The organism is Caballeronia terrestris (genome assembly GCF_001544515.1).
Taxonomy (GTDB): Bacteria; Pseudomonadota; Gammaproteobacteria; order Burkholderiales; family Burkholderiaceae; genus Caballeronia; species Caballeronia terrestris.
Genome location: NZ_FCOL02000030.1, coordinates 1 through 57,671, shown reverse-complemented (window position 1 = coordinate 57,671; position 57,671 = coordinate 1). Strand labels below are relative to the sequence as shown.

49 protein-coding genes and 1 pseudogene (1 of these 50 running past the window's edge) are annotated in these 57,671 nt (G+C 63.9%); 35 read left to right on the top strand and 15 right to left on the bottom strand.

The features are described 5' to 3' along the window. Positions 1-1,236, top strand: partial view of a GNAT family N-acetyltransferase gene (locus AWB67_RS22365; RefSeq protein WP_087658415.1) — the 3' portion only. The gene continues 1,200 nt to the left of window position 1, outside the view; 1,236 of the gene's 2,436 nt are visible here — the last part of the coding sequence; its start codon lies beyond the left edge, outside the window; it ends in the stop codon at positions 1,234-1,236. A gap of 395 nt (positions 1,237-1,631) precedes the next feature. Here AWB67_RS22365 and AWB67_RS22360 read toward each other — a convergent pair whose 3' ends face one another. Continuing rightward, positions 1,632-2,177: a hypothetical protein gene (locus AWB67_RS22360; RefSeq protein WP_087658414.1), complete on the bottom strand. Its 546-nt coding sequence runs from the start codon at positions 2,175-2,177 to the stop codon at positions 1,632-1,634. Between the two features lie 101 nt (positions 2,178-2,278). Next, the gene (locus AWB67_RS22355) at positions 2,279-3,079 is read right to left on the bottom strand and encodes an IclR family transcriptional regulator (RefSeq protein WP_087658413.1); all 801 of its coding nucleotides are present in this window, start codon (positions 3,077-3,079) and stop codon (positions 2,279-2,281) included. A gap of 221 nt (positions 3,080-3,300) precedes the next feature. On the opposite strand from AWB67_RS22355, the gene AWB67_RS22350 reads away from it, so the two are divergent. The 9 genes from AWB67_RS22350 to AWB67_RS22310 are packed head-to-tail and all read left to right on the top strand — an operon-like array spanning position 3,301 to position 12,106. Further along, complete coding sequence (locus AWB67_RS22350; protein WP_235025258.1) at positions 3,301-4,308, top strand: sugar ABC transporter substrate-binding protein; 1,008 nt, start codon at positions 3,301-3,303, stop codon at positions 4,306-4,308. After that, on the top strand, positions 4,305-5,810 hold the full coding sequence (locus tag AWB67_RS22345) for a sugar ABC transporter ATP-binding protein (RefSeq protein WP_087658412.1): 1,506 nt from the start codon (positions 4,305-4,307) through the stop codon (positions 5,808-5,810). The genes AWB67_RS22350 and AWB67_RS22345 overlap by 4 nt, the downstream gene beginning before the upstream one ends. Beyond that, positions 5,800-6,840: an ABC transporter permease gene (locus tag AWB67_RS22340; RefSeq protein WP_087658411.1), complete on the top strand. Its 1,041-nt coding sequence runs from the start codon at positions 5,800-5,802 to the stop codon at positions 6,838-6,840. Before AWB67_RS22345 ends, AWB67_RS22340 begins: the two co-directional genes overlap by 11 nt. Before the next feature lies 1 nt (position 6,841). Then, complete coding sequence (locus tag AWB67_RS22335) at positions 6,842-7,165, top strand: UxaA family hydrolase (protein ID WP_087658410.1); 324 nt, start codon at positions 6,842-6,844, stop codon at positions 7,163-7,165. Between the two features lie 54 nt (positions 7,166-7,219). After that, positions 7,220-8,512: a UxaA family hydrolase gene (locus tag AWB67_RS22330; protein WP_087658409.1), complete on the top strand. Its 1,293-nt coding sequence runs from the start codon at positions 7,220-7,222 to the stop codon at positions 8,510-8,512. A gap of 10 nt (positions 8,513-8,522) precedes the next feature. Then, complete coding sequence (locus AWB67_RS22325) at positions 8,523-9,572, top strand: aldo/keto reductase (protein WP_087658408.1); 1,050 nt, start codon at positions 8,523-8,525, stop codon at positions 9,570-9,572. Next, a complete protein-coding gene (locus tag AWB67_RS22320) occupies positions 9,569-10,411 on the top strand; it encodes an amidohydrolase family protein (protein ID WP_087658407.1) in 843 nt (280 codons plus the stop codon). Before AWB67_RS22325 ends, AWB67_RS22320 begins: the two co-directional genes overlap by 4 nt. Positions 10,412-10,462: 51 nt before the next feature. Continuing rightward, positions 10,463-11,206, top strand: a complete 744-nt coding sequence (locus tag AWB67_RS22315) for an SDR family oxidoreductase (RefSeq protein ID WP_087658406.1) — start codon at positions 10,463-10,465, stop codon at positions 11,204-11,206. Positions 11,207-11,257: 51 nt separating this feature from the next. Then, positions 11,258-12,106 carry an ureidoglycolate lyase gene (locus tag AWB67_RS22310; RefSeq protein ID WP_087658405.1) on the top strand — a complete coding sequence of 283 codons (849 nt, stop codon included), beginning with the start codon at positions 11,258-11,260 and terminating at the stop codon, positions 12,104-12,106. A 33-nt stretch (positions 12,107-12,139) separates the two neighbouring features. On the opposite strand, the gene AWB67_RS22305 is transcribed toward AWB67_RS22310, so the two are convergent. Further along, positions 12,140-13,033 carry a LysR family transcriptional regulator gene (locus tag AWB67_RS22305; RefSeq protein WP_159964899.1) on the bottom strand — a complete coding sequence of 298 codons (894 nt, stop codon included), beginning with the start codon at positions 13,031-13,033 and terminating at the stop codon, positions 12,140-12,142. 100 nt (positions 13,034-13,133) lie between these two features. On the opposite strand from AWB67_RS22305, the gene AWB67_RS22300 reads away from it, so the two are divergent. Beyond that, positions 13,134-14,312 (top strand): M20 aminoacylase family protein, encoded by a 1,179-nt coding sequence (locus AWB67_RS22300; protein WP_087658403.1) that lies wholly within the window; start codon positions 13,134-13,136, stop codon positions 14,310-14,312. After that, positions 14,312-15,070, top strand: a complete 759-nt coding sequence (locus AWB67_RS22295; protein WP_087658402.1) for a transporter substrate-binding domain-containing protein — start codon at positions 14,312-14,314, stop codon at positions 15,068-15,070. The genes AWB67_RS22300 and AWB67_RS22295 overlap by 1 nt, the downstream gene beginning before the upstream one ends. 97 nt (positions 15,071-15,167) lie before the next feature. On the opposite strand, the gene AWB67_RS22290 is transcribed toward AWB67_RS22295, so the two are convergent. Then, positions 15,168-15,605, bottom strand: coding sequence for a PaaI family thioesterase (locus tag AWB67_RS22290; RefSeq protein WP_087658401.1), 438 nt, complete (start codon positions 15,603-15,605; stop codon positions 15,168-15,170). Between the two features lie 243 nt (positions 15,606-15,848). On the opposite strand from AWB67_RS22290, the gene AWB67_RS22285 reads away from it, so the two are divergent. Beyond that, on the top strand, positions 15,849-17,462 hold the full coding sequence (locus AWB67_RS22285) for a methyl-accepting chemotaxis protein (RefSeq protein WP_087658400.1): 1,614 nt from the start codon (positions 15,849-15,851) through the stop codon (positions 17,460-17,462). Between the two features lie 69 nt (positions 17,463-17,531). Here the strand turns inward: AWB67_RS22285 and AWB67_RS22280 are convergent, their stop codons facing one another. Next, the gene (locus AWB67_RS22280; RefSeq protein WP_087658399.1) at positions 17,532-18,278 is read right to left on the bottom strand and encodes a fimbria/pilus periplasmic chaperone; all 747 of its coding nucleotides are present in this window, start codon (positions 18,276-18,278) and stop codon (positions 17,532-17,534) included. Positions 18,279-18,461: 183 nt separating this feature from the next. Between AWB67_RS22280 and AWB67_RS22275 the strand changes: the two are divergent. Next, a pseudogene (locus AWB67_RS22275) lies at positions 18,462-18,879 on the top strand (IS110 family transposase); the annotation flags it as partial. Positions 18,880-19,090: 211 nt separating this feature from the next. Here AWB67_RS22275 and AWB67_RS39630 read toward each other — a convergent pair. Then, complete coding sequence (locus tag AWB67_RS39630) at positions 19,091-20,116, bottom strand: fimbrial protein (RefSeq protein ID WP_125477641.1); 1,026 nt, start codon at positions 20,114-20,116, stop codon at positions 19,091-19,093. A 538-nt stretch (positions 20,117-20,654) separates the two neighbouring features. Further along, complete coding sequence (locus tag AWB67_RS22270; RefSeq protein WP_087658398.1) at positions 20,655-21,752, bottom strand: AGE family epimerase/isomerase; 1,098 nt, start codon at positions 21,750-21,752, stop codon at positions 20,655-20,657. 261 nt (positions 21,753-22,013) lie between these two features. Here AWB67_RS22270 and AWB67_RS22265 point away from each other — a divergent pair, with 261 nt between their 5' ends. From AWB67_RS22265 to AWB67_RS22255, 4 genes are all read left to right on the top strand, one after another. Further along, complete coding sequence (locus AWB67_RS22265) at positions 22,014-22,697, top strand: MgtC/SapB family protein (RefSeq protein ID WP_087658397.1); 684 nt, start codon at positions 22,014-22,016, stop codon at positions 22,695-22,697. A 382-nt stretch (positions 22,698-23,079) separates the two neighbouring features. Then, positions 23,080-24,513, top strand: coding sequence for a hypothetical protein (locus tag AWB67_RS22260; RefSeq protein WP_087658396.1), 1,434 nt, complete (start codon positions 23,080-23,082; stop codon positions 24,511-24,513). A gap of 237 nt (positions 24,514-24,750) precedes the next feature. Beyond that, on the top strand, positions 24,751-24,903 hold the full coding sequence (locus AWB67_RS41465; protein WP_181505659.1) for a hypothetical protein: 153 nt from the start codon (positions 24,751-24,753) through the stop codon (positions 24,901-24,903). Positions 24,904-25,161: 258 nt separating this feature from the next. Further along, positions 25,162-25,779: a flavin reductase family protein gene (locus AWB67_RS22255; RefSeq protein ID WP_087658395.1), complete on the top strand. Its 618-nt coding sequence runs from the start codon at positions 25,162-25,164 to the stop codon at positions 25,777-25,779. A 21-nt stretch (positions 25,780-25,800) separates the two neighbouring features. Here the strand turns inward: AWB67_RS22255 and AWB67_RS22250 are convergent, their stop codons facing one another. After that, positions 25,801-27,756 (bottom strand): methyl-accepting chemotaxis protein, encoded by a 1,956-nt coding sequence (locus tag AWB67_RS22250; RefSeq protein WP_087658394.1) that lies wholly within the window; start codon positions 27,754-27,756, stop codon positions 25,801-25,803. 329 nt (positions 27,757-28,085) lie between these two features. On the opposite strand from AWB67_RS22250, the gene AWB67_RS22245 reads away from it, so the two are divergent. The 4 genes from AWB67_RS22245 (at position 28,086) to AWB67_RS22230 (ending at position 32,165) form a co-directional block, all read left to right on the top strand. Next, the gene (locus tag AWB67_RS22245) at positions 28,086-29,264 is read left to right on the top strand and encodes a quaternary amine ABC transporter ATP-binding protein (protein WP_087658393.1); all 1,179 of its coding nucleotides are present in this window, start codon (positions 28,086-28,088) and stop codon (positions 29,262-29,264) included. Beyond that, complete coding sequence (gene choW, locus AWB67_RS22240) at positions 29,257-30,159, top strand: choline ABC transporter permease subunit (RefSeq protein WP_087658392.1); 903 nt, start codon at positions 29,257-29,259, stop codon at positions 30,157-30,159. Before AWB67_RS22245 ends, choW begins: the two co-directional genes overlap by 8 nt. A 6-nt stretch (positions 30,160-30,165) precedes the next feature. After that, entirely contained in the window at positions 30,166-31,161 is a 996-nt protein-coding gene (locus AWB67_RS22235; RefSeq protein WP_087658391.1) for a GlxA family transcriptional regulator, read from the top strand. 62 nt (positions 31,162-31,223) lie between these two features. Further along, the gene (locus AWB67_RS22230; protein WP_087658390.1) at positions 31,224-32,165 is read left to right on the top strand and encodes a choline ABC transporter substrate-binding protein; all 942 of its coding nucleotides are present in this window, start codon (positions 31,224-31,226) and stop codon (positions 32,163-32,165) included. A gap of 3 nt (positions 32,166-32,168) precedes the next feature. Here AWB67_RS22230 and AWB67_RS22225 read toward each other — a convergent pair whose 3' ends face one another. Both AWB67_RS22225 and AWB67_RS22220 read right to left on the bottom strand, forming a co-directional pair. Further along, positions 32,169-32,918: a class II aldolase/adducin family protein gene (locus AWB67_RS22225; protein ID WP_087658389.1), complete on the bottom strand. Its 750-nt coding sequence runs from the start codon at positions 32,916-32,918 to the stop codon at positions 32,169-32,171. Between the two features lie 11 nt (positions 32,919-32,929). Next, positions 32,930-34,009 carry a GlxA family transcriptional regulator gene (locus AWB67_RS22220; RefSeq protein ID WP_087658388.1) on the bottom strand — a complete coding sequence of 360 codons (1,080 nt, stop codon included), beginning with the start codon at positions 34,007-34,009 and terminating at the stop codon, positions 32,930-32,932. A 423-nt stretch (positions 34,010-34,432) separates the two neighbouring features. Here AWB67_RS22220 and AWB67_RS22215 point away from each other — a divergent pair, with 423 nt between their 5' ends. The 10 genes from AWB67_RS22215 (at position 34,433) to AWB67_RS22170 (ending at position 45,353) form a co-directional block, all read left to right on the top strand. Then, positions 34,433-34,843, top strand: coding sequence for a hypothetical protein (locus AWB67_RS22215; RefSeq protein WP_087658387.1), 411 nt, complete (start codon positions 34,433-34,435; stop codon positions 34,841-34,843). A 223-nt stretch (positions 34,844-35,066) separates the two neighbouring features. Then, positions 35,067-36,461 carry an L-serine ammonia-lyase gene (locus AWB67_RS22210; RefSeq protein WP_087658386.1) on the top strand — a complete coding sequence of 465 codons (1,395 nt, stop codon included), beginning with the start codon at positions 35,067-35,069 and terminating at the stop codon, positions 36,459-36,461. A 38-nt stretch (positions 36,462-36,499) separates the two neighbouring features. Beyond that, positions 36,500-37,744: a sarcosine oxidase subunit beta family protein gene (locus AWB67_RS22205; protein ID WP_087658385.1), complete on the top strand. Its 1,245-nt coding sequence runs from the start codon at positions 36,500-36,502 to the stop codon at positions 37,742-37,744. Positions 37,745-37,767: 23 nt separating this feature from the next. After that, positions 37,768-38,067: a sarcosine oxidase subunit delta gene (locus AWB67_RS22200; RefSeq protein WP_087658384.1), complete on the top strand. Its 300-nt coding sequence runs from the start codon at positions 37,768-37,770 to the stop codon at positions 38,065-38,067. Beyond that, entirely contained in the window at positions 38,064-41,066 is a 3,003-nt protein-coding gene (locus tag AWB67_RS22195) for a sarcosine oxidase subunit alpha family protein (RefSeq protein WP_087658383.1), read from the top strand. The genes AWB67_RS22200 and AWB67_RS22195 overlap by 4 nt, the downstream gene beginning before the upstream one ends. Further along, complete coding sequence (locus AWB67_RS41915; protein ID WP_087658382.1) at positions 41,056-41,709, top strand: sarcosine oxidase subunit gamma; 654 nt, start codon at positions 41,056-41,058, stop codon at positions 41,707-41,709. The genes AWB67_RS22195 and AWB67_RS41915 overlap by 11 nt, the downstream gene beginning before the upstream one ends. After that, on the top strand, positions 41,706-42,149 hold the full coding sequence (locus AWB67_RS22185; protein WP_087658381.1) for a dihydroneopterin aldolase: 444 nt from the start codon (positions 41,706-41,708) through the stop codon (positions 42,147-42,149). The genes AWB67_RS41915 and AWB67_RS22185 overlap by 4 nt, the downstream gene beginning before the upstream one ends. Next, on the top strand, positions 42,130-42,393 hold the full coding sequence (locus tag AWB67_RS22180) for a hypothetical protein (RefSeq protein ID WP_087658380.1): 264 nt from the start codon (positions 42,130-42,132) through the stop codon (positions 42,391-42,393). The genes AWB67_RS22185 and AWB67_RS22180 overlap by 20 nt, the downstream gene beginning before the upstream one ends. A gap of 396 nt (positions 42,394-42,789) precedes the next feature. Continuing rightward, on the top strand, positions 42,790-43,779 hold the full coding sequence (locus AWB67_RS22175; protein ID WP_235025257.1) for a glycosyl hydrolase: 990 nt from the start codon (positions 42,790-42,792) through the stop codon (positions 43,777-43,779). A 143-nt stretch (positions 43,780-43,922) separates the two neighbouring features. Further along, positions 43,923-45,353, top strand: a complete 1,431-nt coding sequence (locus AWB67_RS22170; protein WP_087658378.1) for an MFS transporter — start codon at positions 43,923-43,925, stop codon at positions 45,351-45,353. A gap of 47 nt (positions 45,354-45,400) precedes the next feature. On the opposite strand, the gene betA is transcribed toward AWB67_RS22170, so the two are convergent. From betA to betI, 3 genes are read right to left on the bottom strand one after another with little or no spacing between them, the layout of a single operon-like run. Further along, entirely contained in the window at positions 45,401-47,086 is a 1,686-nt protein-coding gene (betA, locus tag AWB67_RS22165; protein WP_087658377.1) for a choline dehydrogenase, read from the bottom strand. A 13-nt stretch (positions 47,087-47,099) separates the two neighbouring features. Beyond that, positions 47,100-48,569, bottom strand: a complete 1,470-nt coding sequence (betB, locus tag AWB67_RS22160) for a betaine-aldehyde dehydrogenase (RefSeq protein WP_087658376.1) — start codon at positions 48,567-48,569, stop codon at positions 47,100-47,102. Between the two features lie 22 nt (positions 48,570-48,591). Continuing rightward, on the bottom strand, positions 48,592-49,179 hold the full coding sequence (gene betI / locus AWB67_RS22155) for a transcriptional regulator BetI (RefSeq protein WP_087658375.1): 588 nt from the start codon (positions 49,177-49,179) through the stop codon (positions 48,592-48,594). A 389-nt stretch (positions 49,180-49,568) separates the two neighbouring features. Here betI and AWB67_RS22145 point away from each other — a divergent pair, with 389 nt between their 5' ends. Both AWB67_RS22145 and fdhA read left to right on the top strand, forming a co-directional pair. Next, positions 49,569-51,221, top strand: a complete 1,653-nt coding sequence (locus AWB67_RS22145; protein WP_087658373.1) for a trimethylamine N-oxide permease — start codon at positions 49,569-49,571, stop codon at positions 51,219-51,221. 129 nt (positions 51,222-51,350) lie between these two features. Beyond that, a complete protein-coding gene (gene fdhA, locus AWB67_RS22140; RefSeq protein WP_087658372.1) occupies positions 51,351-52,550 on the top strand; it encodes a formaldehyde dehydrogenase, glutathione-independent in 1,200 nt (399 codons plus the stop codon). 36 nt (positions 52,551-52,586) lie between these two features. Here fdhA and AWB67_RS22135 read toward each other — a convergent pair whose 3' ends face one another. Continuing rightward, positions 52,587-53,042: a hypothetical protein gene (locus AWB67_RS22135; RefSeq protein WP_087658371.1), complete on the bottom strand. Its 456-nt coding sequence runs from the start codon at positions 53,040-53,042 to the stop codon at positions 52,587-52,589. 134 nt (positions 53,043-53,176) lie between these two features. Further along, on the bottom strand, positions 53,177-54,187 hold the full coding sequence (hpnA, locus tag AWB67_RS22130; RefSeq protein ID WP_087658370.1) for a hopanoid-associated sugar epimerase: 1,011 nt from the start codon (positions 54,185-54,187) through the stop codon (positions 53,177-53,179). Between the two features lie 170 nt (positions 54,188-54,357). Here hpnA and AWB67_RS22125 point away from each other — a divergent pair, with 170 nt between their 5' ends. Next, positions 54,358-57,504 (top strand): response regulator, encoded by a 3,147-nt coding sequence (locus AWB67_RS22125; RefSeq protein WP_087658369.1) that lies wholly within the window; start codon positions 54,358-54,360, stop codon positions 57,502-57,504. Positions 57,505-57,671 lie beyond the last annotated feature (167 nt).

Below are 57,671 nucleotides of genomic sequence, written 5' to 3'. Positions count from 1 at the left end.
CACGCGTATCGCGGGCTCCTGGCGTGCTTTTTCGGCTGCGTCGATCTCGCGACGCGCGACGAATTGCATGCGAACGGCATCCCGGTGCACTCGACGCCGCATCGGCTGGCACGCGGCTTCGCGCGTCTCGTCGACTATCGGCTCGGCCGCGAATTGCTGATGCAGACGCCGGACGGTCTGCCGGCCGTCGTTCCCGAGGACATCGAGGCGGCTCAGAGCGATGCGCGCGCCGCGCTGCAGAGTGGTAACGCGGAGCTGGACGGCGAGCGCGCGGCGCGTTTGCTCGCGCGCTACAGCATCGTCGTGAAGCCGGGGCCGGCGGGGCCGCGGAGTCCTGAAGCGGTCGAGGTCGAAGTGCGGCTGCTCAACCATCGCGTGTTCGGGCCGGCGTTCGAATTTCGCGCAGAGGGCGCGCTCGGCCTGCCCGACGCGCTGCATGAGTTCGCATTGCCGCCGCTCAATTCCGTGCTCGCGCGCGATATCGTCCTGCGCTCGCCGCGAGCGCGTGAGCTTCCCGCTGAGACTTTGCTGGCCGCGCTGACTTCGTTGTCGCAACTGGTCTGCGACGTTGAGCAAATCGTCGCGTTGCGTCTCACGATGCGCGTGACGCGCGATGCGGTCGCCGTGCACGAGCCGCACCTGACCCTCGGCGCGCATCGCAAGCCGCTCGCGATCGTGCCGTATCCGCGCTGCCTCGAAGAGTCGCTCGACTGGCGCGGCATGCACGTCACCGTCCGGCCGATTCGTCCTGAAGACGAGGCCGCGCACAAGGCGTTCGTCGCGGCGAACACGGCGGAGGACTTGCGGCTGCGCTTCTTCGGCGCCGTGCGCAGCTTCGATCACACGCAGCTCGCGCGCATGACGCAAATCGACTACGACCGCGAGATGGCGCTGATCGCGTGCCGGCCCGGTCCGGACGGCGCGACGGAGACGCTCGGCGTCGTCCGCGCGATCGCCGATCCCGATAACGAGACGGCCGAATTCGCGGTCGCGGCGCGTTCGGACATGAAGGGGAAGGGGCTCGGATCGCTGCTGCTTGGGCGAATCATCGAATATTCGCGAAATCGCGGCACGCGCTGGCTGGTCGGTGAGGCGCTGCGGGAGAACACGCCGATGATCGAGTTGGCGCGGCGTGCCGGGTTTCAGGTGACGACGACGGAGGATCCGGGCGTCGTCGGGTTCCGGATGCGGCTGTGTGAAGCGAAGCCGGATGTGGCGCGCGATGCGGCTCCATAAAAAATCGCTGCGCGGAGGCAGCGATTTGGGCGTATGCGGAGTTTGTGCCCGTGAAGCCGCGAGGGCAAAAATCGAAGCGCCGAAGCCAACGCGCCGAAGCCAACGCGCCGAAGCCAACGCGCCGAAGCCAACGCGCCGAAGCCAACGCGCCGAAGCCAACGCGCCGAAGCCAACGCGCCGAAGCCAACGCGCCGAAGCCAACGCGCCGAAGCCCGGCGCAGAACGTCGAGCGCCGAACGCTGAAGTGCCAAAGTGCCGCAGTGGCGCGATACGGAACCGAGTGAAGGCGCCAGTGCAGAATCGTCGATCCGGCAAGCGCCGAAAAAGCCAAGAGGCAGATTTCCGCCCGAACCCGCCAGTCGAAGAAATCTGCCAAAAAACCAGCACTTAAGAAATCACGCTGCCAGCTTCGCCAGCGCCTCATCCACCTGCCCACGCGACACCGCCAGTTCCTCCAGCCACGCATCCGCATAAGCCTGCCCCGTCTCCCGCTCAAGCCGCGCGATGGTCGCTGCACAGCGCGTCGCGTCCTTCGGCGTCGCGATGAAGCCCTTCACCGATGCCCCCGACGTGAACGCCTCGAACAGCGGCACGCGAATATCATCCGGCAGCGCCCGCGACGTCCACTGATAAGGCTTGCCGTTATGCGTCAGTTGCGGCGGCAGCGAGCGCTCCTTCTTCGCGGCCGGAATCAGCCCATACGTGCGCGCAGCATCACCAATCTGTTCGGGCGAAAAAAGCTCGTCCGGACTGATGTCGAATTGCTGGATGAAGGTTTCGATCGATTTCATCGCGGCGGCACGATCGTCGCGTTTTTTCTGCGCGCGGGCCACGATGTCGCGCAGTTCGTCGGCTTCTTCCGGGGTGATCGTGAAGCTCGACTGCTTCTGCTGGAGTTCGGAAAAACGCTGGAATTCGGGATCGGACAGGAGTTTCGCCATTGAGATTGCTTTGCGTCAGAGAGCACGGGCGGCCGCGCAAACGGCTGCCCGCTTTTTGAGAGGGCCGCCATTCTAACGCGTATCGCTGGATGGCCGTGGCGTCAGTCCGAATCCTGTCCCGGCGCATCACGCGACATCGACAATCCCGCCGCCGCGTCCTTCAGGAGCGCGGTCGCGTCGTCGAGCGAGGGCGCCACGTATTCGTCGATGCGTCGCAGATACGGACACGTGAGCGCCGCGATCGCCTGACCGGACGGCCCGAGCAGCGGAAACGTGACGTCGGTCACGCCGACCGTCTGCTGACTGTCCTTGCGCGAAAAGCCATCGCCACAAATCTCCTGATACGCCGCCTCCAGCACGGCAGGATCGAGCGTGATCTCGCCCTTCACCTTGGTGTGCTCGGCAAGCATGTGCTCGCGCTGCTCGGCGCTCTGGAACGCAAGCATCACGCGCCCGGAACCCGTATCGATCAAGCCGACGCGCGAGCCGAGCCGCACCGAAATCCCCCACGTCCCCGGCCCGTCGACCTGCGCGATCACGAGCAGGTTGCCGCGGTCGTACACCGCGAGATGCACGGATTGCTCGGCGGTATCGGCGAAACGTTGCATCACTGGGAGCGCCTCCGAGATCAGCCGGTTCATCGGCGGATGGCGATGTCCGAGCGCATAGAGCTTGAGGCTCAGCGAATAGCGGTCGCCGCCGGGCGAGCGCACGACGTACTGCCGCGCGACGAGCCGCTCCAGCATCCGGTACATCTCACTCGCGTTACGCCCGAGCAGCTTCGTGATCTCGGCGCGCGTCAGGCCATCCTTCTGTTCGGCGAGCAGTTCGAGGATGTCGAGCCCCTTGTCCAGCGCGGGCGCGCGGTAGCGGTCGGCATCGCTGTTGTCTTCCACGTCCATTCGGGTCGATTCCTGTTTAGGCCGCGCCGAGTGTAAGCCGTCCATCGCAAAAGCGGCGCCCGCCGCGCGCTAGGGAAACTACCGACCGATGCTGCAGCGCACTTTCCTTGACTTCGGTTTATCCGTATATGAATAATACGTTCACTGGTGAATGAATGCAGCAAGGCAAAACCCGAAGCGCCGATCAGAAGCACTTAACAATGCACATCAGGAGACAACGCATGACCCACATCAAAGGCTTGATCGCGGCCGTCGTCACGGCTGGTATCGGATTGACGGGCTCAGCCCACGCCGCCGACGCAGGCAAGGTCGGCCTAGGCCTGCCGTTGCTGACCTCGCCGTTCTGGCAGTCGTACAACAACTACCTGCCGGTCTATGCGAAGCAGATGGGCCTCGACATCCTCGCGCCCGTCAATTCGAACGGCGACCCCGTGCAGCAGATCACCGACATGAACAACCTGCTGAACCTCGGCGCAAAGGGGATCGTCGTCGGGCCGCTGGATTCGGCGGCGATCAGCCGCGCGCTGGATGCGTCGACGGCGCGGGACGTGCCGGTGGTCGCCGTGGATGTCGCGCCGACGCAGGGCAAGGTCGCGATGGTCGTGCGCGCCGACAACCGCGCGTACGGCTCGAAGGCGTGCGACTACATCGGCGAGAACGTGAAGTCTGGCAAGGTCGTGCAGATCATGGGCGACCTGGCGTCGGTGAACGGGCGCGACCGCTCGGAGGCGTTCCGCGCCTGTCTTAAAAAATATCCCGGCCTGAGCCTGCTCGAAATTCCGGCGGCGTGGAAAGGCGATGTCGCGGCGACCGCGCTCGACAGCTTGCTGACCGCGAACCCCGACGTGAAGGCGATCTACATGCAGGCGGGCGGCGTGTATCTCTCGCCGACGCTGCAAACCCTGCGCCGCAAGCAGTTGCTCTTCAAGGCGGGCGATCCGAAGCACGTCGTGATCGTGAGCAATGACGGCATCCCGCAGGAATATGACGCGATCCGCCGCGGCGATATCGACGCGACGATTTCGCAGCCCGCCGACCTGTACGCGAAGTACGGCCTGTTCTACATCAAGGCGGCGCTCGCCGGACAGACCTTCAAGCCCGGCCCGACCGATCACGGCAGCAACATCGTGCAGCGCGCGCCCGGCATCCTCGAAGACCAGTTGCCCGCGCCGCTCGTGACGAAGGCGAACGTCGACGACAAAACGCTCTGGGGCAATACCGTCAAATGAACCCTCCCGTGGTGGAAGCGCGCAACCTGACGAAGCGCTTCGGTTCGACGGCGGCGCTGAACGACGTCAGCCTGCGCGTGCTGCCCGGCGAGTCGCACGCGCTCGTCGGGCGCAATGGCGCGGGGAAGTCGACGCTGGTATCCATGCTGACCGGCCTGCGCCGCCCCGACACCGGCGAAGTGCGCTTCAACGACGAACCCGCGCCGCCGATCGCCGATCGCGACGCGTGGCGCGAACGCGTCGCGTGCGTGTATCAGCACTCGACGATCATCCGCGAGCTGTCGGTCGCGGAGAACCTGTTCATCAACCGGCAGCCGGCGAAGGGCGGCGTGATCGACTGGCGGACGATGCGCCGCGACGCCCGCGCGCTGCTCGACCACTGGAAGATCGACGTGCGCGAGGACGCGCGCGCCGGCGACCTGACCGTGGAAGCGCGCCAGCTCGTGGAAATCGCGCGGGCGCTGTCGTACGGGGCGCGCTTCATCATCCTCGACGAACCGACCGCCCAGCTCGACGGCGACGAAATCAAGCGGCTCTTCCGGCGCATTGAGGAATTGCAGCGCGAAGGCGTGACGTTTCTTTTCATCTCGCACCATTTGCAGGAGGTGTACGAGATTTGCCAGGCGGTGACGGTGCTGCGCGACGCGCGGCATATCGTCAGCGCGCCGGTCGAGGCGTTGCCGCGCGAGAAGTTGATCGAGGCGATGACGGGCGAGCAGGGCGGCCTCGCCGTCGCCGATGCCGCCGCGCGTCCGGCGCTCGCCGTCGACACGCCGGTCGCGCTGCAAGTCGAAGCGCTGGCGGGCGAGGACTACGAAGGCGTGTCGTTCGCGGTGCGGCGCGGCGAAGTCGTCGGGCTGACGGGAGCGACGTCGAGCGGGCGCACGAGCGTCGCGGAGGCGATTGCCGGGTTGAACTCGCAACGCACCGGAGCGATCCGCGTCGATGGCCGCGCGCTGCCGGCCGGCGACGTGCCCGCCGCGCTGCGTGCGGGTGTCGGCTGTGTGCCGAAGGACCGGCATCGCGAGGGGCTGGTGCTGTCGCAGTCGGTGGCGGAGAACGCGTCGATGACGATCGCGCGCACGCTCGGGCGCTTCGGTATCGCGTCGCCGGCGAAGAAAAACGCATTCGGACGCAGCATGATCGACGCGCTCGGCATCAAGACGCAGGGGCCGGAGCACGCGGTGTCGGGCTTGTCGGGCGGCAATCAGCAGAAAGTCGTGATGGCGCGCGCGTTGGCGACCGATCCGGACGTGCTCGTGCTGATCGACCCGACGGCCGGCGTCGACGTGAAATCGAAGGAAGCGCTGCTCGCGGTCGTCGATCGCGTGCGGGACGAGGGCAAGGCAGTGCTCGTCGTATCGGGCGAACTCGACGATCTGCGTACCTGCGATCGCGTCCTCGTGATGTTTCGTGGCGCGGTCGTCGCCGAATTTCCTGCCGGCTGGCAGGACCATGAACTGATTGCATCGGTCGAAGGGGTGAGTCTCCATGAAGAATAACGTTCCGAGTCCCGCGATGGCCGGCAGCGCGCCCGCGGCGGGCGCCGGCGTGCGCGAACGCCGCGCGCGCTTCGAGTTCGCGCGATTTCGCGACCTCGCGCTTTTGCCCGCGCTCGCGTTGCTGCTCGCGATCGGCGCCTTCGTCAGCCCGAGTTTCCTGACGAAGGCGAATTTGATCAGCATTCTCGGCGCATCGGCGGCGCTCGCGCTCGTCGTGCTGGCTGAGTCGCTGATCGTGCTGACGGGCAAGTTCGATTTGTCGCTGGAATCGACGGTCGGGATTGCGCCTGCCGTCGGCGCGATGCTGGTGATGCCGGCGGCATCGGCGGGATTCGGCTTCGAATGGCCGGCGGCGGCAGGGTTGTTCGCGATTCTCGTCGTGGGCGCTGCGGTCGGCTTCGTCAACGGGTTTCTGGTCGTGCGGCTGCGGCTCAACGCGTTCATCGTGACGCTCGCGATGCTGATCGTGCTGCGCGGGATGCTCGTCGGCGCGACGAAGGGCGGCACGCTTTTCGATATGCCGCCGTCGTTCTTCACGCTCGCCACGACGCTTTTTCTCGGCCTGCCGATCTCGGTGTGGCTCGCGGCGGTCGCGTTCGGGGTCGCTGCGTTCATGCTGCGTTATCACAGGCTTGGGCGGGCGCTGTACGCGATCGGCGGCAATCCGGAGGCGGCGCGCGCGGCGGGGATTCGCGTCGAGCGCATCACGTGGGGCGTGTTCGTGCTCGGCAGCGTGCTGGCTTCGCTCGGCGGGTTGATCGTGACGGGCTATGTCGGCGCGATCAACGCGAATCAGGGCAACGGGATGATCTTCACCGTTTTCGCGGCGGCAGTGATCGGCGGCATTTCGCTCGATGGCGGGAAGGGGACGATGCTTGGGGCGCTTTCAGGCGTGCTGCTGCTGGGCGTCGTGCAGAACCTGCTGACGCTCGCGCAAGTGCCGTCGTTCTGGATTCAGGCGATTTACGGCGCGATCATTCTCGGGTCGTTGATGGTGGCACGGCTCGCTGGTGGTGAGGGGCAGGACTGATATGGACGCTTTTCAAGATACCGATGCCCGGTTGATCCTGCTGAGCCCCGAAGACAATTGTTTGATCGCCGGGGCGCAACTTGGGGCGGCGGAAAGCGTGATGATCGAAGGCGAACTGGTCACGCTTTTAAAATCGATCGATCTGGCACATAAGGTCGCTCGGATTGCGCTTAAGGCCGACGACAAGGTTTTGCGCTACGGCGCGGTTATCGGGCACGTCACCGTCGATGTGGCCAAAGGGGAGCATTTGCATACGCATAACCTCGCCAGCGATTATTTGCCGACTTATACGCACGATGATGGGCATGAATTCGTACATCGGTAGGCTGCTGGCGCGGTGCAAACGAACCCGTCCAACTCAAGCGCAAGCGGATAACACGTGAAAACAAACCCCCCCCACCTGGAAGGCTACCTTCGCGCCGACGGCCGCAAGGGCATCCGCAATATCGTCGCGGTGGCGTATCTCGTCGAGTGCGCGCATCACGTCGCCCGCGAGATCGTCGCGCAATTTCGCCCGGCCTTTGACGGGCTTTCACAAGAAAGCGAACCCGAACCTCCCGTCCACCTCATCGGCTTCCCCGGCTGTTACCCCAATGCCTACGCCGAAAAGATGATGGAACGCCTGACCACGCATCCCAACGTCGGCGCGGTGCTCTTTGTCTCGCTGGGCTGCGAAAGCATGAACAAGCACCACCTGGTCGAAGCCGTACGCGCCAGCGGCCGCCCGGCCCACGTCCTGACGATCCAGGAAAAGGGCGGCACGCGCAGCACGATCCAGAACGGTCTCGACTGGGTTCGCGACGCGCGCGCGCAACTCGCGACGCAAGAAAAAGTGCCGATGTCACTCGACGAACTCGTCGTCGGCACGATCTGCGGCGGTTCGGACGGCACGAGCGGCATCACCGCGAATCCGGCCGTCGGCCGCGCGTTCGACGCGCTCATCGACTCCGGCGCCACTTGCATCTTCGAGGAAACAGGCGAACTAGTCGGCTGCGAATACCACATGGAAAAACGCGCGGCCCGGCCGGAACTCGGCGCGGAAATCGTCGCCTGCGTGGCGAAAGCGGCGCGCTACTACTCGATCCTCGGCCACGGCTCGTTCGCCGTCGGCAACGCGGACGGCGGCCTCACGACACAGGAAGAAAAATCGCTCGGCGCCTATGCCAAAAGCGGCGCCTCGCCAATCGCCGGCATCGTCAAGCCGGGCGACATTCCGCCGACCGGCGGCCTCTACCTGCTCGACGTCGTCCCCGACGGCGAACCGCGCTTCGGCTTCCCCAACATCAGTGACAACGCGGAAATCGTCGAACTGATCGCGTGCGGCGCGCACGTCGTGCTGTTCACGACCGGACGCGGATCGGTGGTCGGCTCGGCGATCTCGCCCGTCATCAAGGTCTGCGCGAATCCGGCGACCTACCGCAACCTCGCCGGCGACATGGACGTCGACGCCGGCCGCATCCTCGAAGGCCGCGCGACGCTCGACGAAGTCGGCCGCGAAGTCTTCGACGTGACGGTCGCGGTGGCGGCGGGCGCGGCGTCGAAGTCGGAATCGCTCGGGCATCAGGAATTCATCCTGACTTACAAGACTTTCGAGCCCGTCGGGCCGGCGTGTTTGCCGCGCGGCGCCGCGGCGCGTAATGTCGTGGAAATCGTCGAAATTGCATCGGAATGAGGCCACGCAGATGAACCCCGAAACAATCGATGCCGTGACGCGCCTCCGCAAAATCGGCCGCACATCGCTGGAAGTGACGGCACTGTCGCTCGGCAGCGCGCCGCTGGGCGGGCTTTATCACGAACTGTCGGAAGAGGCGGCGCTCGCGACCGTCGATGCCGCCTGGCAAAGCGGCATTCGCTTCTTCGATACCGCGCCGCACTACGGCCACACGAAGGCGGAACACCGTCTCGGTGACGCGCTGCGTCGCTATCCGCGCGCCGATTACGTGCTGTCGACGAAAGTTGGCCGCCGCTTCGTGCCGCGCACGACGCCCTACGACGGCAGCGAAGGCTGGGCGAATCCGCTGCCGTTCGAGGCGATCTACGACTACACCTACGACGGCATCCTGCGCTCGTTCGAGGACAGCCAGCAGCGGCTCGGCATCGTCGATATCGATATCGTGTTGATCCACGACATCGGCCGCTATACGCACGGCGAGAAAAATGCGCATTACTGGCGGCAACTGACCGACGAAGGCGGTTTCCGCGCGCTCGACGAATTGCGCAAGACGCGCGGGGTAAAAGCGGTCGGACTCGGCGTGAACGAAGGCGCGGCGATCCTCGAAGCGATGGCCGAATTCGACATCGACTGCGCGCTTTTGGCCGGACGATATACGCTGCTTGAACAAGCCGTGCTCGATGACTTGCTGCCCGCGTGCGAACAACGCGGCGTCAGCATCCTGCTCGGCGGCGCGTTCAACTCGGGCATCCTCGCGCGCGGTCTCGAAGCGAAAGCCGAAGGCGACCTCAAATTCAATTACGGCGATGCGCCGAAAGAAATCGTCGAGCGGGTTGCGAAGCTCGAGCGCGTGTGCCGCGAGCATGGCGTTGCGTTGTCGAGCGCAGCCCTGCAATTTCCTTATGCGCATAAAGTTATCGCCACCGTGCTGATGGGCGCGCGCAGTGCGCATGAAGTGCAGGAAAACGCGGCGTCGTTCGCTGAGCCGCTGCCCGCCGCGCTGTGGGACGCGCTGCGTGCGAACAGCTTGCTGCACGAAGCCGCACCGGTGCCGCGATGAAAATCGACGCGCATCAGCATTACTGGGACCCCGCGCGCGGCGACTACGGCTGGTTGACGCCGGAGTTGAGCGCGCTATATCGCGTGTTCGGGCCGGACGACCTCAAGCCTCTGCGCGAAACGGTGAACGTCGAATGCACGGTGGCCGTCCAGGCAGCGCCGACCGTCGATGAAACGCGATACCTGCTGAAACTCGCGCGGTCGGAGGAATCGATTGCGGGCGTTGTCGGCTGGGTGCCGCTCGACGCGCCGGACGCGCCCGCGCTCATCGAAAAACTCGCGCGCGACCCGAAGTTCAAGGGCGTGCGCCCGATGCTGCAAGACCTGCCCGACGACCGCTGGATCGAAACCGCACCGATCGAACCAGCGATCCAGAAGCTGATCGAACTCGACCTCGCGTTCGACGCGCTCGTCTTCGCCCGCCACGTTCCTTCGCTGCTCGCCTTTGCGAAGCGGTATCCTGAATTGCGGATCGTCGTCGATCACGGTGCGAAGCCGCCGATCCGCGACGGCGCCGCGGGCTGGCAGCCGTGGGCCGACGCGATCGAACAACTGGCCGCGCTGCCGCAAAAACCGTATTGCAAGCTGTCGGGCCTCGTCACCGAAGCCGCGCCGAATTGCGACGAAAAGATATTGGAACCTTACGTCGAACATCTTTTGGAAAACTTCGGCGCGCAACGCCTGATGTGGGGCAGCGACTGGCCGGTGCTGAACCTGAATGGCGACTATGCCGGCTGGCATGATGCCGCACGCGCACTTTGCGCCCGCGACCCGGATCTCAAAAATACGGATGAAGAAGCCATTTTCGGCGCAAACGCCCGTGCGTTCTACCGCCTCTGAACGCACGACGAACCCGACATGTCTTAAAAACACTTTCCACCGGAGCTGTAGATGACACAAAGACTGGCAGGCAAAACCGTGCTGATCACCGCGGCGGGGCAGGGCATCGGCTTGGCGACCGCCGAGTTGTTCGCGGCCGAAGGCGCGCGCGTGATCGCGACCGACATCCGCACCGAGTCGCTGGAAGGCAAGCCGTTCGAAGTCCACAAGCTAGACGTGCTCGATGCAGAAGCGGTCAACGATCTCGCGAAGGAAACCGGCGCGCTCGATGCGCTCTTCAATTGCGCGGGCTTCGTCCACGCCGGCTCTATCCTGGAAGCAACCGAGGAAGACTGGGACCTCGCCTTCAACCTCAACGCGAAGGCAATGTACCGGACGATCAAGGCATTTCTCCCGGCGATGCTCGACAACGGCGGCGGCTCGATCATCAACATGTCGTCGGCGGCGTCGAGCGTGAAGGGCGTGGCCAACCGTTTCGTGTATGGTGCGTCGAAGGCGGCCGTGATCGGGCTGACCAAGGCGATCGCGGCCGATTTCGTCACGCGCGGCATCCGCTGCAACGCGATTTGCCCGGGCACCGTCGATTCGCCGTCGCTGCAGCAGCGCATCGCGGAGCAGGCGGCGGCGCAGGGCGCGACCGTCGAGCAGATCCACGCGGCGTTCGTCGCGCGTCAGCCGATGGGGCGCGTCGGCAAGCCCGAGGAGATCGCGGCGCTGGCGCTCTATCTGGCGTCGGACGAATCGTCGTTCACGACCGGCCAGATCCATCTGATCGATGGCGGCTGGTCGAACTGAAGCGGCCGCCGGACAACTGAAACATCTTTTGAAATACGAGGATCAAACCAGATGAAACTGCTTCGTTTTGGGCCGAAGGGTCAGGAAAAGCCGGGTCTTCTCGACGCCGAAGGCAAGATTCGCGATCTGTCGGGCGTCGTCGACGACATCGCCGGCGCCACGCTCAGCGACGCCGGCCTCGCGAAACTGCGCGCCGTCGATGCATCGACGCTGCCGGTAGTCGACGGCACGCCGCGTATCGGTCCGTGCGTCGGGCGCGTGGGCAAGTTCGTGTGCATCGGGCTGAACTACGCCGATCACGCCGCCGAATCGAACCTGCCGGTCCCGACCGAGCCGGTGATCTTCGGCAAATGGACGAGCGCGATCTGCGGCCCGAACGACGACGTCGAAATCCCGCGCGATTCGAAGAAGACCGACTGGGAAGTCGAACTCGGTGTGGTGATCGGCAAGGAAGCCAAGTACGTCGACGAAGCGAGCGCGCTCGACTACGTCGCGGGCTATTGCGTGATCAACGATGTCTCGGAGCGCGAGTGGCAGCTCGAGCACGGCACGCAGTGGGACAAGGGCAAGGGCTTCGACACGTTCGGACCGCTCGGGCCGTGGCTCGTCACGAAGGACGAAGTCGCCGATCCGCAGAAACTCGACCTGTGGCTCGAAGTCGACGGCCATCGCTACCAGAACGGCAACACGCGCACGATGGTGTTCAACGTCGCGCAACTGGTGTCGTATCTGTCGAAGACGATGAGCCTGCAACCCGGCGACGTGATCTCGACCGGTACGCCGCCCGGCGTCGGCATGGGCGTGAAGCCGAATCCGGTGTTCCTGAAGGCCGGGCAGACGATTCGTCTCGGCATTCAGGGTCTCGGAGAGCAGCAGCAGAAGACGGTCGCGGCGAAGTAAGCGATCTGTGAAAGAGAGCCGGCGACGGCTCTTTCACCCCGTGAGCCTTGCCTCTTCGACACATTCGACGAAGTACTGCGCCGCCGCGCTGAAAACCTGATCCTTGCGGTGCATCAGGCCGAGCGTCAAGCGCGGCAGCGAAGCGTCGACGTCGAGCCGTGCCAACGCACCGCGCTCCAGGTAGTCATTCAGCAGCAAATCCATCCACACGCTGACAACTCCGCGCTCGCACGCCAGTTCCGCGTAGAGCCGCTGCGACGTGCACACGGTGATGCGCTGCGGCCGAGCCAGTTCGCGCGCCCCGCACAGCGCCGCCCAGAAAGCCGGCACGCTTTCGCGCGTGTGGTTGTAGAGCCAATGCGCGTCGCGCAATGCGGCGAGGCGCGTTTCCTTCTGCAACGCATCGCCGGTCGGAACCGCGAGCGACTGCGTGACGCTGCCGAGCGGCGTCACGCGTAGCTCGGCCGTCACGTCGGTATCGGCGACGAAGGCCACGCATAGATCGAACGAGCCGTCGCGCAAGCCGTCGACGATCTGCGCGGGCTGGCATTCATACACGTTCAGTTGCGCATCGGGAAAGCGCTGCCGGAAAACGCGAAGCGCCCGTGGCACGACCGCCGACGCCGCCAGCAACGACACCCCGACCGACAGCGCCGGGTCCGCCGACGTCCTCATCTCCTCCAGTTCCTGCTCCGCGCGCGCAATCTCCGCGATCACGGTGCGCGCCCGCCGCACGAGCGCTTCGCCGAACGGCGTAAGCCGCACGCCCGCGCCGCTGCGCACGAGCAATTGCACGCCGAGCCGCGTTTCGAGCTCCTTGATGCTTTTCGTCACGGCGGGCTGCGAGAGATTGAGCGCATCGGCGGCGGCCATCAGCGTGCCGCGCTCGGCGATCGCGACGAGCGTCTGCAATTGTCGGGTCTTCATCGGGTCGGCATAAGCGTTAGCTATGGTCATGAGGAATTGGAAATTGACGCGCCTCCCGCGCCGCTAGCATGTGAGCGGCGTAAAGCATACAGGGAGGCCCATGCGCACCGAAACACTCGACACACTCGATATCGACATCGATGAACTCGTCGCCTTGCGGCGCGACATCCACGCGAACCCCGAAATCGCGTTCGACGAAGCCCGCACGAGCGAACTCGTCGCGGCGAAACTGCGCGGCTGGGGCATCGAAACGCATACCGGCATTGGCAAGACGGGCGTCGTCGGCTTGCTGCGCGGCGCGCGCGGCCCCGGACGCACGATCGCGCTGCGTGCCGACATGGACGCGCTGCCGATGGAAGAAGAGGGCCGGCCGCTGCACCGGTCGATGAGACAAGGCGTGTTCCACGGCTGCGGCCACGACGGCCACACGGCCGTGCTGCTCGGCGTCGCGCGGCATTTCAGCGGCCGGCGCGATTTCACCGGCACGATTCTCTTGATCTTCCAGCCCGCCGAGGAAACCGGCGGCGGCGCGCTCGCGATGCTCGCAGACGGCCTGTTGTCGCGTTTTCCCTTCGACGAAATCTACGCGCTGCACAACGCGCCGCACTTCGCGCCGGGCACGTTCGGCGTGCGCGACGGCGCGATGCTCGCCTCGTGCGACGAGCTGAAGATCAGGATCGTCGGCGTGGGCGGCCATGGATCGTCGCCGGAGAAGACGAAGGACCCGGTCATCGCCGCCGCGCAGCTGATCTGCGCGCTGCAGACGGTGGTCAGCCGTTCGACTGACCCGAGCGCGATGGCCGTGCTGAGCATCGGCAGCATTCACGCTGGCACGACGTCGAACGTGATTCCGTCGCATGCCGAGCTGCTCGGCACGTTGCGGACCTTCGACGAAACGATCCGCGCGCAGGCGAAGCAACGCATCGAAACGATCTGCGCGGGTATGGCGCTCACGACCGAATGCGCCATTGACGTGAGCTTTTACGGGAGCTCTCCGGCGACGGTCAATCATCGCGAACAGGCTCAGGCGGCGGCGCGGGCTGCCGTCGGAGTCTTCGGCCCTGAAAACGTGCTGCGCGATTTCGCGCCGCTCAACGGGTCGGAGGATTTCTCCGAATTCCTGCTGCACAAGCCGGGCGCGTACGTCCTGCTCGGACAGGGCGGCGTGTATTGCCACCATCCCGAATTCGATTTCAACGACGACGTATTGCCGCTCGGCGTGCGTTTTTTCGTCGGGCTGGCGCTTGCGCGGCTCGCTCATCAAGGAGACACAGCGTGATGCTGAAAATTAACGGGACGCTGGCAGCACTCGCAGCCTTCGCCATCGCCACGACCGCCCACGCCGCCGATCTGCGCTTCGGCACCGACGCGGCCTACCCGCCCTACGAATACAAACTGCCCGACGGCCGCCTCGCGGGCCTCGACATCGACATCGGCAACGCGCTCTGCGCCGCCGCGAAGGTGAAGTGCGTGTGGGTCGAGAACAGCTTCGACGGCATGGTCGCGGGCCTCCAGTCGCGCAAGTTCGACGCGATCAACTCCGCGCTCGCCGCCACCGACGCGCGCCGCGCCGTGATGGACTTCACGGCGCCGCTCTATCCCGCCGACATCCGGCTCGTCGCGAAGAAGGGCAGCGGCTTGCGGCCCGATGCGAAATCGCTTTCGGGCAGGCACGTGGGCGTGTTGCAGGGCTCGGTGCAGGCGGCTTTCGCGAAGGCCAACTGGGCAAAAAACGGCGTTTCAGTCGATGAATACGCGGATCAGAACGCCGTGTACGCCGATCTCGCAAACGGCCGTCTCGACGCGACGCTCGTGCTCGGTGCTGCCGCGAAGAGCGGCTTTCTCGACAAGCCGCAGGGCGCGAATTTCGAACTGGCGGGCCCGCGCATCGACGATCCGGCGATCCGGGCGGCCGGGGCTGTCATCGGCGTGAGAAAGAACGATGCGAAAACGCGCGACATGCTCGACGCCGCGCTAAAACAGCTTCGCGACGACGGCACGATCGACAGGCTCATGCGCAAGCATCTGGTGAATTGACCCGCTCGAAACGACAAACCTCGCCGCAGCGAGGTTTGTCTATGAACTGGTCAAGCGCCGGGACGGACGGGAAGGCGCTTCGCATCAAGAAAACGCGTTACGCATTGAACATCGGTTCCGGGGCGCTTTCGACGATGCGGTTGATCGTGCCCTGCGCGACCGCGACGAGCCGTTCGGCGTTGCCGTCGGTCACGTAGACGTCGCACTGGCAGGTCGCCTGCGTCATGCCCGCGTGGATCACGCGCGCCCGCGCCATCAGCGTGCCCGATACCGCCGGGCGCAGATAGTTGATCTTGTATTCGCCGGTCACCACCTTCGGACCGAGCCTCAACGCTCCCGCGAAGGTCAGCGCGTTGTCGACGAGATAACTCACCACGCCGCCGTGCACGAAACCGTGTTGCTGCCTCAGATCGTCGCGAATGGTGAGACAGAGCGTCAGACTCGCTGAATCGACCTGCATCAGTTTCGTTCCAAGCAATGCGCTGAACGGTTGCGCGTTCAGCGCACCGCGGGCTATATCGACGATCTCGGCCATTCGGACACTCCTTTGGGTGGGTTCGCTGCCGTCCTGCAAAGACTGTAGGTAGCGTTTGTCCACACTGCAAGGAAGTTCGCCAAAAGCCGCTGAAATTCTTGCAACTTCGTTTCACGTTTTCCGTTCGCCGCGCGCCAGCATCGGAAAAAATGCGTAAATCACGTTCAAGCGCCGCCGATCCATTGCCGTTAACCCGCGTGTCGCCGCTCGCACAGGGCTAATTCATGGATTCGGGTGTCAGGGATGTTCAGAAATATCAAGGTTGCATCGGGCTTGCTCGCGGTACTGGTGGTGTTTTGCCTGTTTCAGGTCGTCACCGAAGGGTTGGGGTTCTGGTCGCTGTCGCGCACGCATGACGACGTCGGGAATCTGTCGAATATCGCGCTCAGGCAGGTGAACGCGGTCAACGAGACCACGCAGCATCTGATGGACGCGCGCATCAACCTCTCGCGCGCAGGCACGCGCATGGTGCGCGGTGGCGAGGAGCCGGTCGAAATCGTCCAGCATGCGCGCGACCAGCTCGCGGCCGCCGACAAGTCGTTCAGCGCGTTCGTCAACGCGCCGCGCACCGGCGACGAAAACCAGGCGCGCACGGCCGCGCTTCAGGAAAAATACGCGGCGTATTCGAAGGCGCTCGGCGAACTCGTCCAGTACCTCGACGGCAACAACATTCAGGCGTTCCTCGACCAGCCGACGCAAGGCTTCCAGGACCGATATCTCGCCGAACAGCAGAACTTCATGAAGTTCGGCGATGCCGAAAGCCGCGCCTATATCGAATCGATCGATCAGCGCTTCGTCCTGTTCCGCACCGTCGGCGCGGGTATCTTCGTGGCGCTCGTCGCGGGTATCGTGCTCGTGCATCTCGCGCTGCGCCGTGGTCTCGTCGCGCCGCTCGAGGAAGCGGGACGCCATTTCGAACGCATCGCGCGCGGCAAGCTCGACGAGCGCATCGCCGATCGCGGCAGCAACGAGATCGGACGCCTCTACGCCGGCCTCGCCGCGATGCAGGCGAGCGTCGCGCGCACGGTCGCGACGGTGCGCGAAACCTCGGACTCGATCAATCTCGGCGCCGATGAAATCGCCACCGGCAACGCCGATTTGTCGGCACGCACGGAGAACCAGGCGGCATCGCTCGAAGAAACCGCGTCGAGCATGGAAGAGCTGACCGCGACGGTGCGCCAGAACGCCGAGCACGCGCGCGAAGCGAACGCGCTCGCGGGGGACGCGCTCGCGGCGACCTCGCGCGGCACGGGTGTGGTGGACGACGTCGTCGAGAAGATGCGCAGCATCGCGCAGAGTTCCGACAAGATCGCCGAGATCATTTCGGTGATCGACGGCATTGCGTTCCAGACCAACATCCTCGCGCTAAACGCGGCCGTCGAGGCGGCGCGCGCGGGCGCGCAGGGACGCGGCTTCGCGGTCGTCGCGGGCGAAGTGCGCGGTCTCGCGCAACGCAGTGCGCAGTCGGCGAAGGAAATCAAGGAACTGATCAGCGAATCGGTGTCGCAGGTCAGCGACGGCTCCGCGCTCGTCGAGCGCGCCGGGCAGACGATGCGCGAGGTGTCGTCGTCGATTTCGCGCGTCACGCAGATGATGGCGGAGATCAGCGCGTCGTCGGCCGAGCAGAGCACGGGCATCGAGCAGGTGAACCAGGCCGTGACGCAGATGGACGAGATGACGCAGCAGAACGCGGCGCTCGTCGAGGAAGCAGCGGCAGCGGCGCAGTCGCTGCACGAGCAGACGCGGCAGTTGAAGGCGGCGGTGTCGGTGTTTCAGATTTCCGACGTGGTGTTTCAGGATGAGGCGCGGGAGCCTCGCGGCGGGGCGTTTCGCGTGGGGGAACTGGCGGCGGGGTGAGCGGTTCGCTTGCCAGACTAATGTCCTTGCACTCGTTCCCAGGCAAGCAGCGCACGACAGACACCGGACTCAGGGAGCCAGGCTGACTTCCCCTTCGATGGAACCGCCATAGTCATTGATGGCCTGGTAGCGCACCTTGAGATCTGCGCCCGAACTGAGTTCGCCTTTGAGTGCGAACTGCTTGGTTTCGCCAGGTCCAACCATGCCGCCGTCGTCAAACGTCGCGGATTTGCCACCATCCGCGACGGAAAATTGCGCAAACGACACGTGATAGGCGGTCGGATTGATTGCTTCCACTTTGGGTTGCGTGCCGCTCTGCACCAGGCGCCACTTGACCTGCGCCGGCGATTCCTCTGCAGTGCCCTTTAGATCAGCGGGGCGAAAGAATAATTTGATGCGTGAGCGAAACGCCAGTTGCAGCTTGCTCGTGTCGCCATGTTCGGCCCGAGGCTTGGGCGGAATTTCGAGAACATTCAGCCAGAAGACCGACTCTTTGTCCTTCGGTAACGCCTCGCCGGTATAGAGAATGCGCAATGTCTGGCCTTTGCCTGCATCAATTCGGGTGACCGGTGGCGTCACGGTGAACGGCACTTTGATTGAAGCGGGTGCCGCCGCGGGATCTCCCGTGTCCAGCCATACCTGCGTCAGCGCAGGCGCTTTGCCTTCGTTGGTCAGCTTAACCGTCGTTTCCCGCTCCTGTGCGTGATAGATGACACGCGTCGTGGCAATTACCACCGACGCGTGCGCTGGCAGGATGCTGCACAAGCCCAGCAGCCCAGCGAGCATCGAAGCCCAAATAGCTCGTCCGGCATACATGATCCGTTCTCCACGGCCCCCGGAATAGGCAAGAGCAGTGACACCGGGGCGGCCCATGTCACTGTGACTTCGCGCAAGGCGGGGGCTGGCCTGCCGTGAGGAATCAAACGCGGGTCGGCATCGCTGCCAGGACCGCACGGTGTGGGCAGAGCCACACCGGTAATTTCCTACGCGGAAGCCAGCATCAAACACGATAGCACGCTGTATGTAGGTCTGGACGTTCACAAGGACTCGATCACGGTCGCCTATGCGATCGGCACTAGCGAAGTGGAGTTGCTCGGCAAGATCGGCACGACCGATGCGGATCCTGATCGCCTGTGCAAGCGCCTGCAGTCTAAAGCACGATGCGTGTGCGTCGTCGACGAAGCGGGGCCGTGTGAATATGGGCTTTACCCGGCAACTTAGCATGGTGTGCGCACCGTCGTTGATTCCCCGAAAGCCCGGCGAGCGCGTCAAGAACGACCGACGCGACGCCATGAAGCTCGTGCGGTTGCTACGCGACGGCGACCTGTCGGCGGTGTACGTGCCCAGCGTAGAGGACGAGGAATTTAGGGAGTTGGTTCGTGCGTGCGTCAGTGCCAAAGACGATCTGAACGACGCCTGAAATCAGCGTGCTGAGGATGCTCACAGGAGAACATCACGCGTACCGATCAGGCATACGCGGGCAGTGGTGAAGTACCGGTGCTGGCAGTGTCGCTGGAACTGGCGGCGGGCAAATGGAAGTCGCGCTTCACGGCGGCCGGCACGAAAAGGGGGCCATGCAAACGTGACCCGGCGGTACAAGCGGCCACTCTACAGTGACAACGCTATCGCTACTGGTATGAGAATGTGATGGTCGCGAGAGATCCTACGCTTCCTGGGACGATTGATAAACCTGTCTGCACATATTTTGCTTCGAACGGAAGCGTGAAGTTGGTCGCAGGTGCGCTCGAACCGCCACCTACGAGAAACTGGTTCCGATTTCCTGCGGCCGCCGAATCCGGGCCAAGTGACAGCGGTGTATCTGATCCGTTGTAATAAATCTGAATGCCTACACCGGATGCGCTTGACCCGGGGGTAAGCGTCAAAGTGCTACCGGTGTTGCCCGGATTATTTGCATCTGTCATGGTGGCCTTCAGCGTAATCTTCGCCGGACAGTTGATTGCGATGTGAAATGCCGCACTCGTCGAGGGCCTCGATCCAACACCGGAAAAATTCGACACCAAAACCCGGGGCAATGCGACCGTCTGGTTTACGCTTGCGGGCTGGATTGTGCAAGACGCATAGGTGCTGGTGACTGTGACGGCTCCTATGCTCAGGTAGGCGCAGTTATCCTTTGTGTTCGTTGTGCCGCTTGTTGACGCGCATATCTGTGCAACGTTTTGAGCCGGTATGGTATAGCTGCCGGCGTTTAGCGGCGCCGTCAAGACCACGTAAACTATGGTTTTCACGCCGATAAAATAAGTGCCGGGGCCGACCGAATAGGTTACGCGGGGAATTGAGCCGAAACTTTGATTGTTATCCGCGGCGACCATCGCGATTCCGATGCCGGGCACGCCGGTAGAATAGACGGGTAGTGCGCCATAGGGTGAACTGAACGTCACACCGCTAACTAAAGTCCCCACAGGTACAACCCATTCATGCATGTTCACGGCGCAACTAATTCCCCTTATGCTGCCGATAGTTAGCGGCGAGTTGTACGGACTTCCCAATTGCGTGCCCGGGTTGGCATTGGCTGACGGCCCGCTGCCGCCAGTAATGGCATTAATGACCATTGGCGTGCTCGCCGGCTCAGTACAAGCCGTAAGCGCCCCCGCATGCGAAGAAGTTGACAGCCAGGCCAGAGTGGAAAATGCCACGACAAATCTCAGTGTTCTCATGAAGTCACCCACTGTAGTGTCGTCCGTTTGGCTGTGTCGCAGTGAGAAGAATCAGTCGACAAGGAGCCGGCGACGATGGCTGGCTCATGCAGTCAGGAATAGAACTGCTGCGCCGCGAACCGATTGCTCCTATTGAAAGAATAGTACCGTAAGCGCAGCAGTACGCTTCGTTAGTGATGCTGGTCGATGCCAGCAAATACTCGATCGCCGAAGGTATTCGAACATGGGCTCGCGCTCGCGTTGACGAAGCATAACGAGCGTTTTGTCATCCGCGCGTGCGACGCAGACGATGCCATACGATGGTATGTCCCGAACCAGAAATGATCCGCTCTCGATCACCAGCGCATCGAGCCCTGACAATGGTGCTTTCGAGCTGGAATTCGCAAAAAAAGAGCTGTTCCACTTCGGCGAAACGGCTTCACTACGGCAGGAGGCCAGCAAGTTGACTCAGTTGCTTGCGAGCGGCGATCCGCGCAAAAAAAGCCGTTCCACCAAGGTGGAACGGCTTTTTTTTTGGTCAGGCCGGCAGCGCGGCATAAGCCGTCGCGAGGTGATAAGGCGTGGTCGACGGCATGTCGGCGCGCGTCACGACGCCTTCCGCCGATTGGCACTCGATCCACCCGCGCGCATGCAGGAAACGCTTGCTGAAGCGCTCGATCTGCGACGGCAACGCGTCGCTGCCACGCGTCGCGAGCGCGCGCAGGTATTCGGTCTGCGCCCAGATGCGCTGCGCCCGATCGATCACGCGGCCAGTTTCGTCGAGTGCGGCGAAGACGCCGCCCGTCGATGCATCCACGCCGTGCCGCTCAGCGAAATCGAATGCGCGCGCGAGCGGCTCGCGCAGGCCGGCGGCATCGAAAGCCGGGTGGCGGCTGCCTTCCACGAGAAAATACCATTCGAACTGATGGCCCGGCTCCAGCCGGTTGCCCGGTGCGCCGACCGGCAATTCGGCGATGCAACCGCTCGCCCGATGCACGAACGTCCGCGCTACGTAGCGGGCAAGCGCCTCCAGCCGCCGGTCGTAGATGGCATCGCCGGTCGCTTCGCGGGCGGCGAGCCACGCTTCGGTCAGATGCATCAGCGGGTTCTGCAGCGGCGTTTCCAGCACACCGCGGAAGTCCTCCGGCAACACCGCGTTCAGCCCGCCGTCCTCGGCTGCGAAACGTGCCTCGACGAGCGCCGATGTCTCGTTCACGATGTCGATGGCATCGGCGGAAGCGCTTTTGCTTGCGTATTCCGCGCAGGCGAAGATGACGAAGGCATGCGTGTAGAGGTCCTTCTGACGCTCGAACGGTGCGCCGCTCGCATCGACGCTGTAGAACCAACCGCCGTTTTGCTTGTCCTGAAAATAGTGCCGCAATGATGCGAACAGCGTTTGTGCGTGGGCCAGGTCGCCCGCGTGGGCGAACACGAACAACTGGCGCGCGCAGGCCATCGCCCGGTAGCGCGCGGGCGGGAGCGGCGCGTGATCGTCCGGCGATACCGCTTCGCACGTGAGCCCGAGCGACGCGTTGAAGCCCGGGCCGCGCCAGATCGGCAGGACGACGCTCGCATAGTGATCGCGCAGCGCGGCGCTGGCTGTGGCCGACGAAGCATCCGGTTTGTGGTCGTGCATACGGCGAATTCTTTGGTGGTGTGGACGTTTGGGTGGGCGGCGCGGGTTACGCGTCCGGCGGGCGGCCCGCATCGCCGGGGCCAAGCATAGCAAACCCTGGGCGGCGTCTGCGGCGTGTCGTCGAACCAGGGCAGAAGCAGATAGGCAGAAGCAGATATCTTGCATGGGACCAGAGCAAGACGCATAGGACCAGAGTAAGCGCTAAAGCGCCAACTCTGGTCCTATGCGCCAACTCTGGCCGACAAAGGAGAGCAAACATCCATGTTAGGCAACCTGGAACTCATCTCGCGTCTCGTGATGGCCGCGGCGCTCGGCAGTCTGATCGGATTCGAGCGCGAGCGGCTTTCGTGGGCGGCGGGGCTGCGCACGCACATGCTGGTGTGCGTCGGCTCGGCGCTGATCATGATCGTGTCCGCGTTCGGTTTCGCCGACGCACTGCACGGCGATCACGTCTCCCTCGATCCCTCGCGGATGGCGGCCCAGGTCGTCTCCGGTATCGGCTTTCTGGGCGCCGGGTCGATCCTGCTGCGCAACGAGATCGTGCGCGGGCTGACGACGGCCGCGAGCCTCTGGTCGGTCGCCGCGATCGGGCTGGCGGTGGGCGGCGGGCTGTACACGGCATCGATCGCGGCGACGATCATCATTCTGATCATCCTCGCGGGCATCAAACCGCTGGAGCGGCGCTTCATTTCGGTGAAGCAGCGGCGACAGATCACGATGCTCGTCGAGCGCGGCTCGCTCAGCTTTCACGCGCTGCACGAGGCGCTCGGACCCGGCAGCGTGCGCGTGAAGCAGTTCGTCGTGCAGCAGAGCGAGGACACGCCGGAACTGGATGAGGTGCAGATCGTCTTGTCGCGGGTATCGGCGCTGGAGTACAAGGCGATTTGCGACAGGCTTCGGCTGATGCAGACGGTGCGGGAATTCAGGGAGGAGGATGTGACTTGAGGAGCGTCGCCCGCGCGCCGCTGCTCGCTGCAATCGTCGTCGATCCGCAAGCGGCGGCCTTCGTGCTCAAGGCGCCGCAATTGACGGTTTAGTTGAAGTGAATCTGCGGGCTTACGCAACTCTTCGCGAATTCAGACAAAGGTGCGTGGCGGCACCGCGGCGGCGGTTACGACAGTGCCCTACATCGGAGACCAAGTCGGGCGTTATTTGACGTTCGCCACGCCCCAGACCACCTCCAAACGACAGTCGTCGAAACATCTGCCGAATCGCGCAGATTCCCGCCAGTCAAGGCGTTGAGCCGTGCGACAATGCCGTCTCAAAAAATACCGGTCCGCATTTTCTTTCCGCTCGCCGACTTTTCCGGCCGCCGCTCGACGAACTCATGCCAGATTCCGCTGTAAAAAACGTTCCGTCAGTCAAATCCGCGAGGCAGTCGCGTCGCACTGGCGATGCGTCTGCAATCTCCAGCACCGATACCGACAAGAAACTCGCCCGCGCCGCGCGCTCGGCGCAACGGCTCGCGCAACTGTCGAGCGCGCCAGCCGGCGACACCACGCTCGATCTCTTCGCCGAGGACACCGAGCGCGCGACCTTCCAGGCAATGAACACCGACATCCGGCAGGGCACGCTCGCTGGGTTCGAACTGCCGGAGGTGTTCATGGCAGCGGTGCAATCGACGGCGATCAACGGCGAGGCGGGATCGGGGAAGCGAGCGGGGCGGGCGGTGGCGGGTGCTGTCGTCCAAGCGGCCGATGCCACGGCCTCACTAATCGATGACGACACGAACGATGCTGCCGAATCAAAACGCGGGAAAGCGGTATTGGCGGCACGGGTGGTCAGCGCGACGACTGCGGCAGCGGCCAAGCGTGGCGAGGGCGTGGCGTCGGACGCAGCATCGGGCCCGCGCGACGCGACGCAATTTCGTGACGGAGCGGAATCGACTGCGCCACCGGGGCTAAACGCTGCCACGGCGGCGGATGCAGTTACAGATTCGAATCCCAGCGAAGCCGCGCCAATCGATGCCGCCGCGGAGTCGAGCGCGTCGCGGGGGCTGGACGTGCCTTCGGGATCGAACGCGGGAGCGCACCCTGTTGCACCGAGCGCGTTACCGGGACAACGAGTAACGTCGGCGGCGAATCCCACATTGGGGAACGGTGCGGAAGCCGTGCCGTTCGCCCCGATGCACGCTTCGGCCGCAGTAACCGCGCGATCAACCTTGGGCGCCGCTTCGTCCACAGAATCCGCGCCGTCAGCATCGAGCGCCGCTTCGGCCACAAATCCGGGTGCCAGCGCTCCCGCGCAAGCTGGAAAAGACGCGGCCGCAGCATCCCCCGCGGCCGCCTCACCGCACGCCAGCCCCGCATCGCTAGCGGCCGCATTGATCGAAGACGATCGCCGCCGCACCGCCTCGGACGCCGCACCCAATCTCGACCGCGCTCGCGCTACGGCCTTCGCGGACACCGTCGACGCGCTCTACGCCGTGATCGCCGACCAGCGCGCGGCCTCGCGCACCCACTCGCGCCGCATGAAAACGATGTTGACGATCATCGTCTGCGCGATGCTCGTCACGGTCGTGACCGGGATCGCGCAGACGCTCTTGCTCCAGCGCATGACCCGCGAGAGCGCGCAGCAACAGGAGCGCATCGAGCAACTGATGCTGGACCAGCAGGCGACGCTCGCCTCGATCTTCGACACCGATTCGGCCAACATCGCCACCTCGATCGCGCTGACGACGCCCAAGGAATCCGCCGATCCATCGCCGATTCGACCCGTCAACGCGCATCCGCGGCGTCACAAATCCTCAAAGACGCATTAACACGTCCGCAAAAGCGCTGCGACGGCGCAGCGTGACGCGAACGCGACACCCGTCGCCGAACCCAGCATTTCCCCGCCAGAAGCCGCTCTCCGACCCGCCCCCAAATCCCCGACCACCGCTGAAACACAATATTGTAGAAAAACTACCTAAAAATGCTGCGTTGCACTAGAAATATGTAGGTAAAAACCCTATAATTCTTCCTAAGGGAAAACCCTGCACAACCAACCGGAGTCTGACATGAGCTATCTGTTCGCCCTGCTGCAAAAATTCGCATCGCTGTTCGAATCGCCGCACCTGCCGATGGACTCGGACTACTCGTATCAAGCCCGATATCGTGAAGCAGAGCGCGCTCGCAAGGCACGCGGCACCGCTTTCGGAATTCGTCTGTGAGCTTGAAGGGAAGCGGCGCGGGACAGTAACAAAGCATCAAAAAAGGTCACTCGACCCGTTTTGCCCGCCCGCTTTCATGTGGTCCAAGATGTAGTTTTTCTAGCTTTATCTTCTTTACTCGACGGCAATCCGTCGACGTCCGCTGCAAGCGCCATTCGGCGCTATTTTTTTGTCCGCTTTTCGCGAACGAGCCGCCACAGGCGTGTGGCGCCGCCCTGCGCTATTCTTGGTCTCCCCGAAGAATCCAAAGCGCAGACCATGACCGACGACGTCCATTTCTACGACCCGCAAGAAGGCCACGGCCTGCGCCATGATCCGTTCAAGGCGATCGTCGCCCCGCGCCTGATCGGCTGGATCTCGAGCCGCGACGCTCACGGCCGCGTCAATCTCGCGCCCTACAGCTTTTTCGGCGCATTCGCGAGCCTTCCGTCGATCATCGGATTCTCGAGCGAGGGTTATAAGGACAGCATCCGCAACATCGAGGCGACGGGCGAATTCGTCTGGAACCTGTCGACGCGCGAACTCGGCGAGCGCATGAACCGCACGTCGGCGCCGGTTGCGCATGATGTCGATGAATTCGAGCTTGCCGGTCTCACGAAAGCGCCCGGACGCAATGTGAGCGTGCCGCACGTGGGCGAATCGCCGGCGGCGCTCGAATGCAAGCTGCTGCAGATCGTGCGGCTGAAGAACCTCGCCGGCGAGCCGATGGACAACTGGCTCGCGCTCGGGCAAGTGGTCGGCGTGCATATCCGCAAGGAATTCCTGAAGGACGGTCTCTTCGATACCGCCGCCGCCCGCCCGATCATGCGCGCCGGTTATCGCGGCGACTACGCGCAAATCGGCGAAATGTTCGAAATGATCCGGCCGACGTCTTAAAAACGCGGCGCTTCGACACCCTCAAACCCGAAACACGCTCACCGCCTGCGCGAGTCGCTCCGCCTGATCGCGCAAACCGGCGGTCGAGTGCTCCGCCTCGCCGACGAGCGCCGCATTCTGCTGCGTCGCCTCGCCGATCTGCATCACGGCGATGTTGACCTGCTCGATCCCGCTCGACTGCTCGCGCGACGCCGCGCTGATCTCGCCGATGATCGCGTTCACGTGCGCCACGCGCTCGACGATGCCGTTCATCGTGCCGCTCGCTTCCTCCGCGATGCGGTAGCCGTCCGACACCTTGCCGACCGAGTCGGCGATCAGCCCCTCGATCTCCTTCACGGCCGCCGCACTGCGCGCCGCGAGGCCGCGCACTTCGGAGGCCACCACCGCAAACCCCTTGCCGTGCTCGCCCGCGCGCGCCGCTTCGACGGCGGCGTTCAGCGCAAGAATGTTCGTCTGGAACGCGATGCCCTGGATCACCGACGTGATATCGGCGATCTTGCGCGCCGAAGCATCGATTTCGCCCATCGTCGCGACCACGCGCCCGACCGCCTCGCCGCCCTGGCGCGCCGCATCCGACGCGGACGCGACCAGCTTGTCCGCCTGCAACGTGTTCGCCGCGTTCTGCTGCACGGTGGACGTGATTTCCTCCATGCTCGCCGCGGTTTCCTCAAGGCTGCTCGCCTGCGTGGCGATGCGCATCGAGATGTCGCTGCTGCCGGACGCGATGCGCCCGGTCGCGTCCGACATGTCCGCCGACGCGTGGCGCACCTGCGAGACGATGCGCGCGAGGCCGCTCGCGATGCCGTCGATCGCGTGCATCAGGCGGCCGATATCGTCCTCGCGCGTCGAGTCGATGCGCACGGTCAAATCGCCGGCGGCGATGCGCTCGGACGCCTTCGTGACGTCGTCGAGCGGCTGGCCGATCAGCTTCTTCACCGCGTAGAGGAGCGCCGCGACGAGCGCGCCCACAACGAGAAGGCCGAGCAGCAGGAAGCGATTGCGGCTCGCGTTGACGCCTGCCAGCAGCTCGTCGCGATATGCAACGCCGCCGATCAGCCATTGCCATTCCGGCACCGTCGCGAAGGCGATTTCTTTAGCGCCGCCGTGAACCTTCGGATCGGCGCCCGCGACGCCGCGGCCGTCGAACACGATGTGCCCGCTGCCCGCGTCGAGCATCTGCCTGAACGGCGCAACACCTTCGTCGGCGGGCTGTCCTTCGCTGCCCGGATGCACGATCAGCTTGCCGCGATTCGCGCCGTTCGACGCATCGACGACGAAGTAATAGCCGCTTTCGCCGATCGTCAGGTCGCGGATGTTTTGCTGGAGCGTCGCGAAGGTGGCGCTCACATCGACACCGACGAAGAGCGCGCCGATCACGCGTCCGGACGCATCGGTGACGGGCTTGTACTCGGTGATGTACTGCTTGCCGAACAGCGCCGCGATGCCGATGTACGGCTTGCCCGCCAGCACGGGCGTGTAAGCCGGGCCCTTGCGGTCGAGCAGCGTGCCGACGGCGCGCGCGCCGTCCTGCTTTTTTAGCGACGTGGTGACGCGCACGAAGTCGTCACCGGTGCGCGCGAAGACGGTTGCGATCGCGCCGCTCTTGGCGAGAAACGCGTCGGGGATCGAAAAATCGAGGTTGAGCGGCGTACCGCCGGCGGTGAGCGTTGGCGTCGCGACCCCGCCGATATCGACGCTGCGCGTTTCGTCGAGGGCGAAATCCTGCGGCACGAAACTCGTGAAGAGCGACATGAAGCGCGCGGCTTCGGCGCTCACGGCCTTGTTGTACAGGCCGATCATCGTGGCGATCGAGCGCTCCTGGCTTTCGACGCGCGCCATCGCGTGCTCTCTGACCTGCTCGCCCGCCGAACGGGTCACGGCGATCGTGAAACTGGCGATGATGACTGCGGCGAGCGCGCACGCGAGGATGGCGAACTTCGCGCCGACGTTCGCGCGGCGTATCTTGTGAAATGGCATTGACTTGCGAATTCTGATGGGGAAGGGGACTTTCAGCCGTGTTAACGGCACAGCGCCCCGCATCTTTACGTCCGCACGTTCGTTTCATTGTCGAAATATTTTGTCCAGACTTGCTTCAGCGCGACACGCCAAAAACCTCTTCTTTTTGTCGGCGACCGCGCGCAAACCCTTGTCGCACAAGGATTCCTCCACTGGGACGCCTTTTGCGCCATATTCCGTTGTCGTATTTCCTCATGTGGTTGTCGCAAATAGTCGGCTAGGCGCACTTTTTTCTAGCAACTATGTATGCACAGCGCGGACGCACGTCCGCGACGCTAGGAGAGCATTCAATGAATTCCCCCAAGGTCGTGGTAGAAGGGCTGTGCAAGGTGTTCGGCAGCAGCCCGAAACAAGCGATCGACATGCTGGCAGGCGGCGCGACGAAGGAAGAAGTCTTCGCGCGCACCGGCCAGATCGTCGGCGTCCATAACGTGTCGTTCGAAGTGAAGGAAGGCGAAATCTTCGTGCTGATGGGCCTCTCCGGCTCCGGCAAGTCGACGCTCATTCGCCTGATCAATCGTCTCGTCGAGCCGACGGCCGGCAAGGTGCTGATCGACGGGCGCGACGTCGCCTCGGTGCCGCGCTCGGAACTCACCGCGCTGCGCCGCAAGGACATGAGCATGGTGTTCCAGTCGTTCGCGCTGATGCCGCAGCGCACGGTGCTCTCGAACGCGGCGTTCGGGCTCGAAGTGGCGGGCATCGGGCGCAAGGAACGCGAGAAGCGCGCGATGACCGTGCTCGAGCAGGTCGGTCTCGCGCCCTTCGCGCAGAAGCTGCCCGCGCAGCTCTCGGGCGGGATGCAGCAGCGTGTGGGGCTGGCTCGGGCGCTGGCGGTCAACCCGTCGCTGATGATCATGGACGAGGCCTTTTCCGCGCTCGATCCGTTGAAGCGCAAGGAAATGCAGAACGTGCTGCTCGATTTGCAGCGCGAGCAGCAGCGCACGATTCTCTTCGTGTCGCACGATCTCGAAGAAGCGATGCGCATCGGCACGCGCATCGCGATCATGGAAGGCGGGCGCGTCGTGCAGATCGGCACGCCGCAGGAAATCATCACGAATCCCGCCGACGACTACGTGCAGGCGTTCTTCGACGGCATCGACACGAGCCGCTATCTCACCGCAGGCGACCTGATGCAGACCGACGCCGTGCCGCTGATGAAGCACTCGCCGCAGATCGATGCGTCGTCGGTGGCCGCGACGCTCAACGGCAGCGCCGACTACGCGTTCGTGCTCGACAGCGAGCGCAAGATCCGCGGCTTCGTGTGCCGCGATGCGATGGGCAGTGCGTCGCCGCAGGTCAACCATATCGAATGCATTCACCGCACGACACCGCTCGACGACGTCGTCTCGCGCGTCGTCGCGAGCCGCGCCCCGCTGCCGGTCGTCGAGGCGGACGGATCCTATTGTGGTTCGGTCAACAAGACGAACGTATTGCAGGTCTTAACGCGCCATCGAGGTTCCCATGTCTGAAATGATTCCACTGGGTAGTTGGGTCGATCACGGCGTCCACTATCTCCTCGATCACGACGCCAAGACGTTCGATTCCATCGGCCAGGTCATCGAGAGTTTTGCCGCCCTGGTCGAGCACGGCCTGCAAGCCATTCCGATGTGGGCGCTGATGGCGCTCTTCGTCGGCGTCGGCTTGTGGCGCGTCGGCTGGCGCTTCGCGTTTTTCACGCTGCTTTCGATGCTGCTCATCTACGGCACCGGCTTCTGGGACCAGATGGTGATCACGCTCGGCCTCACGCTGTCGTCGACGCTGATCAGCTTGCTGCTCGGCGTCCCTCTCGGCATCTGGACGGCGAAGAGCAAGTACGTCGAGATGGCGGTGCGCCCCGTGCTCGACCTGATGCAGACGATGCCCGCCTTCGTCTACCTGATTCCGGCCGCGATGCTGTTCGGGCTCGGCCGCGTGCCCGGCATCCTGTCGACCGTCATCTTCGCGATGCCGCCGGCGGTGCGTCTCACGTCGCTCGGCATCAAGCATGTGAATCGCGAGATCGTGGAAGCGGGGCAGGCGTTCGGGTGCACGCCGTGGCAATTGCTCTACAAGGTGCAGTTTCCGAACGCGCTGCCGTCGATCATGACGGGCGTCAACCAGACGATCATGATGGCGCTCTCGATGGTGATCATCGCGTCGATGGTGGGCGCGGGCGGTCTCGGCAACGACGTGCTCGCCAGCATTCAGCGGCTCGATATCGGGCTGGGTTTTGAAAGCGGCTTGTCGGTGGTGTTGCTCGCGATCATTCTCGACCGCATCACGGAAAGCTTCGGCCGTTCGCCGGGCATGGCACGCGCACCGCTTCTTTCGGGGCTGCGCAGCGTGATGCGGGTACGCCGGACGCCGGCTGCGCAACAGGGCTGAGCGCCGATGAAACGCGACGCGATCACACCTTTGCAGCCGAGCGATTCGCCGTTATCGAAGCTGGCGCATTTCGGCTTCCTCACGCTGCCGAATTTCTCGATGATCGCGTTCACGAGCGCGGTCGAGGTGTTGCGCATGGCGAACTACGTCGGGCGGGCGGAGCATTACCGATGGTCGGTGATCACGCCCGACGGCGAGCCGGCGCGCGCGAGCAACGGCATCACCGTCAAGCCGACGACGACGCTCGCCGAAGCCGGCATGCCGGATGTGCTGATCGTCTGCGCGGGCTGGCATGTGCGCGATTACGTCGATCAGAAAGTGATCGCGATGCTGCAGGAAGTCGCGGCGCAAGGCGTGCCGCTTGGCGGGATTTGCACGGGACCGTATGCGTTGCTTGCGGCGAATCTGCTCGATGGGTATCGGTGCACGGTGCATTGGGAGGATATGTCGCCGCTGCACAAGAGCTATCCGCATGTGCGGTTCGCGGACGAGCTGTTCGTGATCGATCGTGATCGGATGACGTGTACGGGCGGGACTGCGCCGCTCGATCTGATGCTCAATCTCGTCGGAATGCGGCTGGGGCAGGCGCATGCGGCGCAGGTGTCGGAGCAGTTCATCGTCGAGCGGATTCGCGGATCGACGGATCATCAGCATATTCCCGTCGATGCGCGCGTTGGCTTCTCGCGTGCCGAACTGATCGAAGTCGTGCGGCTGATGGAGGCGAATATCGAAGAGCCGCTATCGCTCGAAGAACTCGCGCGGCTCGTGCATTTGTCGCAAAGGCATTTGCAGCGGATGTTCAAGATGTTCCTTAGCGTTTCGCCTACGCACTACTACCTGACCTTGCGGTTGCGGCGTGCGCGGGAGTTATTGCGCAATACGGATGCTTCTATCGCACGGGTTACCGCGGTTTGTGGCTTTCATTCGCCGTGTCATTTCAGTAAGGCTTATCGTGCGCAGTTTGGACATGCGCCGAGTGTCGAGAGGCGGCTTTCGGCCTAAGTCCGTTCAGCACTACACAGCCAAGTCAATTCAAGCGCCACGCGCTCCCGGAGAATCCCTACATGAACCGTCTGTGGACCGCGACCCTGTGCGCGCTCACCTTCACCGTCACGTCCGTGCAAGCCGCCGAACCGGCGACCTGCCGCAATGTCCGCTTCGCCGACGTCGGCTGGACCGACATCGCTGCCACGACCGGCCTTGCATCAACCGTGCTCGAAGGCCTCGGCTACAAGCCGACCAAGACGATCGCTTCCGTGCCGATCACCTTCGCTGGCGTGAAGAGCAAGCAGATCGACGTGTTCCTCGGCTACTGGTCGCCCACGATGGACCCGATGATCGATCCGTTCAAGAAGGCCGGCCAGGTTAAAGTACTCGCGACGCCGAATCTCACTGGCGCGAAGTACACGCTGGCCGTTCCCGAGTACGCGTACAACGCCGGCATCAAGACATTCAGCGACATCGCAAAGAACTACGACAAGCTCGACGGCAAGATCTACGGCATTGAACCCGGCAACGACGGCAACGCGCTCATCAAGAAGATGATCGATTCGAACCAGTACGGCCTCGGAAAATTCAAGCTCGTGGAATCGAGCGAGGCCGGCATGCTGATCGAAGTGAACCGCGCGATCCGCGACAAGAAGCCCATCGTCTTTTTGGGCTGGGAACCGCATCCGATGAACGTGCAGATGAAGATCGACTATCTGTCTGGCGGCGACGATGTCTTCGGCCCGAACTACGGCGAAGCCAGAGTGCTCACCGTCACGCCGACCGACTACGAGACGCGCTGTCCGAACGTCGCGAAGCTCGTGTCGAACCTTCAGTTCACGACCGACATCGAGAACCACGTCATGCTGCCGATCATGAACAAGACCGATGCGAACAAAGCCGCGCGCGAGTGGCTGAAGGCGAACCCGGCCGTGCTCGACAAATGGCTCGCGGGCGTGAAGACCTTCGATGGCGGCGACGGCCTGCCCGCCGTGAAGGCATACATCGCGGGCAAGTAAGGCTTAGCTCCGATAATCGGTGCCTTCGATCAGACGCAGCGCCGCTTCCCATTGCAACCCGGTGATGTTGTCCGACTCATCGCGCGCGAATTGCTCGGCGGTCAGGCGGCGCACCGCTTCCGGCGGGAACGTGAGTTCCGCGTTGCCCGCGAGAGCGCGCACCTGAATCTCGCACGCGCGCTCCAGAAAATAGATGTCCTGGAACGCCGCCGGAATCGACGTGCTGCCGACGAGCAAGCCGTGATTGCGCAGGATCATCGCGTTGTGAGAGCCGAGGTCGGCGACGAGCCGCTCGCGTTCGCCGAGATCGAGCGCGATACCTTCGTAGTCGTGATACGCGAGGTGCCCGTAGAACTTCAGCGCGTGCTGGCTGATCGGCAGCAAGCCCTGCTTCTGCGCCGATACCGCCGATCCCGCAGGGGTATGCGTATGAATCACGCACACGAGATCGGGCCGCGCGGTGTGAATCGCGGAGTGAATCGTGAAGCCCGCCGCGTTCACGCGATATCGATCGGGATGCTGCGCGGCCCCGGGTTCGACGACGCGTCCCTCGACGTCGATCTTCACGAGGTCGGAGGCGCGCATCTCGTGGAAGAGCACGCCGTATCGGTTGATCAGGAAGTGATGCTCGGGACCGGGCACGCGCGCGGTGATGTGCGTGTCGATCATGTCGGTCATGCGGAAATGCGCGGCGAGCCGGTAGAGCGCGGCAAGCTCACAGCGAACGGTCCATTCGTCTTGTCGTGCGGACATGAGATTCCTTGTCAGATCGCCTGGGCGCGGCCGGGGAAGGTTTCGTCGTATTCGGCGGCATCTTCGGCTTCGGCCGTGCCGCGCTGCTCGCGATACATCATCGGTGGCAAACCGAACTGCTTGCGGAATTCGCGGCCGAGATGCGAGGCATCCGAAAAGCCGCAACTCGAAGCGATATCGGCGACGGTCTTGTCGGAACTCGTCAGGAGCCACGCGGCCGTGCGCAGTCGCACCTGCTTCGCATAAGCCTGCGGCGCCTTGCCCGTCTCCGCCTTGAAGAGCCGTTCGAGCTGGCGCGTGGAAAGGTCGAGCTTGTGCGCGAGTTCGTCGAGCGAGAGCGAACGGCCGACGTGCTGCTCCATCAGCAGGATCGCGCGCTTCACCTTCGGATGCGTGGCGGGCGCCAGGCCCGGTGGATGCGGCTGCGGCGCGTTGCCCTTCTGCATGTCGTCGACGAGCAGGATGCGCAGCGCCTTTTGCACCGTCGCGGTTTCGAAGTGACGCAGGAGGATGGCCGCCGCGACGTCGATCGATGCGCGCCCGCCCGAGCACGTGATGCGCCGACGGTCGATCACGAAGAGCCGGTCGGCGACGAGCGCCTGTTCATCCACGGTCGGAAAGCGCTCGACGAAGTCCCAGTAATGGAACCAGCTCACGCAGATGCGGTAACCGTCGAGCACGCCCGCGCGCATCAGCGAAAACACGCCGGTGCACATGCCGACGAGCGTGGCGTCGGCGGCGGCGGCGCGGCGGATGAACTGCAGCGTGGCGTCGCTCGCGGCCGGCCCCGAATGCAGCAGGCCGCCGACGACGACCACGTAGTCGAAGCGCTCGGCTTTCTCGAAGGTTTCCCACGGTGTGATCTGGATGCCGCAACTCGCGCGCACCGGCGCGAGCGTCTCGCCGATCACGCTCCACGAGCAGCGCACGGGCTTGCTGAAGTCGCCTTCGTCGGCGGAGAGGCGCAGCAGGTCGACGAAGCCCGAGAATGCGGTCAGCGTGAAGTTCGGCAGCAGGATGATGCCGAAGCGGATGCGCTGCTTCGACTGGCCGTCGACGGATTGGGGTGGAATTGCTTCAGCGGGGTTCATGCACAAAGCCGGATGGACGAATTGCGATAAGCATATCACCGGGATTCGCGGTGTGATTATTATGTGTTGCCCTGTGGGACGGCTTTCCCACCAGAGACGCTGCCGCTAATCAACTTCATAATAAAAGATGTTCCGGGATTTTCATAAAATAGTTTCAATCTGAAATCGGAATTTTTATTTTTAAATCTTGATCGTGCGCAAATAATTAGCCGGTTTCTGCTAAATCGCGGTCGCCCATTCAGAAACACCGCTCGGAGATCATTGCCGGCGCGCACAAGCTCGAAAACTTTATTATCATCCTCGCCGCTTCAAATAAATCCCGACTACAGGGTAATTAACTGAACCGAGGCGAACTTGAGAGAAAAACAAGAACCTGAAGAAAACGAAGTCCACCTGTTATGCGAGCGGGTGAAGGCGATAATCATGGGCCATTCCGCGCCGATTAATCGCTTGTCCCGCGATATCGATAATGCGTGCCATTATGCCAACTGGCCCGGACCGGCGACACCGCAATTCGATTTGCTTTGTGCTTGGCCGCCGTTCGAACCGGTCTCGGCGCAGATTGTCGAGTTGTTCGTGCGCAGTTACGGGCGCGCGCTTTTCGCACGGCCGTATAGCTTTCTATTGCTGGCTTTGGTGGCAACCGGCCCCGTCGCCGCTGCCGAAACACTGGTCATGCACGCATCGCCGGGATACGAGCGAGATCCGCTGCGCAGCGTGATTTGCGGACTGGAGGGCATCTTCGCGCGCTATCCGGAAGTGCTGTCGATTCAGGCGCGTGAGGTTCTCGCGTCTTTCATGCTCAAGCCGCAACGGCGAGCCGGCAACGAGTAACGCACGGGCGCCCTCGTGGCGCCTTTTTAAGTCTTTGCCGCATTGCGAAGGCCTTTCCCCTCCTTCGCAAAACCGCCAAAAAGCACCGCAAATCCGTCGTCGGAGCGCCCCTGACGCCGCCATCCCATCCTGTTGCCGTTTTTGTTCTATCAGCCAAATTGTGGCTGCGGTGCAATGAGGCCCATACCAGAAACCCAATGCATCGCAACCGACAAGGCAACTCATGAACGTCAGCGTCTTCGATCTGTTCAAGATCGGCATCGGTCCGTCGAGCTCGCATACCGTCGGCCCGATGATTGCGGCGTGCCGCTTCGCATCGCACATCGAGGACGCCAACCTGCTCGCGTTCGTACGTCGTATCCGCATCGAGCTGTACGGCTCGCTCGGTGCGACCGGCAAGGGCCACGGCACCGACAAGGCCGTGCTGCTCGGCCTCGAAGGCAACCTGCCCGACGTCATCGATCCGGACATCATCGAGCCGCGCCTCAAGGCGATCCGCGAAACGAAGCAGCTCGCGCTGCTCGGCAAGCACGTCGTGAAGTTCGAGGAACGCGAGCACCTCGGCTTTTTCCGCAAGCTGATGCCGGGCGCGCCCGGTTCGAGCGTCGTGCATCCGAACGGCATGCGTTTCCAGGCATTCGACGAACACGGACAACTGCTCGTCGAGAAAGAGTATTACTCGGTGGGCGGCGGCTTCGTGATCAATCGCGAAGGCGATCGCGTGAACGGCCTGCGCGCCGGCGCCGAAGTGCCGCATCCGTTTCGCACCGGCGATGACCTGATGCGCGTCTGCCGCGAAACCGGCCTTTCGATCGCGCAGATCACGATGAAGAACGAGTGCGCAACACGCAGCGAACAGGAAGTGCGCGACGGCATGCTCGCGATCTGGCGCACGATGTCCGCGTGCGTCGAGCGCGGCTGCAAGGTGCGCGGCCAGTTGCCCGGTCCGATGAAGGTGAAGCGCCGCGCGGCCGATCTTTGCTCGCAACTGCGTTCGCGCTCGGAAGAGTCGCTGCGCGATCCGCTCTCGATGCTCGACTGGGTCAACCTCTACGCGATGGCCGTGAACGAAGAGAACGCGGCGGGCGGCCGCGTCGTCACGGCGCCGACCAACGGCGCGGCCGGCGTGATTCCCGCGGTGCTGCACTACTACGTGAAGTTCATGCACCACGCGAACGATGAAGGCATCGTCACGTTCCTGCTGACGGCCGCGGCCATCGGCATCATCTATAAGGAGACGGCGTCCATCTCCGGCGCCGAAGTCGGTTGCCAGGGCGAAGTCGGTGTTGCGTGCTCGATGGCCGCCGCCGCGCTCGCCGCCGTGATGGGCGGCACGCCGACGCAGGTCGAGAACGCCGCCGAGATCGGCATGGAGCACAACCTGGGCATGACCTGCGATCCGGTCGGCGGCCTCGTGCAGATTCCGTGCATCGAACGCAACGCGATGGGTGCGGTCAAGGCGCTCAACGCGGCGCGCATGGCGATGAAGGGCGACGGCCAGCATTACGTCTCGCTCGATAACGTGATCAAGACGATGCGCGAAACCGGCGCCGACATGAAGACGAAATACAAGGAGACGTCGCGCGGTGGTCTCGCCGTGAACGTCATCGAGTGCTGAACCCCCGTTACGAAAGCCACGAAGGATAAGGAAACACCATGAGCCGCTATTCGATATTCAGCCTGTTGCGCAACGGGATGTCGTATCACGAGAACTGGGAACGTCAGTGGAAGAGCCCTGAGCCCAAGCGTGAATACGATGTCGTGATCGTCGGCGGCGGCGGGCATGGTCTCGCGACCGCGTATTACCTCGCGAAGGAACACGGCGTGCGCAACATCGCGGTGCTGGAGAAGGGCTGGATCGGTGGCGGCAATACGGCGCGCAACACGACCATCGTGCGCTCGAATTACCTGTGGGACGAATCGGCCGCGTTGTACGAGAAGGCGATGAAGCTGTGGGAAGGGCTCTCGCAGGACCTCAACTACAACGTGATGTTCAGCCAGCGCGGCGTGATGAACCTCGCGCACACGCTGCAGGACGTGCGCGACACCGAGCGCCGCGTGAACGCGAACCGGCTCAACGGCGTCGATGCCGAATTCCTCACGCCTGCGCAGATCAAGGAACTCGAGCCGACCATCAACCTCAACAGCCGTTATCCGGTGCTGGGTGCGTCGATTCAGCGGCGCGGCGGTGTTGCGCGGCATGATGCGGTCGCGTGGGGCTATGCGCGCGGTGCGGACCAGGCGGGTGTCGATATCGTGCAGAACTGCCAGGTCACGGGCATCCGCCGCGACGGCAGCCAGGTGACGGGCGTCGATACGACGAAGGGTTTCATCAAGGCGAAGAAGGTCGCGATCGTCGCGGCGGGCAATACGTCCACGCTCGCGGACATGGCGGGCATCCGCTTGCCGCTCGAAAGCCATCCGCTGCAGGCGCTCGTGTCCGAGCCGATCAAGCCGGTGGTCAACACGGTCGTGATGTCGAACGCGGTGCACGCTTACATCAGCCAGTCCGACAAGGGCGATCTCGTGATCGGCGCGGGCGTCGATCAGTACACGGGGTTCGGGCAGCGCGGCAGCTTCCAGACCATCGAAGGGACGCTCGAAGCGATCGTCGAAATGTTTCCGGTGTTCTCGCGCGTGCGGATGAACCGGCAATGGGGCGGCATCGTCGATCTGTCGCCGGACGCGTGCCCGATCATCAGCAAGACCGATGTGAAGGGGCTCTATTTCAACTGCGGCTGGGGTACGGGCGGCTTCAAGGCGACTCCGGGTTCGGGCTGGGCTTACGCGCACACCATTGCGCACGATGAGCCGCATGCGCTCAATGCTGCGTTCTCGCTGGATCGTTTCTACACCGGTCATCTGATCGACGAGCACGGCGCCGCTGCCGTGGCCCACTAACGCGACACATCTAGGAGAAAAACATGCTGCTGATCGAATGCCCCTGGTGCGGACCGCGCGCCGAAAGCGAATTTTCCTGCGGCGGCGAGGCCGACATCGCCCGTCCGCTCGACACTGAAAAACTCACCGACCGCGAATGGGGCGATTACCTCTTCATGCGCACGAACTCGCGCGGCGTACATCGCGAGCAATGGATGCACACCCAAGGCTGCCGCCGCTGGTTCAAGGCACAGCGCGACACGGTGAGCTACGAGATTCAAGGCTACGAGACGTTCGACCGTCCGCTGGCCGTCATGGATAGCAACGAGGGCACGACGAAATGAGCCAGAAAGACCGACTCGCCACGGGCGGGCGCATTAACCGCGCCATCGCTCTGACCTTCACGTTCAACGGCCGCACGTATCAGGGCCATCAGGGCGATACGCTCGCGTCCGCGCTGCTCGCGAACGGCCAGCACTTCGTCGCGCGAAGCTGGAAGTATCACCGGCCGCGCGGCATCGTGACGGCGGGTGTCGAGGAGCCGAACGCAGTCGTGCAACTCGAAACCGGCGCGTACACCGTGCCGAATGCGCGTGCGACGGAAATCGAGTTGTATCAGGGACTCGTCGCGACGAGCGTGAACGCGAAGCCGAACATCGAAAACGATCGCATGGCGGTGAACCAGAAGATCGCGCGCTTCATTCCGGCGGGCTTCTACTACAAGACGTTCATGTGGCCGCGCAAGCTCTGGCCGAAGTACGAAGAAGTGATCCGCGATGCAGCGGGTCTCGGCAAGGCGCCCGAACAGCTCGACGCCGATCGCTATGACAAGTGCTTCGCGCATTGCGACGTGCTGGTGGTCGGCGGCGGGCCGTCGGGGCTGGCGGCGGCGCATGCGGCGGGCTTGTCGGGCGCGCGCGTGATTCTGGTCGACGATCAGCCGGAACTCGGCGGCTCGCTGCTGTCGTGCCGTGCCGAAATCGACGGCAAGCCCGCGCTGCAATGGGTGCAGAAGGTCGAAGCCGAACTGCGCATGATGCCCGACGTGAAGATCCTCACGCGCAGCAACGCGTTCGGCTATCAGGACCACAACCTCGTGACGATCACGCAAAAGCTCACCGAGCATCTGCCGGTGTCGCTGCGTAAAGGCACGCGCGAACTGATGTGGAAAGTGCGCGCGAAGCGCGTGATCCTCGCGACCGGCGCGCACGAGCGGCCGATCGTCTTCGGCAACAACGATCTGCCGGGAATCATGCTGGCCTCCGCCGTCTCGACGTATCTGCATCGCTATGCGGTGCTGTTGGGCCGCAACGCTGTCGTGTTCACGAACAACGACGACGGCTATCAATGCGCGCTCGATCTGAAAGCGGCCGGCGCGCAAGTGACTGTCATCGATCCGCGTGCAGGCGAATCGAAGGGCACGCTGCCCGCGCTCGCTCGCCGCCACGGCGTGAAGGTGATGACGGGCGCGGTCGTGATGGCGGCGCGCGGCAAGCTACGCGTGGCATCGGTGGAAGTGGCGGCGTTCGCGGGCGGCCAGGTCGGCGCGAAGCAGGCTGACGTGGCGTGCGATCTCGTCGCGATGTCCGGCGGCTGGAGCCCGGTGCTGCACCTCTTCGCGCAATCGGGCGGCAAGGCGCACTGGCACGACGAAAAGGCGTGCTTCGTGCCCGGCAAGGCGATGCAGCCGGAAAGCAGCGTCGGCGCATGCGCGGGCGAGTTCACGCTGGCACGCGGCATCCGCTTCGCAGTCGATGCGGGCGTCGATGCGGCGCGCGCGGCAGGCTTCATCGTCGCGCGTCCGAATCCGGTGCACGTGGCCGAGATCAACGAAGCACCGATGCAGCCGCTGTGGCTCGTCGGCGGACGCGAACTCGCGACGCGCGGGCCGAAGCAGTTCATCGACTACCAGAACGACGTGTCGGCGGCGGATATTTTCCTGGCGGCGCGCGAAGGCTTCGAATCGGTCGAGCACGTGAAGCGCTACACGGCGATGGGCTTCGGCACCGATCAGGGCAAGCTCGGCAACATCAACGGTATGGCGATTCTTGCGCAAGCGCTCAACAAGACGATCCCCGAAACGGGCACGACCACGTTCCGCCCGAACTACACGCCCGTCACGTTCGGCACGTTCGCAGGCCGCGAGCTGGGCGAGTTCCTCGATCCGGTGCGCAAGACGGCGGTGCATGAATGGCACGTCGAGAACGGCGCGGCATTCGAGGACGTCGGCAACTGGAAGCGCCCCTGGTACTACCCGAAGGCGGGCGAGGACCTGCACGCGGCGGTCGCGCGTGAATCGCTCGCGGTGCGCCAAAGCGTCGGCATCCTCGATGCATCGACGCTCGGCAAGATCGACATCCAGGGCCCCGATTCCGCGAAGTTGCTGAACTGGGTCTACACGAATCCGTGGAGCAAGCTGGAAGTCGGCAAGTGCCGCTACGGCCTGATGCTCGACGAGAACGGCATGATCTTCGACGACGGCGTGACCGTGCGCCTCGCCGACCAGCACTACATGATGACGACGACGACCGGCGGCGCCGCGCGCGTGCTGACCTGGCTCGAGCGCTGGCTGCAAACGGAATGGCCCGACATGCGCGTGCGCCTCGCCTCGGTGACGGATCACTGGGCGACGTTCGCGGTCGTCGGCCCGAACAGCCGCAAGGTGCTGCAGAAGGTGTGTCAGGACATCGACTTCGCGAACGGCGCGTTCCCGTTCATGAGCTATCGCGAAGGCACGGTGGCGGGCGCTGCATCTCGTGTGATGCGCATCAGCTTCTCGGGCGAACTGGCTTATGAAGTGAACGTGCCGGCGAACGTCGGACGCGCGGTGTGGGAAGCGCTGATGGCCGCAGGTGCCGAGTACGACATCACGCCGTACGGCACGGAAACGATGCACGTGCTGCGCGCGGAGAAGGGCTACATCATCGTCGGCCAGGATACGGACGGCTCGATGACGCCTTACGACCTCGGCATGGGTGGTCTCGTCGCGAAGTCGAAGGACTTTCTCGGCAAGCGTTCGCTCACGCGCTCGGATACGTCGAAGGCGGGGCGCAAGCAGTTCGTCGGCCTGCTTTGCGACGATCCTTCGCTCGTGCTGCCCGAAGGCTCGCAGATTGTCGCGGGTCCGTTCCAGGGCGCGACCGCTGCAATGCTCGGACACGTCACGTCGAGTTATTACAGCCCCATTCTGAAGCGCTCGATCGCGCTCGCCGTCGTGAAGGGCGGCCTCGACAAGATCGGCGAATCGGTCACGATCCCGCTTGCGAACGGCAAGCAGGTCGCGGCAAAAATCACCAGCTCGGTGTTCTACGACAGCGAAGGAGCACGTCAACATGTGGAATGAAACTAGAGGGTCGTCGACGGTCGTGGATCGCGCCATCGTCGGGCAGGGTGTGTGGCAAGAGTCGCCGCTCGTGGGCGCCGATGCGCTGCTGAAGAAGCATCAGGCAACGCAGTCGAAGGCGTTTCGCATGACAGAGCGGCCGTTCCTCGAACTCGTGAACGTGCGCGGCGATACGCGCGACGCCGCGTTCGTGAGCGCGGTGGAAAGCGTGATCGGTTGCAGGCCGCCGGAGAAGCCCAACACCATCGCGCAGGGCAACGGCTACGACATGCTGTGGCTCGGCCCCGACGAGTGGCTCGTGCGCTCCGCGACCGCGCACAACGCCGCGCAAACCGCGCCGTTGCAGGGCAAGCTCGTAGCGGCGTTCGCGGGTGTGTTCGCCTCCGCGGTGGATATCGGCAGCGGCTATACCGTGCTCGAAATCAGCGGCACGCGCACGCGTGAAGTGCTTTCGCGCGGCTGCCCGCTCGACCTGCATCCGAAGCTGTTCGGCAAAGGGCAATGCGCGCAGAGCCATTACTTCAAGGCGTCGCTGACGCTGCTGCCCACGGGCGACGATTCGTTCGATCTCGTCATCCGCCGCAGTTTCGCCGACTACTTCGTCAAGATCATGCTCGATGCGGCCGAGCCGCTGATGTCGTGAAGCCGTTCGAGCCCTTGTCGCCCGGAGGACGCGGCTGGCGAATCGTCGTCGATGAGCTGGTCGTGTCGACGCGCATCGGTCTGCACGCGCACGAGCACCGTGCGCCGCAGCCGGTCGCGATCGATGCGAGCCTGCTGTATCGCGGCGTGCCCGATGAAGCGGCGACGCACGAGTTGATCGACTACGAAGCGTGGTGCGAACGCGTGAGCTCGTTCCTCGAAACGAAGCCGCATACGCGCTTGCTCGAAATGCTCGCGGTGGAAATCGCCGCGCTGTCATTCGACGAATGGCCCGCGCTCGATGCGGTCACGCTCATGCTCTACAAGCCGAAGATCCGCGAAGGGACGCGGCGTCTCGGCATCGAACTCGACTGGCGTCGCGCCGATTACAACGCGTGGCGCATGCGCGCGGATGTACGTCATGCCGTCGACGCGGGTTGAGACTTCGCGTCTTTCCGAACTCGCGTGCAAGCAACGCGATGCGCAGGCTGCCATCGCGTTGCTTGATCAAAGCATCGCGCTCAGGCACCGGCGCATCGCGTTGATTCGCTATCTGCATGCGCAGTATCTCGATGCGCCCCTCGAAGCGCGTCACCACGACTACGTCAAGACAATCGCGGCGCGTCTTAGCGCGGAGACGCTTGCGCGTGTGGCTGGCGCAGCGCGTGCTCGTTTGCGTGTCTAAGCATTTGTCGACGATTTGACAGGTCGTTTAAACCTGTCATCTCATGCAAGTAGCGGTAAGATCGACTACGTCTCTATGCGCATCACTCAATATCGGTCAAAACGGTTTAGTGATTTTGATTTGCTGCGATGCAGTAGGTAAAGAACCTCCTCGTCGCAGTCACTCAGAAATGTTTTCATTCATATGGTACGAGTAGAACAAGCTCTTTCTTAAATTTTAGAGGCCTCGGTGGAGGTAAAAAAGGCGCACTTATACTGCCCCACAGTGTTCGTGCCACCTAACTTACCTACGCCTATGAACGTCCAGACACTCGATCAGCAAGAAACTCTCTCTCCATTCGACCGCAGAAAATTTCTTTCGACCTTGCTTGCGGGCGCAGGTGGCGCGGCACTGCAGATGAGCGGCGGCAATGCGCTCGGCGCTCTTGCAACGACCGCCAAAGCGGTGTCGCCGACACATGACTATTTCTACGGCATGAACGGCCACCTGGCGTGGACCAGTGGCCTGCTCAGCCTGGTTTCTCCGGCTACGCAACTCACGCTTCTCAAGGACCTCGGCGTGACGTGTTATCGCTGCGACGTCGCCGATGGCGGCATGGCATCGATCCTCGCGCTTGCCCTCGATACGACATTCGCCGACGCCGGCGTCGCGATTCTTCCCGTGCTCAACCCCATGTCGGCCAATTGGGATTCGAACAGTTCGGAGTCGGCGGCTTATCAGCTCGGGTACGACCTTGCGGTGCGCTGCACGAAGCCGCTCGCGGGCCGCGTGAGGTACATCGAATGCGGGAACGAGCTCGACGTGTCGCTCAAAACCGGCGGCGACGGCAGCAACTTCTACAACTGGGACGCGGGCCAATGGCCCTCGTTTCGCGGCGCGATCCGCGGCATGATCGACGGCGTAAAGTCGGTCGATGCGTCGATCAACTGCGGCGTGAACGTCGGCATTCCGCTCGCTTACGGCGCGCTGCAGATGCTGTGGAACGGCATCAGTCCCAATGGCACGGCAAGCGGCCGCTCGGGTGCGTCGTATTTGCGCTGGGACTTCACGACGTATCACTGGTATCACAGCTCGGGCGACATCCAGTGCGGCTGGAAGGACGGCGCGTGCGTGGATGTCCTGCAGATCCTCAAGGATTCCTTCGGCAAGCCGATCTGGCTCACGGAATGGGGCTGGACTGGCGGCAAGGATTATGGGCAGGACGCAGCGGACTACGTGACCACGGCGCTCACGCAGTATCGGTCGCTCAAGGACAAGTACGACATTCAATCCGTGATGATGTATAGCCTCATCGATTCCCGCTACGGCCTGATCAAGCCGGGCGACATGGTCAAGAATCCCGCTTACTCGGCGTTCAAAAACTTCGTCGCGTCCAATCCGGTCTGACGAACCGCGTGTCCCCGTCGTCCTCGTTCCATCCCGATGGCGCAATTCTTCTATGTGGCCGATTTATGTCGGCGTCTACTGAATTGCGTTGAACATCGTTCGGAACATCCACGCGGTACTGTCCGCATCGACGAGGGGATGACATGTCTGTCGCTTCACCATTGAATACACCGCTGCGCGCGAGCGCGGCCGCGCGGCTCGAGCGCCTGCCGTTATCGGGCTATCACCGCACGATCTTCATCATCATCGCGGTCGCGTTCTTCTTCGACTCCGTCGATCTCGGCACGATGACCTTCGTCCTCGGCTCGATCAAGACGGAGTTCGGCTTGTCGAGCGCGACGGCGGGGCTCGTCGCGAGCGCGAGCTTCTTCGGCATGGTGATCGGCGCGGCGGTCGCGGGACTGCTCGCGGACCGCTTCGGGCGGCGTCCGGTGTTCCAGTGGAGCATGGTGCTATGGGGCCTCGCGTCGTATCTCTGCTCGACGGCGCATAGCGTCGAAGCGCTGATCTTCTATCGCGTGCTGCTCGGCATCGGGATGGGCATGGAGTTTCCGATCGCGCAGACCTTGCTGTCGGAGTTCGTGCCCGCAGCGTCGCGCGGACGATTGATAGCGTTGATGGACGGCTTCTGGCCGCTCGGGTTCATCGCGTCGGGCGTGGTGTCGTATTTCGTGCTGCCGCAGTTCGGCTGGCGCACCGAGTTCGCGCTGCTCGCGATTCCGGCTGTGTTCGTGCTGATCGTGCGGCGCGTCGTGCCGGAGTCGCCGCGCTGGCTGGAGCATCGCGGACGTCACGCGGAAGCCGACGCGATCCTCGCCGACGTCGAGGCGAAAGTGATGAAGGCGCGCGGCTTGCGCGAACTGCCCGCGCCCGCGATGCTGAGCGAGCCGCATGCGCCCAAAGGCACAGGCGCGTTCCGCGAGATCTGGAGCGCGGCGTATCGGCGGCGGACGGTGATGGTCTGGATGCTGTGGTTCTTCGCGCTGCTCGGCTTCTACGGGCTCACGTCGTGGCTCGGCGCGCTGATGCAGCAGGCTGGCTTTGCCGTGACGAAGTCGGTGCTGTACACGGTGCTGATTTCGCTAGGCGGCATTCCGGGGTTTCTGTGCGCGGCGTGGCTCGTCGAGCGCTGGGGACGCAAGCCGACGTGTATCGCATCGCTCGTCGGCAGCGGAGTGATGGCCTACGTGTACGGACAGACCGCGCTGCACGCCGAAACACCGACGCTGCTAATCTGCGCCGGCCTCGCGATGCAGTTCTTTCTCTTCGCGATGTGGGCCGTTCTTTACACGTACACGCCCGAGTTGTACGGCACCGGCGCGCGCGCGACGGGTTCGGGTTTCGCGTCGGCGATCGGCCGCGTTGGCTCGCTGATCGGACCGTATGTGGTAGGTGTGGTGCTGCCCGTGTTCGGACAAGGCGGCGTGTTCTCGCTCGGCGCGATGTGCTTCGTGATCGCGGCGGCGGCTGTGTGGGTGCTAGGTATCGAGACGCGCGGGCTGGCTTTAGAGACGCTCGTATCGGAAGCGGTCGAGCCCGAAGCGGGCGGCGTGCTGAGTCCGGTGCGCGAATGACTTCATCAAACAAAGAGCCGCAATTCGCGGCTCTTTTCGCATGCGCATCACACGACAGCAAAGTCCCGCTTCCTCGCCTTCGCTCCATTCGCCACGAAGTACGGTGTATCGACGCGAGCCAGGGTTTCGCGTCCGCGAATGCGATCGGCGATCTTTTCTGCGAGCATGATCGTCGGTGCATTGAGATTGCCGGTCGTGATCTGCGGCATGATCGACGCATCGACCACGCGCAACGCTTCCAGCCCGTGCACGCGCCCTTCGCCATCGACGACGGCCATCTCGTCGTAACCCATCTTGCACGAACACGACGGATGGAACGCCGTCTCCGCACGCGATCGAACGAAGGCGTCGAGCTGGTCGTCGGTCGTCAAGTCCGCGCCCGGATGCAACTCGCGTCCGCGATACTTCTGCAGCGCCGGCTGGCGCATTATCTCGCGCGTGATGCGGATCGCGTCGCGGAATTCGCGCCAGTCGAGCGGGTCCGCCATGTAATTGAAAAGGATGCTCGGATGCGCGTTCGGATCGCGCGACTTGAGCTTCACGCGGCCGCGGCTCGGTGAACGCATCGACCCGACGTGCGCCTGGAAGCCGTGCATCTCGATCGGATTCGAGCCGTTGTAGTTGATCGCGACCGGGAGGAAGTGATACTGGATGTTGGGCCACAGGTCGTCGTCGCGCGTGCGGATGAAACCGCCCGCCTCGAACTGGTTGCTCGCACCGATTCCCGTCCCGTTCAGCATCCATTCAAGGCCGATCGCCGGCTGGTTCCACCACTTGAGCGCCGGATACAGCGACACCGGCTCCTTGCATTCGTACTGCATGTACATCTCAAGGTGATCCTGCAGGTTCTCACCTACGCCGGGCAGATCGAGTACGAGCGGGATGTCGAATTCGCGCAGCCATGTCGAGCGTCCGACGCCCGAGCGTTGCAACAGTTGCGGCGAAGCAATCGCCCCGCTGCACACCAGCACTTCGCGCCGCACGTGCGCGCTCACGCGATCGTTGTTGTGCAGATACGCGACGCCGATCGCGCGCTTGCCCGAGAACAGCACACGATCCGTCACCGCATGCGTCACGATCGTCAGGTTCGGCCGCTGCTTCGCGCGATCCAGATAGCCGCGCGCCGTGCTCGCGCGGCGGCCTTTCGCCGTCACCGTACGATCCATCGGGCCGAAGCCTTCCTGCTGATAGCCGTTGAGGTCTTCGGAGCGCGGATAGCCCGCCTGCACGCCTGCCTCGACCATCGCGGCGAAGAGCGGATTGTTGCCGGGCTTGCTCGTCGTCACGTGAACGGGACCGTCGCCGCCGTGATACGGATTCGCGCCGACGTCGCGCGTTTCGGCCTTGCGGAAATACGGCAGGCAATCGAGGTAGGTCCAGTTCTCCAGCCCTTTACGCTCGGCCCAGCCGTCGTAATCGAGCGCATTGCCGCGGATATAGCACATGCCGTTGATCAGCGAGGAACCGCCCAGCCCCTTGCCCCGCCCGCACTCCATGCGGCGGTTGTTCATATGCGGCTCGGGATCGGTTTCGTAGGCCCAGTTATAGCGGCGACCCTGCAACGGAAACGCGAGCGCGGCCGGCATCTGCGTGCGGAAGTCGAAGCGATAGTCCGGGCCGCCCGCTTCGAGCAGCAGCACGGTGACATCCGCGTCCTCGGTCAGTCGCGAGGCGAGCACGTTGCCCGCCGATCCCGCGCCCACGATGATGTAGTCGTATTCGTTCGCGCTCATCGCACACACTCCTTCAGAACACCGGTTGATAGGGGCCGAGCTCGACCTGCACGGACTTGATGCGCGTGTAGTGTTCGAGCGTCGTTAAGCCGTTCTCGCGGCCGACGCCCGATTGCTTGTAGCCGCCCACCGGCATCTCCGCCGGCGATTCGCCCCACGTGTTGATCCAGCAGATGCCCGCTTCGAGCCGATGGATCACGCGATGCGCGCGCGACAGGTTCTCCGTCACGACACCGGCGGCGAGTCCGTAGTCGGTATCGTTGGCGCGGTCGATGACTTCGTCTTCGTCGTCGAAGGCGAGGATGCTCATCACCGGGCCGAAGATTTCCTCGCGCACGATGCGCATGTCGTCGCGGCAATCGGTGAAGACGGTCGGCGCAACGTACTGGCCGCGCGCGAAATCGCCTTCCGTGAGACGCGCGCCGCCCGCGATCAGCCGTGCGCCTTCCTGCTTGCCGCTTTCGATGAAGCCCAGCACCTTGTGCAACTGCGCCGCACTGACGAGCGGGCCGAAATTCGTCGACGGTTCAGCCGGCGAGCCGATGCGAATCCGCTTCACGCGTTCGAGCACGAGCGCTTCGAATCGCGCGAGCACGGCGCGCTGCACGAACACGCGTGTGCCGTTCGTGCACACCTGGCCCGAGCTGAAGAAGTTGGCGCTCATCGCGATGTCGGCGGCGCGTCCGAGGTTGGCGTCGTCGAAGATCACGAGCGGCGACTTGCCGCCGAGTTCCATCGTCACTTCCTTGAGCGTCGATCCGCCCGCGAGCGACATCACCTTCTTGCCCGTATCGACGCCGCCCGTGAAGGACACCTTCGCGATCCCCGGATGCGCCGCGAGCATCGCGCCGACGCGTCCGTCGCCTTGCACGACGTTGAACACGCCGCCGGGCACGCCCGCTTCGCTATAGATTTCCGCGAGCTTGAGCGCGGTGAGCGGGGTGACCTCGCTCGGCTTGAAGATCATCGCGTTGCCGGCCGCGAGTGCGGGCGCCGACTTCCAGCACGCGATCTGGATCGGATAGTTCCAGGCGCCGATGCCCGCGCACACGCCGAGCGGTTCACGCCGCGTATAGACAAACGATTCGGGCCGCAGCGGAATCTGCTGGCCTTCGATCGCGGTGGCGAGGCCCGCGTAGTACTCGATCACATCGGCGCCGGTGACGATGTCGACGGCCTTCGTCTCCGCGATCGGCTTGCCCGTGTCGCGTGTTTCGAGCGCCGCGAGTTCGTCGTTGCGCTCGCGCAGCAACTCGACTGCGCGCCGCAAGATGCGCGAGCGCTGCATCGCGGTCATCGCGGCCCACACGCGCTGGCCTTCGCGTGCGGATCGTACGGCGCGGTCGATGTCGGCAGCCGACGCCTGTTGCACCGACGCAAGCGTTTCGCCGGTTGCGGGATCGAGTGTGTCGAATGTCTCGCCGCTCGTGGCGTCGACATGGGCGCCGCCGATGTAGAGGCGTTGCAGTGCGAATGCGGGCATCGCGTGCTCCTTGCAGGAAGAGTCAGGCACGTGCTTGAAGCACGAGGTCGATGTAATCGTTGGCGAGACGCAGCGCGGCTTTCGTGTCGAACGGTTCGCCGGACAGGGCGCCGCGCAGCCACAAGCCGTCGATCAAGGCGGCGAGGCCGCTTGCCGCGCGCCGTGCCGCGGCGCGCGGCAAAGCCTTCGAAAATTCGGCGCACAGGTTGGAATTGAGGCGCCGCGTGTTCACGTATTGCAGCCGGCGCAATTGCGGCTTGTGCATGCTCTCCGACCAGAACGCGAGCCACGTCTTCATGACGGGGCCGCTCACCTGCCGCGCATCGAAGTTCGCCGCGACGACCGCGCGCAGCTTCGATCGTGGATCGTTTTTCGCGGCGCGGCGGCGGCTCGATGTGGCGTTCCACAGATCGCGCAGGACGTGGCGCATGGTGGCTTCCAGCAGGCCGTCCTTGTCGCCGAAATAGTGGCTGACGATGCCAGTGGAAATGCTCGCGCGCTGCGCCACCGAGGCGAGCGTCGCGCCGCCGAGACCGGCCTGGTCGATGGTGATGAGCGTCGCGTCGATCAGTTGGGCGCGGCGGATTTCGCGCATTCCGAGCTTGGGCATGGCGTCCTCGGGTGAGGTCTTGCGGTGGTCTTCCGGAACAATTTTGCAAATTCGAGATGGTCATGTTAAGGTTTTTATATTGAACGGTCAATCAATAAAAAGCCACCGGAAATCCCGTGCGGCTCGACCAGAACGAACGACCGGCCAGCACGCGGAAGGAGACGTCCGCGTGTTCGAGCCAACCCCATGAATGCGCGGAAGCATGTCGTCCGCGGCAGGCACGTCGGGCCTTCGCGTGATGCGTAAACCGATTCGAATCCGGCGGTACGCCTGCCGCCGTCGCATGCTTTTCCATCGCCGCCAGAACGACGGAGCGCATGCGGCATTCCTTCGAACTGCCTGCCGAGCCGCGCCTGAAACGCACGGCCGCGCACCTATGGAGACGACCGATGGAGCAAGCCGAACTGCGAGTGCGAAGCGAAGGTGCATCAGCCCGCGCCGATGAACGAAGCGGAGCGCTGCATCGCGGGCTGACATGGAAGGACGCGTTCTGGGTTACGAGCGGCGTGCCCGCCGGCGTGCTGTTCACCATCGGTGGCGTCTGCGCGACGATCGGGCAGCCCGCGTGGATCATCTGGATCGCATCGATTTCGATGGGGCTCGTTCAGAGCGCCACATACGCCGAGATTTCGGGGCTTTTCCCGCATAAATCGGGCGGCGCGTCGGTGTATGGCGCGATCGGCTGGGTGCGTTACAGCAAGCTGCTCGCGCCGGTCTCGGTGTGGTGCAACTGGCTCGCGTGGTCGCCGATGCTCGCGCTCGGCACCGGCCTCGCCGCCAACTACGCGCTCGGCGCGCTCTTTCCCGCCGATGCCGCGATCAGCACCTGGCATCTCACACTCGCCGATCTCTCGTTCATCAAGCAGGGCCTCACGCTGCGCATCGATACGACGTTCGTGCTCGCGGCCGCGTTGCTGCTGATCACGTTCAGGCTTCAGCACAGCGGGGCATCGAAGGCCGCGAAGACGCAGCGCATTCTCGGCATCGCGTCGCTGACACCTTTGCTGATCGTCGGCATCGTGCCGTTCGTGACGGGCGACGTGCCGCTCGCGCATCTTTTCCCGCTGCTGCCGCTTGGGCACGACGCGCAGGGCAATGTGAGCGCGTCGGCGTTCGGCGCATGGAACGGCACCGGTATCACGATGGCGATGGGCGCGATGTTCATGGCCGGCTGGGCATCGTATGGTTTCGAGACGTCCGTCTGCTATACGCGCGAATTCCGCGACCCGAAACGCGATACCGCGAAGGCGATCTTCTGGTCCGGCGCGCTCTGCCTCGTCGTGATGACGCTCGTGCCGCTCGCGTTCCAGGGCGCACTCGGCACGAGCGGCATGCTCGATCCGCGCATCGTCGACGGGACGGGTGTGGGCGCCGCGATGGCGCGCATGGTCGGCGGCGGCGCGTGGGTCGCGAACGCGATCGTCGTGATGCTGATGCTCTCCGTGCTGCTGATCGTGATGACGTCGATGATGGGTTCGTCGCGCACGTTGTATCAGGCATCGGTCGATGGGTGGCTGCCTCGCTTTCTCTCGCACGTCAACGAGCACGGCGCCCCGACGCGCGCGATGTGGGCCGACCTCGGCTTCAACCTCGTCCTCCTGATGATGTCCGATTACATGACGGTGCTGTCGATCTCGAACGTCTGCTACATGATCTTCGTGTTCCTCAACCTGCAATCGGGCTGGATTCACCGGATGGATCGCGGCAACTGGTCGCGGCCGTTTCGCTGCCCGACGTGGCTGCTCGCGGCGGGTGCGCTGTGTGGCTACGCGGACCTCGCTTTCATCGGCGCGGGTGCCGATCTGCAAGGGCCGGGCACGATGCGCAACGGTTTGATCGCGATGCTGCTGATCGTGCCGGTGTTCGCATACCGGCACTTCTGGCAGGACAAGGGCCGCTTTCCGGCGCGCATGAAGGAGGACATGGAACTGGAACCGTCGTCGGCACGCCAGCGCGGCGTGCGCGATCTGCTGCCTTACGGCGCGCTATTGCTCGCGGTGGCCGTCGTGTGGGTCTCGCATCGGCTGGCGCACGGCGCCTGAGCGCATGTCGGTTTCTGCCAAACGCGTGTCGCGTTGTGTGTACCTCTTACTGCGCCCGGGGCGCTACGCTCGTTGAACGGAGCGCGACGTGAAGTTGCGCGAGCCGTCCACGAGACATGGAGACGAAAGATGAGCAGCAATCGCGGCGTCGTGTATCTAGGGCAGGGCAAGGTGGAAGTGCAGTCGATCGACTATCCGAAGATGGTCGATCCGCGTGGCCGGCAGATCGGCCACGGCGTGATTCTCAAGGTGGTCAGCACGAATATCTGCGGTTCCGACCAGCACATGGTGCGCGGCCGGACCACCGCCGAGGTCGGGCTCGTGCTCGGGCACGAAATTACCGGCGAGGTGATCGAAATCGGGCGCGACGTCGAGACGCTTTCTATCGGCGATCTGGTTTCGGTGCCGTTCAACGTCGCGTGCGGACGCTGCCCGACGTGCAAGGCGCAGCATACCGGCGTGTGCCTGAATGTGAATCCGTCGCGCGCGGGCGGGGCGTATGGCTACGTCGACATGGGCGGCTGGATCGGCGGGCAGGCCGAATACGTGATGGTTCCCTACGCCGACTTCAATCTGCTGAAGTTTCCGGACCGCGCGCAGGCGATGTCGAAGATCCGCGACCTCACGTGCCTCTCCGACATCCTGCCGACGGGCTATCACGGCGCCGTCATGGCGGGCGTGAAGCCGGGCGCGACGGTCTATATCGCGGGCGCGGGGCCGGTCGGGATGGCGGCTGCGGCTTCGGCGCGGCTGCTCGGCGCGGCGTGCACGATCGTCGGCGACATGAACGAGGAGCGTCTCGCGCATGCGCGGAAGATGGGCTTCGAGACGGTCGATCTCTCGAAGGACGCGACGCTCGGCGAGCAGATCGAACAGATTCTCGGCAAGCCCGAAGTGGATTGCGCGGTCGATTGCGTCGGTTTCGAGGCGCATGGTCACGGCAGCAGCGGACACAACGAGGAAGCGCCGGCAACCGTGCTGAATTCGCTCATGGAGATCACGCGGGCGGCGGGCGCCATCGGCATTCCGGGCCTCTACGTGACCGATGATCCCGGCGCCGCCGATGCCGCCGCGCGCAGGGGCAGCTTGAGCATTCGCTTCGGACTCGGCTGGGCGAAGTCGCATTCGTTCCACACGGGGCAGACGCCCGTGATGAAATACAACCAGAACCTGATGCAGGCGATCCTCTGGGACCGGCTCCCGATCGCGGATATCGTGAATGTGTCCGTGGTGTCGCTGGATCAGGCGCCGGACGGGTATCGGCAGTTCGATGGCGGGGCGCCCAGGAAGTTCGTCATCGATCCGCATGGGCTGTTGAAGGCGGCTTGACGTAAAAAAGGGCGGTCATACCGCCCTTTTTTAGCGTTAGCGCTTCGTCAACATCGCATACATCTCGATCACCATGTCGGGCGAAAACGTATACGGCACCCAACCGTGCCCGGTATGACGCAACACCAGCAAACGATCGCCGTTCGACTGCTTTTGCGTGGCCATCATCGGGTTGCGGGTCGCGGCGAAACGCCAGCCGGGCGGCAAGCCGCCGGGCTGCTCAACCGTCATCGACGAACGCGCATTCGACAGTTCCTCGATCAGTTGCGACACGCCTTCCGGGCTCAGCAGCACGGACTTCCCGCCGATCGTCATTTCGATCGCATCGCGCGACGGGCGCGAGACGTTGAGCGTCGGCTTTTCCTCGGCGTTCGCCTCAACAGGCTTGCTCGCGGCTTCATTTGACGATTGCGCGTTGACGGAAACAGGCGCGGCCTGGAGGAGTTCTTCGAGGCTCAACTCCAGCGCGCCGAGTTGGTCTTGTAGGTTCATTTGGTGCCTTGTTATTGCGTGCTGCTGCGTACTTTCATCAAACCCGCGATTTTACCCGCTGCCCCCGAGCGTCGCCCGCACACGTTGTAACAAAATGCTCGTAGCGCGCTGAATCCACGGCGTCTTCCCTTCGTTCAGCGCTTCAGATAGCCGTTCGCCCGGAACCAGTCGAGCGCGTCGCGCAAGCCCTCGCGATACGGCCGCGCGCGATATCCCAGTTCCCGCTCCGCCTTCGCCGACGTGAAGTACATCTTGTTCTTCGACATCCGCAGTCCGTCGACGGTCACGAACGGCTCGCGTCCGCTGAACTTCGCGTAAAGCTCGGCGCCCATCGCGAGCGGATAAAGCGGCCCGCGCGGCAGCTTGACGGTCGGCGGCTTGCGGCCGGAGAGCAGCGCGATGTCGGCGAGCATCTGCTGCAGCGGCAGGTTCTCGCCGCCGAGGATATAGCGCTCGCCGATCACGCCGCGTTCCAGCGCGAGAAAATGGCCGGCCGCGACATCGTCGACGTGCACGAGGTTCAGCCCCGTATCGACGAAAGCCGGAATCTTGCCCGTCGCCGCCTCGACGATGATGCGGCCGGTGGGCGTCGGCTTGACGTCGCGCGGCCCGATCGGTGTCGACGGATTCACGATCACCGCCGGCAGCCGGTCGTTCGCGACCATCCGCTCGACGGCGCGCTCGGCGAGCACCTTGCTGCGCTTGTAGGCACCGATGGTCTGGCCCGGATCGGCGGGCTTCGTCTCGTCGACGATGGTGCCTGCGCTCGTCACCTTTAGCGTTGCGACGCTGCTCGTGTAGACGACCCGTTCGACGCCCTCGGCGAGCGCCGCGCGCATCGTGGCCTCGGTGCCCTGCAGGTTCGAGCGCTCGATCTCGCCCGGGTCCGGCGCCCAGATGCGGTAGTCGGCGGCGACGTGAAAGAGATAGCGCACGCCCTTCAGCGCCGCGCGCATCGACGCTTCGTCGCGCATGTCGCCGAGCACGACTTCCGCGTCGAGCGCCTCGATGTTCTGCCGCGAACTCGTCTTGCGCATGAGCACGCGCACGTCGAAGCCGCGTTCGAGCGCGATGCGCGCCACCGCCGATCCGACAAAACCGGACGCGCCGGTGACGAGCACCCGGCCACTTGAAAAATCGGTCATTATTTCCTCTTCTGCGCGTCGTCCAACACATCGCGGGTAACTTGTGCGGTGCGGGAAAGCGCGGTTGAATCGCCCGCGGACCCAAGTGTGACAAGGGGTTGCGGGTCGTGCTATGGTCCGTGCCTGCCGCGCTCGCGGCTTGCAAGACTCAAACAACAAACCAACAGTCAATGCTCAAAGACAGCCGTCACCTCATAGTCGGGCTCTACTTCGTCATCGCGATCCTGCTCGCGACCGTGTTCGCCATCGACTGCCTGCTGCCGTTGCGCGTCGCGATCTGGGTCTTCTACGTGCTGCCCGTCGTGCTCTGCCTGTGGGCCGACCGTCCCGCGGTGCCGGTCGCCACGGCCTCCGTCGCATCGCTGCTGATGATCGCGGGATACTTCCTGTCGAACGCCGGTTCGTCCGTGAACCAGGACGTGCTGCAAATCAACCGGGCGCTCGGTATTTTCGTGCTGCTCGTGATCGGCGGCGTGGCGTATCTCTACATCAAAACGCGGCTGAGCGTACAACGGACCGCGTGGCTACAGCAAGGCGTTGCGCAGATCGGCTTGCAGATGCGCGGCGAGCAGTCGCCTGCTTCGATCGGCGCGAGCATCCTGCGTTCCCTCGTGCCCTACGTCAACGCGAAAGTCGGCGTGGTCTATGCCGCCGATGGCGATGTGCTTGGCCGCATCGCAAGCTGGGCGCTGCCGGGCGAGGACGTCACGCCGCGCTCGATCAAACGTGGCGAAGGACTCGTCGGGCAGATGCTGGAGGACCAGCGCGCGCTCGAAATCACCGATGCCTCCGGCCATTATCTGCAGGCCGGCTCGGCGCTCGGGTCGGCGACGGCATCGAAGGTCGTGATCGCGCCGCTCTTCGCGGACGGCGAAATGGCGGGCGTGATCGAAATGGGCTTCGTCGGCGACGACAACCGTTTCGACGATACGCGCGAGATGATCGAACTCGCCGCCGAGGGCATGGGCATGGCGCTGCGCTCGTCGCGGTATCGGGCGCGGCTCGTCGAGTTGCTGGAAGAAACGCAGCGGCAGAGCGAAGAGTTGCAGGTGCAGCAGGAAGAACTGCGCGTGTCGAATGAGGAGCTGGAAGAACGCGGCCACGCGCTGATGGATTCGCAGGCGCAACTCGAGACGCAGCAGGCCGAACTCGAGCAGACCAACGTGCAGCTCGAAGAGCACGCGCAGCATCTGGAGCGCCAGAAGGCCGAGTTGTTGCAGGCGCAGCAGGAACTCGCCGCGAACGCGCTCGTATTGGAGCGCGCGAGCCAGTACAAGTCCGAGTTTCTGGCGAACATGTCGCACGAATTGCGCACGCCGCTCAACAGCTCGCTGATTCTCGCGAAACTTTTGCACGACAACAAGCACGGCAATCTCACCGACGAGCAGGTCCGCTACGCCGCGACGATCCATTCGTCGAACAGCGACTTGCTCTCGCTCATCAACGATATCCTCGATTTGTCGAAGGTCGAAGCCGGACAGATGGACGTGCAGTTCGCGCCCGTCGCCGTCGATTCGATTTTGCAGGCGCTGCGGCAGTCGTTTGCGCCGGTAGCGCAGAGCAAGGGCGTCGCGTTCGTCACCGAGCACGGCGAGAACGTGCCGCAGTACTTCGTCACCGATAACCAGCGCTTGCTGCAGGTGCTGCGCAATCTGCTGTCGAATGCGTTCAAGTTCACGGAGCGCGGACAGGTGACGGTCGCGGTCGAGATGGCCGGCGACGATGCGCTGCGCTTCGACGTGCGCGACACCGGCATCGGCATCGCGCGCGACAAGCAGGACCTGATTTTCCAGGCGTTCCAGCAGGCGGACGGCACGACGAGCCGTCGATACGGCGGCAGCGGCCTCGGCCTTTCGATCTCGCGCGAGTTCTCGCGGTTGCTCGGCGGCTCGGTGAGCGTGTCGAGCGAATTCGGCAAGGGCAGCGTGTTCTCCGTGACGCTGCCGCTTGCCGCGCGCGAGGGCACCGTCACGGCCAAGGTCGACACGCTCGGCCGCGCGAAGGAACTGGCGGCGGGGGAGGCCGCGGCTGTCGAACCGCGCCAGGGAGCGCCGAAGCGCGTCCAGCAGCCGCAGCCGTTGCCGCCCGCGCCGACCACGCCCGCGCCCGCCCCGATCCCCGACGATCGCGCGAATCGCAAGCGACCGGATCGCGTGATTCTCGTGATCGAGGACGATTTGCCGTTCGCGCGCATCCTCTACGACCTCGCGCACGAACTCGATTTCGACTGCGTGCACGCGACGACCGCGACGCAGGGCGTCGAGCTTGCACGCGAGTTGCAGCCGAGCGGCATCTTGCTCGATGTTGGCTTGCCGGATCAATCGGGTCTGACGGTGCTCGAATGGCTCAAGCACGACCCCGTCACGCGTCACATTCCGATCCACGTCGTCTCGGCGACCGATCACGCCGACGTCGCGCTGCATCTCGGCGCGATCGGCTATACGTTGAAGCCGAGCGCGCGCGAGACGCTCGCGGGCGCGATCCGCAAGCTCGAAGCGCGCTCGGCGCAGGGCATGCGGCGCGTGTTGGTCGTCGAGGACGATCCCGTGTTGCGCGAAAGCATACATGCGCTCTTGAAGAGCGAGACGGTCGAGATTGTCGAAGCGGGGTCGATCGCGAGCGCGCTCGACGAGATGGCGCGTGCCACGTTCGATTGCGTCGTGATGGATCTGGCGTTGCCGGATGGGTCGGGTTATGAACTGCTCGAACGCGTTTCGACGGGCGGCGAGCATGCGTCGCCGCCGGTGATCGTTTATACGGGCCGGATGCTGTCGCAGGAGGAGGAACAGCGCCTGCGCCGTTACTCGAAATCGATCATCATCAAGGGGGCGAAGTCGCCGGAGCGGCTGCTCGATGAAGTGACGCTTTTCCTGCACAGCGTGGAGAGCGCGTTGCCGCCGGAGCAGCAGCGGATGTTGCGGGCGGCGCGTCAGCGTGACGATGTGTTCGAAGGGCGGACCATTTTGCTGGCCGAAGATGACGTGCGCAATATCTTTGCGCTGTCGCATGTGATCGAGCCGCTGGGGGCGAAGCTTGAAATCGCCCGCAATGGACGGGAAGCGCTCGATGCGCTGGCCCGGCATCCGGGGATCGATCTCGTGCTGATGGACATCATGATGCCGGAGATGGACGGGCTTACCGCGATGGCCGAGATTCGCAAATTGCCCGAGCATGCAAGATTGCCGATCATTGCGCTGACTGCCAAGGCCATGCCTTCGGATCGGCAGAAATGCCTCGAGGCCGGCGCCGATGACTATATTTCCAAGCCTATCGATGTCGATAAACTGGTTTCCTTGTGTCGGGTATGGTTGAGGTGAGCGCTGGCGCTTGGGATGGGGTGGGGTTGGTGTTTCAACCGTTTGATGCGCCTGGGCTTCCATTGAACTTGCTTTCTTATCGGTCTATTGGCTCTGCCCCTGTCCGGGGCGGGACTCACTTTCTTTGCTGCTGCAAAGAAAGTAAGCAAAGAAAGCAGCTTTTAACC

Bases quoted from the DNA above. Each gene is read 5' to 3' on its own strand.
- AWB67_RS22325 (WP_087658408.1), top strand. From the start codon at position 8,523: ATGAACCCCGAAACAATCGATGCCGTGACGCGCCTCCGCAAAATCGGC.
- AWB67_RS22225 (WP_087658389.1), bottom strand. From the start codon at position 32,918: ATGTCCGCACGACAAGACGAATGGACCGTTCGCTGTGAGCTTGCCGCG.
- AWB67_RS22200 (WP_087658384.1), top strand. From the start codon at position 37,768: ATGCTGCTGATCGAATGCCCCTGGTGCGGACCGCGCGCCGAAAGCGAA.
- AWB67_RS22335 (WP_087658410.1), top strand. From the start codon at position 6,842: ATGGACGCTTTTCAAGATACCGATGCCCGGTTGATCCTGCTGAGCCCC.
- betB (WP_087658376.1), bottom strand. From the start codon at position 48,569: ATGCCCGCATTCGCACTGCAACGCCTCTACATCGGCGGCGCCCATGTC.
- AWB67_RS22340 (WP_087658411.1), top strand. From the start codon at position 5,800: ATGAAGAATAACGTTCCGAGTCCCGCGATGGCCGGCAGCGCGCCCGCG.
- AWB67_RS22290 (WP_087658401.1), bottom strand. From the start codon at position 15,605: ATGGCCGAGATCGTCGATATAGCCCGCGGTGCGCTGAACGCGCAACCG.
- AWB67_RS22250 (WP_087658394.1), bottom strand. From the start codon at position 27,756: ATGCCATTTCACAAGATACGCCGCGCGAACGTCGGCGCGAAGTTCGCC.
- AWB67_RS22350 (WP_235025258.1), top strand. From the start codon at position 3,301: ATGACCCACATCAAAGGCTTGATCGCGGCCGTCGTCACGGCTGGTATC.
- AWB67_RS22305 (WP_159964899.1), bottom strand. From the start codon at position 13,033: ATGAAGACCCGACAATTGCAGACGCTCGTCGCGATCGCCGAGCGCGGC.
- betI (WP_087658375.1), bottom strand. From the start codon at position 49,179: ATGCCCAAGCTCGGAATGCGCGAAATCCGCCGCGCCCAACTGATCGAC.
- AWB67_RS22285 (WP_087658400.1), top strand. From the start codon at position 15,849: ATGTTCAGAAATATCAAGGTTGCATCGGGCTTGCTCGCGGTACTGGTG.
- AWB67_RS22210 (WP_087658386.1), top strand. From the start codon at position 35,067: ATGAACGTCAGCGTCTTCGATCTGTTCAAGATCGGCATCGGTCCGTCG.
- AWB67_RS22170 (WP_087658378.1), top strand. From the start codon at position 43,923: ATGTCTGTCGCTTCACCATTGAATACACCGCTGCGCGCGAGCGCGGCC.
- AWB67_RS22265 (WP_087658397.1), top strand. From the start codon at position 22,014: ATGTTAGGCAACCTGGAACTCATCTCGCGTCTCGTGATGGCCGCGGCG.
- AWB67_RS22280 (WP_087658399.1), bottom strand. From the start codon at position 18,278: ATGTATGCCGGACGAGCTATTTGGGCTTCGATGCTCGCTGGGCTGCTG.
- betA (WP_087658377.1), bottom strand. From the start codon at position 47,086: ATGAGCGCGAACGAATACGACTACATCATCGTGGGCGCGGGATCGGCG.
- choW (WP_087658392.1), top strand. From the start codon at position 29,257: ATGTCTGAAATGATTCCACTGGGTAGTTGGGTCGATCACGGCGTCCAC.
- AWB67_RS22345 (WP_087658412.1), top strand. From the start codon at position 4,305: ATGAACCCTCCCGTGGTGGAAGCGCGCAACCTGACGAAGCGCTTCGGT.
- AWB67_RS41915 (WP_087658382.1), top strand. From the start codon at position 41,056: ATGTGGAATGAAACTAGAGGGTCGTCGACGGTCGTGGATCGCGCCATC.
- AWB67_RS22360 (WP_087658414.1), bottom strand. From the start codon at position 2,177: ATGGCGAAACTCCTGTCCGATCCCGAATTCCAGCGTTTTTCCGAACTC.
- AWB67_RS22260 (WP_087658396.1), top strand. From the start codon at position 23,080: ATGCCAGATTCCGCTGTAAAAAACGTTCCGTCAGTCAAATCCGCGAGG.
- AWB67_RS22215 (WP_087658387.1), top strand. From the start codon at position 34,433: ATGGGCCATTCCGCGCCGATTAATCGCTTGTCCCGCGATATCGATAAT.
- AWB67_RS41465 (WP_181505659.1), top strand. From the start codon at position 24,751: ATGAGCTATCTGTTCGCCCTGCTGCAAAAATTCGCATCGCTGTTCGAA.
- hpnA (WP_087658370.1), bottom strand. From the start codon at position 54,187: ATGACCGATTTTTCAAGTGGCCGGGTGCTCGTCACCGGCGCGTCCGGT.
- AWB67_RS22220 (WP_087658388.1), bottom strand. From the start codon at position 34,009: ATGAACCCCGCTGAAGCAATTCCACCCCAATCCGTCGACGGCCAGTCG.
- AWB67_RS22310 (WP_087658405.1), top strand. From the start codon at position 11,258: ATGAAACTGCTTCGTTTTGGGCCGAAGGGTCAGGAAAAGCCGGGTCTT.
- AWB67_RS22245 (WP_087658393.1), top strand. From the start codon at position 28,086: ATGAATTCCCCCAAGGTCGTGGTAGAAGGGCTGTGCAAGGTGTTCGGC.
- AWB67_RS22135 (WP_087658371.1), bottom strand. From the start codon at position 53,042: ATGAACCTACAAGACCAACTCGGCGCGCTGGAGTTGAGCCTCGAAGAA.
- fdhA (WP_087658372.1), top strand. From the start codon at position 51,351: ATGAGCAGCAATCGCGGCGTCGTGTATCTAGGGCAGGGCAAGGTGGAA.
- AWB67_RS22315 (WP_087658406.1), top strand. From the start codon at position 10,463: ATGACACAAAGACTGGCAGGCAAAACCGTGCTGATCACCGCGGCGGGG.
- AWB67_RS22235 (WP_087658391.1), top strand. From the start codon at position 30,166: ATGAAACGCGACGCGATCACACCTTTGCAGCCGAGCGATTCGCCGTTA.
- AWB67_RS22205 (WP_087658385.1), top strand. From the start codon at position 36,500: ATGAGCCGCTATTCGATATTCAGCCTGTTGCGCAACGGGATGTCGTAT.
- AWB67_RS22320 (WP_087658407.1), top strand. From the start codon at position 9,569: ATGAAAATCGACGCGCATCAGCATTACTGGGACCCCGCGCGCGGCGAC.
- AWB67_RS22295 (WP_087658402.1), top strand. From the start codon at position 14,312: ATGCTGAAAATTAACGGGACGCTGGCAGCACTCGCAGCCTTCGCCATC.
- AWB67_RS22175 (WP_235025257.1), top strand. From the start codon at position 42,790: ATGAGCGGCGGCAATGCGCTCGGCGCTCTTGCAACGACCGCCAAAGCG.
- AWB67_RS22195 (WP_087658383.1), top strand. From the start codon at position 38,064: ATGAGCCAGAAAGACCGACTCGCCACGGGCGGGCGCATTAACCGCGCC.
- AWB67_RS22300 (WP_087658403.1), top strand. From the start codon at position 13,134: ATGCGCACCGAAACACTCGACACACTCGATATCGACATCGATGAACTC.
- AWB67_RS22145 (WP_087658373.1), top strand. From the start codon at position 49,569: ATGGAGCAAGCCGAACTGCGAGTGCGAAGCGAAGGTGCATCAGCCCGC.
- AWB67_RS22230 (WP_087658390.1), top strand. From the start codon at position 31,224: ATGAACCGTCTGTGGACCGCGACCCTGTGCGCGCTCACCTTCACCGTC.
- AWB67_RS22270 (WP_087658398.1), bottom strand. From the start codon at position 21,752: ATGCACGACCACAAACCGGATGCTTCGTCGGCCACAGCCAGCGCCGCG.
- AWB67_RS22180 (WP_087658380.1), top strand. From the start codon at position 42,130: ATGCCGTCGACGCGGGTTGAGACTTCGCGTCTTTCCGAACTCGCGTGC.
- AWB67_RS22255 (WP_087658395.1), top strand. From the start codon at position 25,162: ATGACCGACGACGTCCATTTCTACGACCCGCAAGAAGGCCACGGCCTG.
- AWB67_RS22125 (WP_087658369.1), top strand. From the start codon at position 54,358: ATGCTCAAAGACAGCCGTCACCTCATAGTCGGGCTCTACTTCGTCATC.
- AWB67_RS22355 (WP_087658413.1), bottom strand. From the start codon at position 3,079: ATGGACGTGGAAGACAACAGCGATGCCGACCGCTACCGCGCGCCCGCG.